We start from the raw sequence: 45,152 nt of genomic DNA on the forward strand, positions 1-45,152 counted from the left end.
CAATCCTATGGCTGGGAAAAGATCCAATTTGCCTCCTACACGCGACTGCAAAACTTGAACCAGATCCTGCTGCTGGCAATGTGTTTCCTATACTCTCTGAAAAAGTTTGCCTATCCACTATCTGCAGGCATTTCCCAGCATTATGTCCTATACCAACAAAACGTGGAGAAAGATCCATGACTTCGTCTATTATTGGCTGACCCTGCTGGTTGAAGTCTGCTTCAGTATGGTAACCCGGTACAAAATCAATCCGTTCAACGGAGTCTGGCTGGAAAAGCAACTACTGATCTTGCCTTTTTTAAAAAACGGGGGGGATGTGAACATGATTGAAATAAAGCTTGACAGATAACATGAACAGAGGAGCATGATTTTACTTAATGAACTTTGAAATGTGCATCAAGTGGCGATGACCAAGGAAGTCACGCAAAGAAAACATCACTCAGGAGCTAATCTAAATAAAACAAGAGAGATACGTGATGACTGATCTGAATGAAAGATCAAAATTGTATAGTAAGGATATCCTCCTTTCAATTGCTAAGGGAAAGCATTGTCCCCTTGCTGATAGATTTAATAGCGAATTAAATCATCGCAGCTTGTTAGATTTGTACGATTGCACTATAAACCATCTTGGTTTGTATTATAGAAATGATCTCTATTTCCGACATTTGATAACGCAGAAAATCTTTCTGTCTAATTATGTGTCTGGAGCGTCATACCTTCTAAGTGAGGTGCGGGCTGGCAATTCAATAGTAGATTTGGTCGTTTTGAATGAATCTTCAACAGTCTATGAAATTAAGTCGGATGTTGACAATCTAAAACGGCTATCAGATCAGTTATCTGACTATTTGCTAGTTTTTGATCAGGTGTACGTTGTCTTCGGAGAAAAGCACATCAAAAAAGTAATAAATTTGGATGATCGGGTTGGAATCTACACTGTTAACAATCAAAATGACCTTATAATGCTGAAACCAGCAAGAAGTAATAAAAGAAACGTTAACCCAAGAGTAATTTTTAAAACCTTACGAAAACCTGAGTATCTTTCTATTATTCATAGTCATTACGGAAAACTACCTTCAGTACCAAACACAAAAATTTATGCTGAATGTAATAAGTTGTTTAACCTATTGTCGCCTGAGGATGCACATGAAATGTTTGTTGAACAATTAAAGAAACGCGCCAAAAATCAGAGTTACCTAGTCGAGAGTCTGGCTAAGATTCCCAATTCCATAGTATATCCGGTTTTAATTTATAACTTTTCTAAAAGCATAACAGAACAACTGGTTAAAAATATATCTTGTAATAGGGGGTTATAATGTATTTACCATTGCTAAGAGGCAAGCAGTTTGAATTGTTAGCCATTCGCGAACTTGTTGCGGTATTGAATGGTAATCAACATGTTACGCCTATCATTGAGCCAGTTAGAGACAATCTTCTATCGATAAGAAAGTGCATGGATGTATATGAAGAAAAAAAATTGAATCTATTTGTGATTACGAATCCGATAGTGGGATATTTCACAGATTCAGACAAACACAAAGATTTAGCCACTGGCTTAACGATGGGTGATTATAAATATGTGAAGCCAGCCTACTATTTAGACTCAAACACAAGTAAAGCTGAAATCAATTCTCTGGTTAATTCATATAATAATAAACTTTGTTTTATACACCTTGATAAGGTTGCCGCCAATAACAAAGTAGAAGAAAATAGCATTGTAAAGATCATTAATAAGCGCAACAAAGAAGATTTGCATGTCTTTTTTCATGGACTATCAAGGAACTATATAAATGAAGTCATTGGTAAGGATTTTGATAAAGCCATTCTTAAAGATTGCTTTCCCAAAGAAGATCAGAATAAAAAGTACCCAATCGAAAACTCATTTTCAGACGAAATATTCTTTTTCAAAAGTGAGGGTCGATATGGCTTTAGCGATTATTCAATGATTGGGTCCGAATTTAGCGAATCTGGAGGACCAGCAGTAGCTGTCGCTATACATATCGTAATTGAGGATAAAAAAAACAAGGAATTGAGGATTAAACACTTTGTATCTGATAGAATAACTGGATTTGATGACCCTGCAGGAAAGTTTTTCGAAGCGCTTGAAAAACTGGTTGACTGGGCAAATAATCACGAACGTCAACATCTTAACACATTATCAATTAAAGAATTTATAAATCTATTTAATAAAGAACACTATCCAGGTTTAGGGTTTGTTAAGAAATTATCGCTTTTTCATCATATGGAATTATGTAACAAAGTAATCTCAGGAATTTGATTATGACTGTCTGTCAAGATTGTTTTAGTAATAAGCATTTACAACGTTATATTGAAGTATATGGAATTAAGAATTACTGTGAAACCTGCAAAAAAGCATCTAAGGTGTTGGAATTAAGTAGTCTCGAGGAGATATTCTCCAGAATAAAATCTGTTTATACCATAGATTCTAATGGGGCCTCATTTTTCGAGTCAATTCAAAGAGATTTAAATCTTTTTTCCCACGGAGAAAATGAGGCGAATAGAATACTGAATGAAGTGTACGGAAAAGAAGAATGGAATAAAATCCAAAGTGAACAATACTCTTTGAAACCTGCACCATCATTAGATGAAGAATGGGATGAGTTTACTGAATCTCTTAAACACGGGAATAGGTTTTTTACCCAAACAAATTTAAAGGATTATTTAGAAGCGGCTTTTAACCTATTGAGAGCCGAAACATCAGAAATACAATATCGAATTAATCCCGAAGTCAAGCTATATAGAGGTAGAATAAATCTGCCTAGAAAAAGGTATTATACAAAAAGTTTATACGCTCCACCCAAACAAAACACACCCGGAGGTAGAGCCAATCCTCAATGGATACCTTATCTATACTTAGCCGACAACGAAGTAACTGCAATAGCTGAATGCCGTCCGCAAATTGGCCAAACACTGTCTATTGGGTCCTTCATAATTGACACTCCGGTAAGTATTTTGAGATTTAAACTCCTTGATTTAATGGATGTGATCATCAGTTATGAAATAGGTCAAATCTCAGATATTGACGTATTATCGATTCGTGAATTCTTTTCTCTAATCTCTGGGAAACTAAGTCAACCAATTGATCCAAATATATCCGCTTTAGAATATATTCCAACTCAATATATTTGTGAGTATTTTAAATCGAAAGGTGTTCAGGGGATTGCCTATGCAAGTTCGATGACTGGAGGTACTAATATAGCACTTTTTGACCCGAGCATTGCACGTTGCTACACTAGCAAATGTTATAAGATCGATGATATCAACTATAAACATAACCGTGTAACTAAAAAATCTAAAGGCAATAAAGTAAGCGTTGATATGCTAACTGCATAATTATCTGCTGAATTGTATTGATAATTACCACATAATGACTATATCGGATTTTAAATCCTAAGTCTGATGATAGTTCTAAAGAAAGCCAATTATACAATATGGCTTCAGCTTAATTATTGTAGATAAGACTGATCCCCACTTTAACGTCATTACAGAGAAGGTTGGAATCCATTCTTTCATAACCCAATGATACTGATAACGTTAATAGTGTAAAACGTCATGCTATATCTCAGCTTTTGGTGAGGTGAAGGAACTCCGACCACTCTAATTGAACATGGGCCTTATCTTTTTCTCTTTTTCCTGAATCTGGGGGAGTTGTTTATCCATTTACCCTTTCACATTTGCCTCTTGTCTGCCTCCCGTTGAGTTCCCGTTTGACGGGCGGGAACTAAGCGGGAAGTGAATGGGATGTGAATGAGATGTGAATGAGATGGGGCAAAGGAGGAGTCAGGCTCAATTAATAGTGGGCAGCAAATGGGTATTCGTCACGGAAAAACGCGAAAAAAGAGAATGGGTCAGGGATAAATAGGATTCCGAACCTACGTTATTCCAAGGTTGGAATGACGTGGTTTTTTTGGGGGGCGGCGCTTCGGTGAGCGCCGCTACATGTGTAGAGGCGGTCGCTGTACCGCCTTTTTCCTTTTTTGCAAGGGGTTGTATGGTTGAGCCGAACATACGTCATCCCGGACGTCACTGAGCTCGCGAGGTGACTTTGATCCGGGATCCATGAATGGATGTACACTGGATTCCGGGTCAAGCCCGGAATGACACGGCTTGGGGTCTGGCCTGGTAACATCTCACGAACAACCCGCTTACATCTCCTTGCCGCGGTGGGAAGTAAGCGAATTGTTAAGGGGATGTTTACCGGACGCGCTTTAGATACTTTCTATAAATAGTGAGTAACAAAACGAGGGTCCGGAAAAAGAGAAAGAGAGAAAAGGAGAAAAAGTTGGCGTGGAGGCTGCCGTCGAGTGAGAAACGAGCATCGACGGCAGCAATGGATAATTTCCCAAATACTTCCTGTCGTCCACGCTCACTTCGTTCGCTGTACGCCAAGCCAAGTGCAGGAATGACGGTAACGATACCAGGATTTACCCTTGATAAATTGGTTTCTTCCTGGAGACCAAGCGGGATTTTCGCGAAAAAGATTGACGGAAAGCAGGCGATTGAGAGTATTGTTTATAACAAGACATGGAGGTTCCGATGATCAAGATGAGAACTCTGCTGCCAATGCTTCTGGTGCTAAGCCTGGGATTTGGCTGCGCCTGCAACAAGAAAAAGACCGACATCACGCCGGTGAGCGATGAAATGAACATCAGCCTGGGCGAACAGAACAACGCTTTCGCCTTCAACCTTTACGCCCTAGCCGATGAGCCCGGAAAAAACCTGTTCTATTCGCCCCACAGCATCACTTCCGCGCTGTCCATGGTCTATGGCGGCGCGCAAGGCAACACGGCCAAGCAGATGTCCAAAGCCATGAGCTTCAACCTTCCCGCGGAAGAGCAGCACAAGTCATATCTTTCACTGCAACAGTCTCTTAACGCGCTCGGCGAGAAAGGCAAGGCCGAGCTGAACGTGGCCAACGCCCTCTTTGGCTCCACCACCAATGAGAAGTTCATCAGGAAAGATTATCTGAAGCTGCTGCGCGAGTGCTATTTGAGCGACCTCTACAGCCTGGATTTCAGCGATTTCAGCGGCACGGCGAAATTCATCAACACCTGGGTGGAGGGAAAAACCAATGACCGGATCAAGAACCTGGTGACCGAAGATCACATCCGCGACAGCAACGAAGGCATGGTGCTGGTGAACGCCATCTATTTCAAAGGCTCCTGGCTCAATGAGTTCGAGCCCAAACTCACTGTGAAGGACAAGTTCTTTGTCTCCTCCACCGAGAGGACGGAGGAAAACAGCCGAAACGTGGAGATGATGACCGCCCGCGGGGACTATCGCTACGCGCAACTAGACGGCCTGCAGCTGCTGGAACTGCCCTACGCAGAGGAAGACCTGGCCATGCTGTTCGTGCTTCCCGACGAAATCAATGACATGGGCAAGCTCCTGAACCCCAAGAACTTCCAAGCCTGGAACAAATCCCTCGAGAAGCAGGAAGTGAAAATCTTCATCCCAAAATTCAAGTTTGACCTCACGCTGGAAGGTCTTTCCGACATGCTGAAAAAACTGGGCATGACCGATGCCTTCAACTCCAATCTGGCCAACTTCAACGGCATCATTCCGGATGACACAGGCCGCGGGCTCTTTATCCTGGACGTGATCCACAAAGCCTTCGTGGAAGTGAATGAGGAAGGCACAGAAGCCGCCGCCGCGACCGGAGTGGTGATGGCCACCAAAGCAGCCCTGGGACCGGACTCGACCCCGATCTTCCGCGCCGACAAACCCTTTGTTTACCTGCTGGTGCACAAACCCTCGAACACCGTGCTCTTCATGGGAAAAATGAACGAACCCCCGAAGATGTAACTTTACCTTCTCCAGTATATTGGCATACAAAAACGCGCCTCAGACGGGGCGCGTTTTTTTCAAGGCAAAAAAATGGCTCCGGAAGAGGGATTCGAACCCCCGGCCTAGTGGTTAACAGCCACCCGCTCTACCGCTGAGCTATTCCGGAACGCATCGTAAGGGGCAAAATCCTTGGGAGGGGAAATCTGTCAATGAAAATTATCCACCCCGGGGCAGGAGCCTGCTCTTGATAACTTAGGCAGACTCCTTGACTGCTAATAAACAGTATGGTATCATCGCCAATTGAGCCTGTTTTAGCCAACTTCTTCTATGCAAACAATTCTGCTGCCTTATCGGAAGAATCCCGGTCATGCCAGAGGGGACAGCGTCCAACCGTACTGGGCGGAAATCCAGTCCCGCGTCTGGCTATGGAACAGTAGCTTGAGCTCTGACCAGGCCGGCTGGTCCAGTTCTCCGGTCCATTCGTCCATGAAGATCTTTTTGAACTCAATGGCGAGGCAGATGAGCCGATCTGGATAGCGGGAATTAAGCCAACGGGACATGTATCCGCCGGTGAACTTCACATCCTGCCTACAATCCAGCGCTTTGTCCAAGTAGTCTTTGCCGTTGAGCATCTGGCAAAGGGCTTCCGCCGCGGGGTAGTGCTTCTGTAATAGGTTTCCGCGGCCGATGATAATATCGGGATTTTTATCCTGGGGGTCGGGTTCAGCGTTGGGCCCGCCGCGGCGGTGGTTGTAGCTGTGAATGTCCAGCACCACAAGAAAGGGGTGGAATTCCAGCATCCGGTCGATTTGGTATCGGAGGAGTTTATACCAGGAGGCGTAATCCTCGCGCAGCCTTGCCAAAACTGATTCCAGCACCGGTTCCGCGCGTACCGGCAGGCCCCAGCAGTCCTCTGGAGCAAGGTACACCGCCTTTTCCGAGTTGCGGTTCAGGTCGATGGCGAAGCGGGAGCTTTCAACAATAATGTGGTTGGGGAAAAGCGCAGCGATTTCGCCGGTGAAAGGGTCTTCCTCGCGGAGGCGGTCGGCTTCGCTGATGCCGCTGATAGCCAGCAGTTCCGGGGGCAGGTGATGGCCGTTGTGTATAGCCGTGGCCATCAGCGGCAAGTCGCTGTTGCCAAGCGTTATGGAAGATCTCAGCACCGGATCAGTTGTTTCCTCTTGGGGTTCCGGCGTCGATGCCGAAGGGCTCGTCCGAGCGGTGGTCCACCAGATTGGATTCCACTTTGAATCCCTGTTCCGGGGCGGCGTCTTTCTTGAACGTGTTCAGTAGAGTTACAGACTGGTTTTCTTTCCACGGAAAGTTGAAATGGTGGCCCTGTTCCCAGTAGGTGTAATCGGAGGGCATGTCCAGCCAGTTAGCCTGTACGCGGGTGTTCGTGAAAGCCTTGTAGTAGCCGGTGTTGTAGAGCACTCCGTTGCCTGGGATGGTGATGTCGTCCATGGTCTGGTCGGTCAGTCCGTAGTTCACGTAGAGGGGATGCAGGCCGTGATGGCCGGTATTGCGCATTTTCAGGAAAAAGAGGTCTTCATTGGTGATCAGGTAGGTGGTGTAGGAATCTCCGCTGATGTTGCGGGTGCGCGACCACTCCACCACCAGGCCGATCTGCTCGCCGCTTAAGCTCTTGCCGTGGGTTTCAGCTTCGTAATGATAGCTTCGGTCGTCCCGGGCGATTTCGAAAGTCACACTTTCCCCGGGGGCGATCACAGCCGAACCGTAACCGTCAACTTCCACACGGATATCGGTGTAGAGCATGTTTTCAAATCTGGCCAGAAAAGGGGTGTCAACCACATGGACGTGGCACGAAGCCAGCAGTAGCAGTGGCAACAGGCAGAGAAGCAAAGATTTCTTCATTTTGGACTCCTTGGCAGCCAAAATCCAAGCGTTCTATCAAGCGCTGGTTACAAGCTGCTCATTATAAATACTAGGCCGCGGGGCAAATCCTGTATCCGAATTTTCGGAATGTCTCAGTTGTATTTGCCCATGTAGGTTCCGGCGGTTTCCCTGGCCAGGTTCCTGATCCTGCCGATGTAAGCGGCGCGTTCGGTTACGCTTATCACGCCGCGGGCGTCCAGCAGATTGAAAGTGTGGGAACAGCGCAAAAGGTTGTCGTAGGCTGGGTACACCAGCTTTTTCTCCAGCAGCTTCCGGCATTCCTTTTCGTAGTCCTCGAAAAGTTTGAAAAGCAGGGCGGTGTCTGCTGCGTTGAAGTTGTAGTCGGAATATTCCTGCTCCTGGGCGAAAAAGTAATCCCCGTAAAGCAGCGTGTCGTTCCAGCGCAGTTGACGGTAGTCGTCCACGTTCTGAATGTACATCGCCAGGCGTTCCAAGCCGTAGGTGAGTTCCACGCTCACCGGGAAGCAATCGATGCCCGCAACCTGCTGGAAATATGTGAATTGACTTATCTCCATGCCGTCCAGCCAAACCTCCCATCCCAAGCCCCAGGCACCGAGGGTGGGGGATTCCCAGTCGTCTTCAACAAAGCGGATGTCGTGTTTGGCTATCTCGATGCCGATGGCCTCCAGGCTTCTCAGATAGAGGTTTTGGATGTCATCCGGACTGGGTTTGATGATCACCTGGAACTGGTAGTAGTGTTGAAGTCGGTTGGGATTTTCGCCGTAGCGGCCGTCCTTTGGACGGCGGCAGGGCTGGGCGTAAGCCACTGATACGGGTTTGGGACCCAGGGCGCCAAAAAAGGTTGAGGGATGGAAGGTGCCAGCCCCCATCTCGGTGTCGTATGGTTGCATCAGGCTGCAGCCTTGGCCTGCCCAGTAAGTTTGCAGGGTGAGGATGATATCCTGAAAGTTCATTTGCCTTCCCTCCCAAGTTGTTTGCATGAGCGCCTGATCTGATCCAGCGAGGAACGCAGGCCCCGCAGAAGCTGCTTTAGCTCATCCGGGTGCTTGATTTCTTGAGTTTGAGCCGTCGCAACAGGCCGGGCTGACCGTGAGGAACGGCGCTCCTCTTTCAGCTTCTGGCGCGCGCCTTCTATGGTGTAACGCTGGTTGTGCAACATGTCTTGGATTCTGCGAAGAAGTTCGATGTTTTCTTCAGAATACTTGCGTATGCGGCCTTCCTCCCGGCGCGGGCGCAGAAAGCTGAATTCACTTTCCCAATAGCGGATCACATAAGGTTTTACGCCCAGCAGGTTGCTCACCTCGCCGATGGTGTAAAAGTATTTTTTCATGGTTTGCCTCCCGGTTTTCTGATCCTGGCGGTCAGGGCCAGAATGGCCGCGAGCGCCACAAAGAGGAAGGGGTAGCGGTAAATTTTACGGATGAGGGGTATTTTGGGTGTGGTGTAGAGCGGCGCGGTGATTGTAGTAACCTCGTTCAGCCCGGTTTTGGCCAGGATTCTGCCTTTTGGGTCCACAACCATCGAGATTCCGGTGTTGGCGCTGCGGTAGATCTGGATCCTGTTTTCCACCGCACGGAAACGTGACATCATAGCATGAAGCCAGAGACCGTAGGAAGTGCCGAACCATGCGTCGTTGGTGATATTGGCCAGATAATCGCATTTGCTGTAACTTCCGCTGAGGCTGTCCCGCGGCATGGCCATGCGATGAAAGATCTCCGGAAAGGCCAGCTCGTAGCAGATGGAGGGGGAAAAGCTGTAGCCGCCGCTTTCATAAGTGACCAGCTTGGAGCCAAATTCCCAGTTAGCCTGGCCGAGGTTCACTTTCCACAAAAAGGGAAAAAGATGCAGCCAGAGCATGCGTTCACCCACCGGGACCAGGATATTCTTGAAATATAGCTCGTGGTCGAAATTGTTGCGCTGAAAGAGCGAGGCTGCGTTGTAGCTGCGGGTCCCCACAGGATGTGAAGGGTCGTAAACATAGTGCTGGAAGCCGGTGAACACATCCACCTGGGTGCTGTCGATCAAGGCACGAAGGTCTCTCCGAGCCCTGGAAACGCGGTCCAGATCGCCGATCATCGCCCCTTCCGGCCAGATCACCAGCCGAGCCGAATCGGCGACGGCTTTTTTGGTCAGGTCGCGAAAAATGGCCAGGGAAGCTTCATATTGCTCTGGCTCCCATTTCAGCACCTGCGGGATGGAGGGTTGTATCACATGGATGCAGGCATCATGCCGTTCCAGCTTCAGCCGGGTCTGGCAATGCCAGCCGTAGCCGAACCAAACGGCAAAGATCAGCAGCAAGGCGGCCAAAACCCCGATCTGTTTCTTTCCGAATGCCTCAGGCAGCTCCACAACCGATTGAGAGCGGTTCCGAAGCCTTTTTGGCAGGCAGGGGCAGAGTTGGAACAGCAACAAGTTCACACAGATAATGAGCACAGAGAGGCCCACCACTCCGATTAAGTCAGCCGCCTGGATCAGAACGCCATATTCCGCCAGGGAATAAGCCTGATTGAACCAGGGAAAGCGGGTTTCGCCGAAATTCTGGATGTACTCGAAGGTGATGAGGATGCTCAGAAAACCCACCCAGCGCCAGCGGGGCAGGGTCAGGAAGATTCGGTTGATGCCGTAAAACACAAGATAGTAGGCAAATATATAAACCAGCATCACTCCCGGCAAGGCTCCGGGATGCACGTAAAACAGCCAGTAAAAAACTATCCCGCAATAGACCACCGACATGATGAAACCCATGCGCAGCAGGTCTCGAGAACTGGCCTGGCCTCGTTCAAAAACCCTCAGCAACGGCAGCCAGGCGAAAAAAACCAGCCAGCCCAGATGCAGTGGCAGGCGTGACAGCGCCAGAAGCAGCGCGCTTAAGGCAGTCAGCAGCAAGTCATTGCGTTTCACCGCCTCTCCTTCCGTAAACCAGCCTGTCCATCCAGATCTCGTTCTCCCACAACACCGTAACCAGATCGCCCTGCACGGTGAGGGACAGCGGATTCTGGAGAACATTGCTAACACCCTCAACCCGGCCATAGCTAATCATATTGCCCACCCTGTCCAGGGCTCGGAACACCTTGGCCGAATATTCAAGCTGCCCCAGCAGTGAAAAGACCTGAGTGCTTTCCCGGTCCCGGTTTTGCGCCCATAGATAATCCTTGTTGCAGTCCAGGTTCTGAGGTTGGTCCAGTTCGAAACGCCCGAAGCGGTTGAATTCCCTGCCGTCAAGCGGTGAGTAACAGATGATCTCAGAGGGAGCGGCGTCATAAACGAAAAGCGTGCCATCCGGAGCCACGCAGAAAAGTTCAGGCTGGTTGAGCGTTTTCAGGCTGAATTCCGATATGAACATTCCCTCGGAACTGAATTTGCGGAGCAGTTTCCGGGCTGAATCCAAAGCCAGCAAACCGCCATCGGCATCCACGCCGATATCGCTGAGCCGCTGGAAGTTGCCACGCTCGAAGCCCAGTCCGCCAAGACTGTTTACCCGCTGCCCATCCACAAAGATGTCGATCTCCTGGCTGGAACGCACGTAGGCATAGACAGTTTTACCCATTGCATCACTGACGGCTTTGGTATAGACGCGGGCAACAGGAAACTCCGCCACCCTTTCCCGGCTGCTCTCCAGTTCAGGCCTGGCGGTCCTGTTTTCGGCGCAACCCGCCAGCAGTATGGCAAAGAGGATAAAAACGGAAAGGATTGTTGATTTGCGTAACATGGTATTCCTATTCAAGCAGGTGGAGGTCGCGCAGCTTGCCCTGGATGCTGGTCTTGGAGCCAAAGCGGTTGTATTCAAGAGTGTAGGCGATGTCCAACCTCGCGTTTTTTTTCAGCAGGCTGAGGTAGTCACCGAGGTTGTAGCCGATCAGGTCCAGCACTACGCCATCCTTAACCACCTTTAGTTTCAGATGGTTGCGCCCCACCGTGTATGGATAGCTTGCCACCATTACGTCTCTGGTAACCAACAGGGGCCTCTGATTCTCCGGGCCGAAGGGCGCGAAGCGCTCGATCCAGTCAAGCAGGAAGTTGCTGATGTCATAAAGCTCGATCTGGTTGTCGATCTCCAGCGGCAGATTCACCTGGCTGATCTGGTGATGTTCTGCAATGTAGCGGGCAAGCTCATTCTCGAAGCGATCGATGTACTCCTGGAGGATGGTGAAGCCCACAGCATATTTATGGCCGCCGAAGCTGTGCAGGTTGTGTCCGATGGCGCGCAGGGCACCGAAGAGGTCAAAATCCGCCATGCTGCGTCCGGAACCACTGCCAAAACCATCCTTGAAAGAGATCATTACCACCGGGCGGGAATACTTTTCCACCAGCTTGGAGGCTACGATGCCGATCACACCGGGATGCCAGTCGTCGGATGAGACCACGATGCAGGGCGCTGTGCTGATGTCCTTGTATTTCTTTTCGATGATGTCGCAAGCTTCATGGAAGGTTTTCTGGTCCTGCTGTTGACGCAGGGAGTTTTGCCTTTCGATGATCTCAGCCAGTTCCAAGCTACGTTCCTTCTTGCGGGAAATCAACAGTTCCACTGCAGTGGAGGCTGAGCCCATCCTGCCCGCGGCGTTGATTCGCGGCGCGATGCCAAACACGATGTCCGAGGCGTCCATATTCTTGGTGTTCAAACCTGATATCTGCACCAAGGCGTTCAGACCCAGATTTTTCTTGTCCACCAGATGCTGGAGCCCGATGTGGGCAAAAACGCGGTTTTCGCCTGTGAGGGGAACGATGTCCGCTATGGTGCCAACAGCCACGAGGTCCATGTATTTCAAGGTGTTTTCTTCATTGTCTATGCCCCGCCGGCGGTAGATGGCCATCAGCAGTTTGTAGGCCACGCCAACCCCGGCCAGATGGGCAAAGGGATAGGGACAGCCTGGCAGCTTGGGATTGATGATGGCAAAGGCGTCGGGAAGATCTTCCTTGGGATTGTGGTGATCGGTGATGATGATATCCATCCCGTGGGAGTTTATTGCCTCGATCTCTTCCAGGGCGTTAACGCCGCAATCCACGCTGATTATCAGCCCGGTGCCGCTTTCCTTGATCTGGTCGAGGCTGCCCAGAGACAAACCATAACCGTCGATCATGCGGTGCGGGATGTAAAAATCGATGATGGCGCCCAAACGCTGCAACCCCAGATAGAGCAAGGTGGTGGCTGTGGTGCCGTCAACGTCGTAATCTCCGTAGATGAGGATCTTCTCACCCCGGTCGATGGCGCTCAGGATGCGGTCGACAGCCTTGTCCATGTCCGGAAAGAGGAAGGGATCGTGCTGGTGACTCAACTTGGGGTTGAAGAAATCCTCGATCTGCTGGGAAGTGTTCAGCCCTTTACGGAAAAGGAGTTCAGCCACAAGCTGCGGACACTTCAACTGCTCCGTGAGAGCATCGATCTGTTGCTGTTGTTCAGGGGAAAACTCATCCTGGAACAGCCATTCCTTCTTCATTTAGCCACCATTATAGTATTCTCTTGTTTACCAGATAGTTGCGTATTGTTATTTAAATCTCAGGATTCGGAAATCCCATTCACCGGAACGGCAATCAAGGAGTTCCGGGGTACTTGGAGCAACTCTGGACAGGACTTCAATCTTGTAAAGGAAAAAGTTCCGGTTCCGCTTCCAGCGGCCTTTCCCAAGATCATCTGTTTTCAGAAACATGGACTGAGACAGATTGTCCAGTTCGTCAGAGACAGTCTCTGCCAAGTAATCAGAATCTACCTGCAATAGGTTAACCGCTAAGACAAGTCCTCCATATTGAGCCATGTTGACCGAACCAATGCAAATGAAAATCAGGCTGATTTGAGAAAAGGACTGATAATCTGCTTGACAGATGGGGAGCAAAAAGTAAATATGGACTCAAACATGAAGCATACAAGGGGATGGTTATGAACATTGATCTCAGCTTCAACGGCGACAGGGCGCTGATGGTCGTCGAAGGCTTTCTCAACAGCGACAATGCATCAGTCCTGCAGGCAAAGCTGGACGAGGTGCTGCAATCGGGCGCGCGTTATCTGGATATCGACCTGTTTGAATGCAAGAATATCAGTAGCACCGGCATCGGCAAATTGTTCCTTTTCTACAAAGATTTCATCGGCAAGGGCGGGGAGATTGAAGTGGTGCGCAGTTCGGACTCCATCTACGAACTGTTCAGCATGCTCAAGCTCAACCAACTTTTCAATATTAATCTGGAATGATTGTGCAAACCCACAGCATCCTTATAGTTGACGACAATCCGGAGCTCGCGAAGAGCCTGGGCAAGCTGCTGGCCGAGCACAATTATCGGGTGGAAACAGCCAGCCGCTGCAGTGACGCCCTCCGGAAGCTGCGCAGAAACCTATATGACATAGTGGTTTGTGATATTGATATGCCCGGTATGAACGGACTCGATCTTTTGGAAAAGATCCGCCAGGATGGTCGCGCTCAGTAAGTGATTCTGATGACAGGCTTTATGGAACAGGAACACTTTGTCCGCGCCATCCGCCTTGGCGCTTCCGATTTTATCAACAAACCGGTCGAAATCCAGCACCTGCTCAAATCCATTGAGATTATTACGGCTCGCCTCATTGACCGGCGCAACAAGGTCAACATGTTCAATAGCTTCGAACAGGCGGAGTTTTCCTGCGTTATCGATCCCCAAATGTATTCCGCGGCGGGCGTCACCAAAATTCTCAATCCCATCCTGCAAAAAAACTTGGAACTTCCCCACGACACCCTCAGCGACCTGCTCACCTGTACCGACGAAATGCTACAAAACGCTTTCATCCACGGAATTCTGGAACTCACAGATGAAGAGCGGTTGAGCGAGCATGACCAACTGTGCGAACTCATCCGCCGCAAGCTTCTCCAGCCGGAAATAGTCGGGCGCCGCATGCGTTTTTCCATGTGGATGGAGAAGGAAAAGGAAGCCATAGCTATCTGCGTGGAGGATGATGGCCCGGGCTTTGACTACGAGTCCTGGCTGAAACGATTGCGGGCGGATGACAACCTGAGCATGGAAGCTCATGGCCGGGGCCTGGCAATGCTGTATTTTCTTTCCGACCACTTGGAATTTGGGAACGGTGGCCGCAAAGTGATGATGCTGCGCAAACTCCAGCCCCGGAGGAACGCCCAGGCATGACCCTGGCATCCCTGTTGGAAAGTTTGCGGCCCGGGCTGCTGCCCTCCTCCGGTCTGGATTTCCTGCTGGCTGGATTGCTCGATTGTTCCGTTCCCGCTCTCAGGCTGCAACACAACAGGAAACTTGCCCCGCCTCAACAGGCTTCCATCCGCGACGCTCTCCTCCGGCTGGAGAAGGGGGAGCCGCCCCAATATATTTTGGGCAAAACCTGGTTTTACGGTTTGGAACTGAAGGTCGATCCCCGCGTTCTCATTCCCCGGCCGGAAACCGAAGGTCTGGTGAAACTCGCCCTTGAGCGCTTGAAACCTGAAGCCCGGGTGCTGGAGATCGGCACCGGAAGCGGCGCCATCGCCATTGCCTTGAAAAAAACCGGGCCAAACCTGAGCGTGATGGCCACGGATATCTCTTCCGCGGCGCTGGAACTGGCGCGGGACAACGCTTCCCGACACAACTGCGCCATAGATTTCGTAGAGGCGGACCTTTTCCCTCCTGGCGACTTCCGCTTTGACCTTGTTGTCAGCAATCCCCCCTATATCAGCGAAAAGGAATACTCGGAACTGGAACCCATGGTGCGGGATTATGAGCCGCGGCAGGCTCTGCTGGCAGCGGAAGAAGGCCTGGAATATTACCGCTACCTTTTTCCCGGTCTGCCCAACCATCTGAATGATGGAGGCCTGGCCCTCTTTGAACACGGAGCTTTGCAAAGACAGAGCATCATTGCCCTGGGGGCGGAAGCCGGCTTTGAATGCTGCCTGGCCAAAGATGACCTCGCCGGCCGGAACCGCTATCTGGGCTTTAGACTTAAACGAAATACAGAGAAATAGAGAATAAGGACACTAAATGGACAGATTCATCATTGAAGGCAACCGCGAACTGAGCGGCACCATCCAGGTGAGCGGGGCCAAAAATGCCATCCTGCCCGTGATGGCAGCCTGCCTCCTCGCTCCGGGCAAATCCGTGCTGCGCAACGTTCCCAACCTCATCGACCTTAAAACCATGGCCCACCTGCTGCGGGTGCTGGGAGCTCGCGTGGTCTATGAAAACGGCATGATGTCGATTGACTCACGAGATGTGAATTTCAACGAAGCGCCCTATGAACTGGTGAGCAAGATGCGCGCTTCAATCTATGTGCTGGGGCCGCTTTTGGCAAGATTGGGCGAGGCCCGGGTCTCATTTCCCGGAGGCTGCGCCATAGGCACCAGGCCTGTGGACCTGCATCTGCAAGCAATGGAAGCACTTGGAGCCAAAATTGAGATCGAACACGGCTACATCCACGCCACCGCCGACCGGCTCACCGGCGCGGACATCCATTTCGCTAAATCCTCTGTGGGAGCCACTATCAACGCCCTCATGGCCGCCGTCTTGGCCAGTGGCACCACCCGTATGTTCAATGCCGCCATGGAACCGGAGGTGGATTCCACCATCGAACTGCTCAACAAAATGGGCGCGAAAATTTCCGGTCAGGGCAGCACCACCCTCACCATCGAAGGCGTGAACGACCTCTTCCCTGTGGAAATGAGGATGATCTCCGACCGCATAGAAGCCGGCACCTTCCTCATCGCCGGAGCCCTCAGCACTAAGCCTGTCACCGTGGCAAACTGCCAGCCGGAGCATTTGGGCATCCTGCTGGAAAAACTGCGCTCCGCCGGCTGCGAAATCGATGTCCAAGCTTCCAACATCACCGTTGTCCCACCCCAGGTGATCAAACCTGTGGACATCCTAACCCTGCCCTATCCAGGCTTCCCCACCGACCTCCAGGCCCAGTTCACCGTGCTGATGGCGCTTGCCGAAGGCACCTGCTTCATCGAGGATACCATTTTCCCGGACCGCTTCATGCACGTTGCCGAACTCAACCGCCTCCAGGCCGACATCCGCATGGAACGCAACGTTGCCCATGTGAAAGGGGTCAAAGCCTTCAGCGGCGCTGAAGTGATGGCCACCGACCTGCGCGCCTCCGCGGCTCTTGTCCTAGCCGGTATGGTCGCCGAAGGCACCACCACCGTTTCCCGCATCTACCACATCGACCGAGGATACGACCGTATCGAGGAAAAACTCAATTCCATCGGGGCCCGCATCACCCGCGAAATGGCTTGATTGAACTGTCTATAAATCAGGTTCTCTTTCAGACCGGATTGGTTAACCCGGTTTAGAAGAGAGCCTGATTTATTTGTGGACTAAACTGCCCTCAACCTCAAATCTGACAATTCCCTGGCTCCCTTTCCCCGCACCTCAGTAGGGTAAATTAGCGAACCTATGAATTTGCCTTCGCAGGTCAGGTCCTTAGCGCTCGCTTCCGTTCCACTCCCACGCCTCCCGGATAATTCCCGCACCAAATGCGGCCATCGTGCGGAAGGCGAGACAGGGGCATGTGAACAAGGGCTAAGGACCAAACGCCCTCGCGGTCGCGGCCGGTATCCAGACCGGGCTGTTGCGATCACAGGAATCATCGGCTCAAGGGCAGGCTTGGATACGAAAAACACCCGCGGCGATGCGGGGGTTTGATATGGCTCAAATTCATTTATGGTGGGTACCCGTGATTCTGCTTTATCAACACTTCAGAGAAGCCTGGTATCCATTCTTTCTTAACCTAATGATAATAATATCAGTAATAGTGTTTATAGTCATGCTGTATCCAAGTCTGCGATCGGATGACGGCGTTTCTAACCACTCGGTTTGAAAGAGAGCCATATCTATCCCTGTTTTCTCCTTACCCTGGGGTTATGCCAAAGGTCTTATGGTGTCGGCAAGCGTGAACAGCTTTGGCTGGTCACTCCGGCAGGTGGTCCCAAAGCCCTTCATAGCTGTCCCATTTTCCGTTTTTGAGGGTGAGGGTGATGGTGCGCGCCCGGTTGCGCTGGTCCTCGGTCATCCACTGCGCCCAAAGCTGGCTTACCACATAATTGGCAATGGGTTGCGGCGCCGGCTCGTAACCCACCCAAAGGAATTTCCGTCCCAGGGAACGCAGCTTTTCAGCTAATCGGATGCTATTTTCCTGGTCGTGGTTGCCGATTAGAAAGATCTCGAAGCCGGTTGTGTCTGCCGGGGTTAGCAGCTCCGTAAGTTCGTAATAGACACCATCGTTCCAGCCGCGGGGGTAATCCTTCAGAAAGATCTCCACCGTGAGGCTGTCATCCAGGTCCAGATGTTTGGTTTGGAAAGCGGTCAGGCTGTCCGAGATCCGGTAAATGGCGGAAAGGTAGCATTCACCCTTGGGCACCTGGAAACTGAGGACCCCGTTGCCCTCGTCCTTTCCGGAATAGCCTTCCAGCCAGGCATAGTCGCCCTCGCGGATATCAGAGAGGATGAGCATAGCCCTTTCGTTCGATCCCAGAGGCGCGCCTGATTCGTCAGAAACAAGCACGGTCAGCTTCACTAATGCCTCCTGCTCATCGGGATCTATCTCCGGAGCACAGGTTTCCAAATCATAATAACCGCTGTCACCATCGTCAAATATGACCCCTATGTGCTTGCTCCGGAAGCCGGCATAGGCAGGAATTCCGTTGGCACGAGCCAGGCTGACAGCCATTAGCTTGTATTGGGCGTTGTTGAGATACTTTTGTCCGATGACGACATGGAGCGGCGGCATACCGCTTAAAGCCTTGTCGGGGTCTATCTTGTAGTTTCTCTTCAGCCAGCGCGCCGCCCGATTCAGACGTTCAAGCCGGGTTTCACCCTGTTGGTAAAATGAGCGGGGATAGAAGCTGGGTATCCCGTTCCGGAACCCCAGCGGTTGGGGCAGTTCTTCATAGCGGACAGAGGGAAAGATCAGCGACCCCATATCCTGGCCAATATTCTCATCATCTTCATATTTTAGGTAAGCATGATATACTGCTTCAATCTGGTCAGCGCTGGCCTGCCAGAGGAACTTAGGGTCCATGATGCCCCATTCTTCAGCCAAACAATCCTCGATAAACCCTTCGCAGGGATGGGGATAGCGGCGCAGGAACTCCAAAGCCCCGGCATAATTCCCCCGCGCGGCTTTGACAAATTCCGCGTTGAGTGAATCCGCCTGGGAAGCGGCGACCCTGGCCCAGCTTCGGTCGATGGCATTCCAGCGTTCCTTTTCCCGCTTCACGCCTTCGTTCCAGTCTTCCGGAGCCTGTTTCCATTCGAAGGGGTTGGAGGGATAGACAAGCCGGTCATCGCGGTCAGCCAGCGGCCCGGCTTTCAGCGTCAGGTCGCAGTTGATGAGCGTGCTGTCGCTGGAAGGGACCAGCTCCAAGGCCCGCTTCCCATCTTGCTCGGCGGCCAGGTAAAAGGCACCGCGGCCCACGGAGAAAGTTAATTTGCCTTCGGCATCCGTTTTGAGCCAGGCCAGCGGACGCAGGGCAGACCAGTTCACCACCATCACGCCGACCGAGGTATTCGGAAGCGGATTACCTTGCTCATCAAGGGTTTGGATGCTGAGAGAACGGGTGCGTTCCCCGGCATAGTTGCGGATGGAATTGATCACGCAATCGTATTTTCCGCGAATCAGGACCTCGTCGCTGGCTGCGGGCAGAGAGCCGTCGGCAAGGATCAGCACGGTCTTGTCGATGAGGCCGCTGAACCAGGTCTGGTCGGGCCAATAGGCGGCATCCATGTCTCCGGTATAGTGCCAGGCTCCGTCCAGCCAAACTTCTGCCCAGGCGTGATTGTTATCCTGATGCGGCCACCAGGGTGTGGAAGCCGGCCGCGAGGGCAATCCAACCGTTCTGGCGGCGGCCACGAAGAGGATTTGCATCTCCTCACAACGCCCTAACAGGCTTTTTTGGGTGATGTCGAGCGGGGTTTGGTCGCGTCCTGAGGTGGGTTGAAACTTGAGGCGGCCCACGCACCACTGGCTGACTTTTCTGTACAGGTCGATCTCATCCGTGCTGGACTCCATGATTTCACGCAGACCATCCCGGAGCAGGCCTTCGCGGTAAGCCTCTATGCGTTCGTCGGATACGGTTTGCTTGGCCACGTAGGAGAGGTAGAATTCCGGGTCCAGGCTGGTCCCGTGGGTATTGAGGAGGGCGCGTACATGCAGATAGTTCGACAGCACATCTGCCGGGCGGGCGATCTGGAGGTTGGCATCACTTTCATAGGCAAGCAGATAGGCCATCAGAACGTCGTCTTGTTCTTTCAGCAGACGCCGATATTCCTTCCTTTGATGGCGGTCCAACTTGGCAAGGTTGCCCAACGCTTTGGAGCGCAGGGTCTTATACAGCCCGGGGTTCCCCTTGGAGGTGAAGGCTGAAGGAAGAGCGGCCAGGCTTGCAATGGCACAGGCCAGAAAAACTATAAGCAGGGTGAAACGCTTGGCGTTCATCATTATTTACCTCTCAAACACGTTAATAAAAAATCGGGATTATAGCATAAAATCCAATCGGCCATCCCGACAACTCCGCGGAACAAGGATCATTGGACCCGTTGGAATTTCAAAATGCTCCAGCAGGCTATTCAGCCAGTTTTAGCATCTTGCCGCTGAGGGAGTTCTCACCAGCGCTGAACCGCCAGAAATAGAGCCCGGATGAAACCATTTCTCCCCGGGTATCGCATCCGTCCCAGAGCAGTTCATGGGCTCCAGCCGTCAAAGTCAAGTAACTGCGGGAGTATACCTTCTGCCCCCGAATGTTGTAGATCTCCAGCCTGGCAGCAGAGGCCTTGGGCAGTTCTACCTGAAGGGTCATCCCGGCGGTGAAAGGATTGGGAAAGGGCCTTGCGGACAGCTCTGGAGCAGGAACTTGGGGATCGTTGGCGCCCGTGGGCAGGTAATCTATCACGCCCAGGCGGTCAAGGATGGTGCCCAGCAGGAAGCGGAAATCGCTGGAGTAGGGTGGGGTGTCGTCCACATCGGCCAAGGCAAAGGACGAAGCGACGGTGGCATAGTTGTCTTTAACGTTCAGTATGGCAACCGGATGGTCAGGATGCTGAAGGTTTTGAGTGCTGATGAAAACCTCCGAGGATGAGTTCGTGGGCATCAGTATCTGGGTATGGGGTTCAGCCTGGGCGTCATAGCCCCAAGTGTAGGTGTGACCGGCCTGGGTGGTGGTGAGGTCTTCGATGTAGGCAAAGTTTTCCAGGGATGCCTGGATGGCGAATTTTCCCCAGAAGGGGTCTTGGGAGTCCCAGCTTACATCACCTTCCAGATAGAGCTTGCCGCCGCTGTTCAGATAGGAATTCAGCAGGGCGTAATCCAGCGAATCAGGGTTCAGGACATAGGCTGTGTCGCCCCAGCCGAAGAGGCAGAAGACCGCCTCGAACTGGTTGATATAGTCATGATCCGGGATTAGCTTATCGGTGTACACCACATTGAAATGGGCGAGGTCGAGCGCTTCGACGATGGGCAGGCCGTCCTGGTGAGAGGGTTCATAGACCAGTATCTCGCCATTGCTGTAGTTCTGCTGGCCGATGTAGCCGATGGCGGGATCGCCGTAAAGCAGATAGGTATAGACATTTTGCAGTTCCGGCCAGATGATCCCGCCGGCATCGACGGGGTCGCCGAAGAGGTAATACTGGCAGTGGGTGAGGTTGGCAAAGGCCTGGGCGGCACCGACCGTCATGCCGTTGCTGGCGATGTTTTCCAGCCAGTGGTAATTGTAGGAGCTGAGCCCGCCCCAGCCGGGATTGGCCCAGCCGATCTTGTACCAGCCGGTCCTGGTGGCAGCGGTGACGGCAACGGCCTTTTTCTGTAGGGCGTATTCAGCCAGGCATGGCTGGTAGCTGTCTATCGCGCCGTTGTAGCAGGAGGCAGCGAAAACGACCATGCCGTCGGGGTTGGCAAGGTTGTCAAAGCTCTGGCGGTCCACCATGCCCATCCAGTTCATTTCCCAGGAATCGGGCAGGCCGTTGTTGTTGTCATCGTTCATCCAGACCTTGCGGGAAGAGGATCCCGAAGAGCCGTGGGCGCTCCAGTTGAGCAGCCCGTAGCTGTTTGTATTCAACTCGTTTTTGAGCAGGTCGTAATCCAGATCAATATCACAAGGATAGGAAGGCAGGAAACCATATCGCTCATACATTGTGGTACAATCATAATCGCTGAGGATGGTCTGGCGGGCTAACTCCATAAAGGTCGCGCCATCGGTTTGCAGATAGATGGTTTCCGGCTCGCCGCCGTAGTTCAGATAAGCAGCTGGCAGCAGGGCTTTCCGCATCCAGGGTGCATTGGTTTGTTCGTAAGCCACGGTGCGCGCGGCGATCTGGGCCACGGTAACGGGACTGTTGTTGGAAATGCGGCCCACAAAAACTTCCGGGGTAAAATCACAGAGAAAGTCCTGGATTCCCTCGCCAGAGGAATATTCTCCCAAACGGCCGTCGGAATCGGTATCCACAATGCTGCTCAGGTCGCCGTAGAAGAAATCCGAGGCCACAGTCTCGCTACCGTCCGGCTCGGGAGTGAGATACATCACCGGAACTTTGTCGTAATCGCCCACCAGCAGCAGATAGGAAAAGGGATTGCTGTGATACTGGGCAATAAGGTGGTTGCGCAGCTTTTCGCCAGCTGTGGCGCCGGGGCTGGAATTGAGGATGGTGTTGATATCCGCGAAAGCGGTGATAAGGCCCTGCCCCTGGCGGTAAGTTTCCAGCGGGGCAATCGCAGTGTAAAGCTCCGGGGTGGAGACGATCAGATAGTCGTAGTTTTTGGCAGAGCTGGGAACGTAATACTTGTTCAGGTCCTGGGGATTGACGAAGAAATCAGCAGGTTCATATCCTTTTTTGGCAAGCTGTTGCCAGACCGGAGGCAGTGTTTTTGAGGCAGTTTCTGCGGGCTGCTCCCAACTGAGGTCAAGCCGAAGTTGCTGCCAGGCCCGCCATTCAGCTCCAGTATGCGTGGCCGGAAGAACTGAAAAGCTGGCGTAAGCCACTTCGCCCCAATGGCCGATGCCCTTGTAGACAACCCTGGCAGCATCTGGTAAGGAGGCTGGGCCGGCGATAACACGTTCTCCGTCTGTAAAAGGCGGATTCAGAAAGGGAGGCGGAGAGGGAATGCTTTTAAGGCCGGTGAACTGATAACTGAAAGTGAGGTTGGCAGCCTCCGGGGGCAGGACAATGTTCACTGTCTTGACAGGCAGGCGTGGAGAGCCGGGTGCGGTGAGGACTCCCCATCCGGCAGGGAGTTCATCGGTGCCGGGCGTGAGTGCGGAAAGGTCGAGTGAAACAGAGAGTTGCTGTGCCGGGAGCAGCAACGGTAAGCAGAGCAAGAAAATGATCGGAAAAAGCTTAGTCACCTGAATCCTCCTGGGGTGGTTTGTCCTTGCGGAATTGAGGCTTGTTCGGTTTCACAGCCTTGCTGATGGCTCGGCGGAAGCGCTTCTTTTTATCCTTGTTCATCTTTTCCGTGGCATACTGGATCACGAGGCGGGGCGCGGTATCCTTGTTGGCAAAAAGGAAATCCTCCACTTCGCGGGAATGCACTTTCCAGAGCTCGCGCAGGAACCAGCCCACGCCCTGCTGAACTGGCCGGGTATTGTCCTGCATCAGGGGCTGGATGAATTCCAGCAATTGCTCCACAGGTCGGTGGCTGCGCAGATAAAGCAAGGTGACAGCAGCAACACGGCGGGTCCATTTGCTGGGAGAAAAGCGCCAGGGCTCGAAATCCGCGAGGTCTACCAAATTCAGCTCCAGCAGCACGGGAGTGAGTTTGGTGCCGATCACATCAGCATGTGCCCAGTTCTCCACCACATCGTCCAAGGTGCGTTTGAGCTGGTCAAAGACGCTGCGGTCGAAGCGGGGTCGGTGTTTTTTAAGCAGCATCAGGGCCAGCGAGCCGAATTCGTATTTACCGGTGGCGAAAAGGTGGTAAGCGAGTTCCGCCAGCTCGGGAACGCTGGGTTCAAAGCGTTCCAGCAGTTGGTCTCGGAGCTCGCGAAGCTCGTCCTCTTTGATGCCAAAAGCGTCGTAACCCTCTGTGAAGTAGCGGGCGTTCTTGTTCACCAGGGCGGGATTTTCATGGGCGAAGAAATAGGCTTCGCAGAATTTGAAGATCTCCTGCTGACGGGGATCGAGCTCGGTTCTTGCCGTTAAAAGTGTCATAGCTTACCTCTATTAAACTGGGTCCGCCAGGCAGATAGAGCACCGGCGGCATATAGCGAATGCTTATTCTGGTTTGTCTTCGGTATCCTGCCCGGCCGGGAGGGAGCGTTCATAACCTCTGCCCCTGCCTGTGACGAGCACATGCCAGCGGTTGAACATCTGGCGGAAACGCCAAAGCATTGTTTTGGTCGGATTCAGTTGGGCGAGCATCTTGGCGATGAACATTTCCCAGTTCGTGGTCTCGTGACTGCGAAAGAATCCAGTGGCCTCCATGACATCAAGCATGTAGGCTTTCATTTTGTCAAGTTCAATTCCGCTCACGGCTTTGATCCGGGCGCTTTTTTCTCCTCCACGGCTTAGTTCCCAAAGGGCAATGGTCACGGCCTGGGCGAGGTTGATGGAGGGAAAGGCCGGATTGGCCGGAATGTGGCAGCGGAGGGGGCAGAGGGCTGCTTCGGCGTCTGTGAGGCCAAAAGTTTCTCGGCCGAAGACCAGGCCAATCTCCAGTTGGGGGATTTTCGTGCAATAATCCGCCATCTGGGGCGGGTTGAGGTCCGCCGGCTTGAGTTTGCCAAGGCGGCGGGAAAAGGCGATGACGCGATCCAGATCAGTCACAGCCTCTGCCAGGGTGGGAAAGACCAAAGCATTTTCCAGCAAGTGTTCTGAATGCATGGCCAGGTAAAAATCGTTCTTGCTGGGCACAGCGCCCACGATCCGCAGCCCTGTGAAACCGAAGTTGTGCATAATCCTGGCCACGGCGCCCACATTTCCCTCATAGATAGGCTCCACCAGGATTACGTGGATCATATGTCCTTGATCAGTTTGCCCAGTTTGTGCCCTAATTGCACCACAGCCGGGTCGGAATCGGATTTCCAGCCTTTCACAACGCGTTGGGAAATGCTCACGAACTCCTGGGCCTTGTCGCGCATGTTCTTCTGGGAAAAGATACTGGTGAGTTTTTTGAGGGTGGCCCAGATGGTGCGGGCACGCGTTTCATCGCCTTCCAGCAGCCAGCGGCGAATGCTGGCATAGGTTTGCAGCGGGCGTTGGCGGCCCACCTGCACCAGGATGTGGCTTATCTTTTTCTGCACTTCCTCATCCTCGTCATCCAGCAGACGGCTGATGAAGGTAAGCACATACTGGGGGCTGCGGGAAGCGATGTTTTCCATGCCGTGGAGCGACATCTCGCGCTTTTTGGGATTTTCGGATGTGGACCAGCGGGGCATGTATTCCTGCATCACCTCGGGAGCCTTTTTCCACATCTCGAAACAGATGGTCTCGCTTTCCCAGGGCACGGTTTCGCAGGTTTTGTCCAGGGTTTGGGCGATGATGGCGGGCTCGGACTGGTGGCGGTAGTAAAAATAGAAGAGGGCGGTGGCGCGGATGCCGTAGAGATTATGCTCCAGCATATCGCCGCAGATGCGTTCCAGCTTGCCCTTGCCTTCATAAACGGCCAGGCGTTTGCCCAATTCTTCACGCACGAAGTAGTTTTGGGTGTTGGCCATATCAAATATCTGACGTTCCGCTATGCCGTTGTTGCCCTTGTCCAGATTCTTGAAAATCTTGTCCACATGAGCGTCCATGATTTTATAGTCGTCCAGATTCAGACGTCCCATCTTTTTGATCATAATGGTATGCTCCAAAATCCCGGTGGGGGATGGTATGTTTCTCTGAGGTGCAAAAAATGTTACAATATGCCTTGATTCCGTTTGAGGAACTTGGGAGTTTTGCCGTTTGGATTTGATTTATGGATTCAAGTTTTAGCGGTGTTCCATTCTGTCAAGCTATTTGTCAGCGGGAGGGTCGAAAATATCCTTAACCCGAACGCCGCGGCTGGTGACGAAGTGCAGCTTGGCAACTTCGGCAAGGCGGTCCCAACCGTATTTGTCGGCAAAAGCCTTGGCGGGCGGAAGCACGTTTTTGCCGCTTCCGAGAGGAAAACTCATCTTGTAATGCCGGTCCATGGCCTGGCGGCTCTGCAAAAACTGGTAGCGGGCTATAATGGAAGCGGCAGCCACGGCGGGATCGGCCTCGGCTTTGGGACGCTCTTCCACGGGAATGCCGATTTCCTTGTTTTTCAGGTACTTGCTTACCTTTTTATGCAGGCTGAACTGGTCCACCAGCACACCCTGCACCAGAGGTATCCGTACCAGCAATTCCATGATCGCGGTGCCGTGCTGCCAAGCCAGGAGGTCGTTCAGGTTCTCCCCGCGGCTCTGCCTGTCGGCCATTATCTCGTTGTAGCGCAGCGGCTTGATGACGATGCAGGCGATCCGTTCCGGGAAGCGCGAGTAGAGGTTGTGAGCGATGTCCCTGACCTGGATATCGGTGAGTTTCTTGGAATCCAAAACGCCCAGGGAGCGGATCTCATCAACTTTTTCGGCATCCAGGGCGAAAGCCGCCACCACCAGAGCCCCGAAATAATCGCCCTTCCCGCATTCATCAGATCCGATCCAGCGTTCCCAAGTATGAAAATCGCCCACCGGCCCGGCTTCGGCAGCATTCAGAAGCTTGGCCAGGTCAGCTTTCAGGCGGTTGGGCTTGCCCGCCAGGACTTGGCTGATCCCCTTTTTCAGCGACCAGTAGAGATTCAGGGTGGCGGTTTCGGCGTCGCGCTCCAGCCGCAACTGCAGCCCGTATTGAAGCTCCCTCTGGCTGGAAACGCTGATCCCATGCCGGGCAAGTTCTGGCAAAAGCTGGGCGAGAGCTGATTCTATGTGTTTGTCCATCTGTGTTCCGTATCGTCTTTTACGGCCAGCTTTCCCGGTGGCGGCTATCTGTCAAACGGAAAATAAAATTTGTGCTTGACAGAATTCAGCTTATCTTAGTTTTAGCACTCAGTTACTGAGACTGCTAAATTAATATCCACAGATTAAACCATATGGAGGTATAAATCAATGGCAAAACAAATGCTATATTCACACGAAGCCCGGACTTCCCTGAAGAAGGGAGTAGACCAGCTCGCCGACGCCGTGAAGGTGACTCTTGGTCCGCGCGGCAGAAACGTTGTCCTGGACAAGAAATACGGTTCCCCCACTATCACCAACGACGGTGTGACCATCGCCAAGGAAATCGAGCTTGAGGGCGAATTTGAGAACATGGGCGCCCAGCTCTGCAAAGAAGTGGCGGAAAAGACCCATGATAACGCCGGAGACGGCACCACCACAGCCACCCTGCTGGCCCAGGCCATCATCGAGGAAGGCCTGAAGCACGTGACCGCCGGAGTGAATCCGATGTATCTGAAACGCGGTCTGGAAAAGGCCACCAAGGTTGTGGTAGATAAAATCCACGAGTATTCTAAAGAGATCAAGAGCAATGAAGAGATCGCCCAGATCGCTTCCATCTCTGCCAACAACGATCCCGAAATCGGCAAACTGATCGCCGAAGCAATGGAATCCGTGGGCAAGGAAGGCATCATCAACATCGAGGAAGCCAAATCCATTGACACCGGTCTGGAAAAAGTGGAAGGCATGCAGTTTGACCGCGGCTACCTTTCCCCCTATTTTGTAACCAATGCCGACAAGATGATCGCCGAGCTCGAGGATCCCTTCATCCTCGTCCACGACAAGAAGATAAGCGTCCTCAAAGACCTGTTGCCCATCCTGCAGGAAGTTTCCCAGCAGGGACGCCCCATGCTGATCATCGCCGAAGACATCGAAGGCGAAGCCCTGGCCACCCTTGTGGTTAACAAGCTCCGCGGCGTGCTCAACGTGGTGGCAGTGAAAGCCCCCGGTTTTGGCGACCGCCGCAAAGCCATGCTGGAAGACATTGCCGTCCTCACCGGAGCCACCGTGATTTCCGAAGAAATGGGACGCCGCCTCGACAGCGCCACCATGACCGACCTTGGCCGCGCCAAGAAAATCATCGTGGAAAAAGAGAACACCACCATCCGCGAAGGCGGCGGCAGCGATGAAGCCGTTTCCGCCCGCGTGAAGCAGATCAAGGCCCAAATCGAGGAAACCACCTCCGATTACGACAGAGAAAAGCTTCAGGAACGCCTGGCCAAGCTTTCCAGCGGCGTTGCCGTGATCCGCATCGGTGCCGCCACCGAAACCGAAATGAAGGAAAAGAAAGCCCGCGTGGATGACGCTTTGCACGCCACCCGCGCCGCGGTTGAGGAAGGCATCGTGCCCGGCGGCGGAGTCACCCTGATCCAGGCTGCCAAAGCCCTCAAGACGATGAAAGACCTCGACAGCGAGGAAAAGATGGCCGTTGAAATCCTGATGAAAGCCCTGGAACGCCCCGCTTACCAGATTGCCGCGAACGCTGGCGAGGAAGGCGCTGTGGTCGTGGAAAAACTGAAAGGATACAAGGAAATCCATATGGGCTACAACGCCGCCAACGGCAAGTTTGAGGACCTGATCAAGGCCGGCATCATTGATCCCGCCAAGGTTGTGCGTTCCGCGGTGCAAAACGCCGCCTCCATAGCGGCCCTGATGCTTACCACCGAGTGCATCATCACCGACATCAAGGAACCCGAACCACCCGCCCCGATGGCCAATCCCGGCATGGGTGGAGGAATGTACTAAACAACTCCAATACCATCCATATAAGGCCTCTCCCGAAAATGGGGGAGGCTTTTTTCATGTGTTAAAAGGCAGGCTGGTTGAAAAGGCGGTTCTCTATCAAATCAAGTTGGTTCTGTCGCCCTCCGGGCTGATTCCTGGATGCGGTCTATGGGAACCGCTTCTGCCCCACCTTAACGCCCTTCCCTTCAGCTCCCATCCGCCTCTCGCATAATGGCCGCATCCGGTGCGGGGATTATACGGGAGGCTATCCAATGGCGGATGATAAAGGCTTCAGGACGGACCGGTTGCCTGCTGGGTTTTTTCCAATGGCTGGCAGGCAGGGCGGAGATAGTGGATTGCGCCCCAACACTGCAACTGTTTCCTCTTCAGACGGCCTTAATCAGCTCCGCCAGTACCTTGACTTTGGAGGTTTCTAACACCATATCCTCTTGTAAGGAATGGTGTTACTTCAGTACTTGCTGATTTTCTTGAAGGCTGTTTCCCGCCCCGAGGCATACAGCCTGAGCAGATAGATTCCAGCGTGAACCTGGGTTCCTGAATGGTCCTTCCCGTCCCAGGTCAAGCTGTGTTTGCCGGGTCCGTAAGATGCGCTGGATAAATCGCGTAGCTTCTGTCCCCGGAGGTTGTAAACAGCCAGCTCGGCCCGGGCAGGGGATTTGAGTTCGAAACTGATCTCCACGCTGCCGGAAAAGGGATTGGGACTGGCGGAAAGCTGGATTTCCGGAGGTTTGGGCAGTTCTTCCCCGTTGGCACCGGTGGTGAGGGTGTAGGCATAGATGGCGATGTTGTCCTGCCCGAAGAGATAAAGATACTCATCGTCCCAGGCGATATTGACGGAATATGAGTATTGAGGCAGGAACAGGTCCTCTGTCTGAAATCCCGTTAGCGGAACTGTCGTGTCGTAGAAACTTACTCCGTGAGGCCGGCCCACGCAGACGTAATCGTGGAAGGCAAATGCCCTGATGTCGCTTGCCACTTCAAAGGTTGATAATTCGTTGTGGAATATGCAGGTTGGGCCAGGATAGTCACGGATATACAAGTAGTTTCCCGCGTCCAGCATTGCCCATAACCCAGGGATGAATCCCTCCCTCACCACAGGCGCTTGGGGTGTGTTTTGCTCAAAACCGTTAGTGGCATAGAGGTCATACCGGTCTGGCGAAGAGGGGGAAACGCTGGCCTGATAGAGAATCCCGCGATTAAAAACCGGATCACGGAGAACCACGGGATTGGGATGGCTGAACAGCAGGCTGGCCTGGCCGCCGGAAATCTGGTATTTGCTAACGGACAGGCCATCAGCGGCCAGGCAGTAGAAAAGCTCCGGCTCGCGGGGGTTGAAGAATATCCTGCTTTGTAGGCTGTAGGGCTGTGACCACACCAGTTGCGGGTTTTGGAGGTCGCTGATGTCGTATATGGCTTCGGTTGTCAATGTACCGTAGCTGCCCGCAGGGGTCATCCAAGCCAGCAGGTAATTGCCGTTCACCAGCGCGTAAACCGTCCTGTCGGGAAACACGGAGAAGGCGTATTGTGGAGATTCGGGCTGGGAGATGTCAAAGCAGGCTATGCCGCGGAAACAGACCGGCTGCAGGATGTAGTTGCCGTATTTACAGCCGAAGCTACTATACATGGGCAGGTCGTAACATTCACCGGCAAAGACCACGGTGCCGGAGTCTGTCACCTTCAAGCAGAGGCAGCCATAAAAGGTGCAACTGTGAAAGAGAAAGTCGCCGCAGGCCAGCAATCTCTCCATGGCGGGATATTCCTCCAGGCCGGGCGGGTAGAGGTCGCTGGAGACCAGCAGTGGCTGGCTAAGGTTCGATATGTCATAGACATACAGCCGGGACATGTCTGTTTCATAGTCTCCGAACACCAGATAGCCATTGCAGATCACGCCGTTGGAGTCATATCCGCCCTCGATGAACGACATCTGCTGCCAGTTCAGGATATCCGTGAGCTGGAAGATGTACATCCCCGAGCCGCATTGGCTGCCAACCACGGAAGGGCCCAGATCGGCAAAGCGGGGAAAGGTGTTCACAGGGTAATGCGGCAAAGTGACGGTTCCCAGAGCGGTTAAACCAGTGGCCGGGTCCACGCTGAAGAGATGAAAGGGCGCGGAATTGTAAGGCCGGGTTATTACATATCCGTCCGCGATCGTTTCAAAATGGTAATGCCCCGGATAGCTGTGAGTGATGCTGAGAGTTTGTGGATCGATGCAGACCAGTTCCTGCAGGAAACCTCCGCTTTGAGTGGAGGCCAGCAGCACTCCGTTGGCCAGGCGCATACTCCTGTAACTCAAGCCGGCGGTTCCAGCGGTTATGCTTCCGGCTGGCTGGGGATGGTGAGGATCGGAAATGTCGATCCGGAACAGCACTTCAGCATCCGAACCCACTGCGTTGCCAGAGCCAAAGAACACAGACAGGAAGAGATAATCCTGCCAGGCTACCATTTCGTGGGTCATGCCCGGCACGCCGTAATTGGCAATTTCCGTGAAGGTGTTCGCGGTGCTATCCCAAACACAGACCTGGAACCCGTAACTGTTTGGGATGTAAACATAAGGATACTGGATAACAGGCTGGCGGGCATAGCTCATGTCGTGGGTGGCAAAGGCGAAGCGCGAAACCTCCTGTAACTGCAGTTCCTTCTTCTGAGCCTCGCCCCGGCCGACCCACAAAAGCAGCGTCAGCAACAGCGCCACGCCGAACCAGAGACTGTGCTTTGCTCTGTGTTTCATGATGTTCTGTAGTCTGCCTTGTATATTGGCGATCCTTCTACTCCTCGACCAGCACATCCCCGTAGGAGTAGTGGCCATCGTGGAACCAGACGAAAACGCGGTAGAGGCCTGGCTCAAAATTGTGCACATCCAGGTAATGATTGTGGCATCCTGCACCCAGTATATCCTTTTTGCGCACCGTGTACTGGCTGCCGAGCAGCAGAATGGTCGCGCCGCTTTCGAATTTCACGTCCAGGGGCAGGTAAAAGTAGTTCCGGCAGGGATTCGGATAGGCAGGAGCGATCCTGTTTACAGCCGGGGGCGTTGTAACTGAGCACGGACCGTAAATGTAAGAGTCTGCTCCGTCAAAGACCCTCTCCAGCCAGTAATAATAGGTGTGGCCGGGGGACACGTTCACGTCGGTATAGCTGTAATCGTGCTGCTCGCTGGTGTTGGTGGCGGGGATGAGTTCCGGATTGATAACCTGGGCGTTGGCAAAATCGTTCGTATCAGAGCGGTGGAGACGGAATCCCAGCATGTTCGTTTCCGAATAAGTTATCCATCTCAGAAGAATATGGCCCTGCTCATCCAAGATGACGATGAAGGGATCCCAGGGCGGGGGTATGATAATCGGGTTACCGTGGAAAACATAGCTGTAGGTATTGGTTTCCGGGGCGAAGCTGACCTCCGGCTCCACCAGAAGGAACTCATAATCCGGATGCGACACCAGGAAGCTGTTCTCCAAAGCCGGGTCGTAGGCACCCTGATAGCTGAAGCTGTGAGGTGTGAAAAACCCGGTGTCTTTGCCGTTATAATAGATGGCGGCGTTCAGCTCCACGGAGCCATTGTATTCACAAAACGCCCGGACCAGGATGTGGTATTCGTCCCTGGCCCCGCCTGCCTTGGCGCCCATTTTGGGCAGAGCGCCCCGGCTGGAAGGATCATAGGCAAAGATCTGCCAGTCGTTGGCATCGCCATCTTCGCCGTAAGCCACCGTGCCCAGGGAAGTTCCGTTGGCATCGGTGTGCTCGTAATCGGCAAAATGGTCCACATAAACGGGAAAATCCTGGCCGTCAATTTCGATCCAGCCAGAAGGTTCGTCTTCAGGACAGAAAAGGCTGCAGCCCGCGAGCAGAGCCAGCAGGGCAAGGATCAACAGAAAGGCGATTTTCTTCATCTTAACCTCCTAAACAACAGATATCGCCTGCCGGATTTCCTGTCAATAAAAATAATTGCCTCAGTATTGGGTCGATCTTTTTTCAGCCTAGAGGACTCTTTTCCCCGATTGCATCGGAAATAAAAAATGCCGCCCCGGATCAAATTCCGGGGCGGCATTTCTTTGCTGATTATACGCTTAGCTTATGCTCACTTCGCCGTTCTGATAGTCCAGCTTCATGCTGGGCCCGGCTTTACCGCTAAGCACGGCTTTGGCCATGGCATCCTCCAGCTCTTTCTGGATCAGGCGTTTGAGGGGCCGGGCGCCGAACTGGGGATCGTAGCCGGCGCTGGCAATGTAGTCCACCAAAGCTTCCGTCCAGCTTAGTTCAATGCCTTTTTCGCGCACGCGAGCGGCCAACTGTTCAAGCTGGATTTTCACTATTTCTCGGATGTCGGCCCGGCTGAGGCGGTGGAAGATGATGATGTCGTCCAGTCGGTTCAGGAATTCCGGTCGGAAATACTGCTTGAGGATGTCCATCAGTTGGGGTCGGATGGCCTCAAGGTCGCTGGCATCATAGATTTCCTGCGAGCCGATGTTAGAGGTCATGATGATAACGCTGTGGCGGAAATCCACGGTGCGGCCCTTGCCGTCGGTGAGCCGGCCATCGTCCAGGATTTGCAGCAGGATGTTGAACACATCCGGATGCGCCTTTTCGATCTCGTCGAAGAGGATAACGCTGTAAGGACGACGCCGCACGCCTTCGGTGAGGTAACCGCCTTCGTCGTAACCCACATAGCCGGGGGGCGCACCGATGAGTCGGGAAACCGAGTGTTTCTCCATGAATTCACTCATGTCCAGACGCAGCATGGCTTTTTCGGTATCGAAAAGGTAAGCCGCGAGGGTCTTGGCCAGTTCTGTCTTGCCCACTCCGGTGGGGCCCAGGAAGATGAAGGAGCCGATGGGCCGGTTGGTGTCGCTGAGGCCGCTGCGGGAACGGCGGATGGCGTTGGCCAAAGCGGTTATTCCCTCTCTTTGTCCGATCACGCGCCGGGCCAGTATCTCCTCCAGTCCCAGCAATTTGCTCATCTCGCTTTGCACCAGTTTTGAGACTGGGATATTGGTCCATTTGGAAACCACTTCCGCGATCAGTTCCTCGTCCACCCTTTCTTTGATGAGCGGCTCTGTGTCACCAGCATGATCCTGTGCCTGAATAAGTTCCGCAAGTTCTTTCTCCTTTTCCTTGATAGAGCCGTAGCGCAGTTTGGAAACGATTTCCAGGTCGCCCTCGCGTTCAGCCTTTTCGGCCTGTCCTTTGAGGGAGTCAATTTCAGCGCGCAGCTCGCGGGTCCGTTCAAAGCCCTTCTTTTCGTTTTCCCAACGCAATCTCAGAGCGTTCCGTTCCTCGCTTAGTTGAGCTGTCTCAGCCACAACTTTTTCCAGACGCTGTTTGGAAAGCGAGTCCTCCTCCTTGGCCAGGGACAACCTCTCGATTTCCAACTGGCGCAGCTTGCGCTCGATTTCGTCAAGTTCGCTGGGCAGGCTGTCTATCTCCATGCGCAGCTTGGCACAGGCCTCGTCGATGAGGTCGATGGCCTTGTCTGGCAAAAAGCGGTCGGAAATGTAGCGATCGCTCATCACTGCGGCGGAAACCAACGCTGTGTCGGTGATCTGGACACCGTGGTGCACCTCATATTTTTCGCGGATGCCGCGCAGGATGGAGATGGTGTCCTCCACGCTGGGTTCCTGCACCAGCACCGGTTGGAAGCGGCGTTCGAGGGCGGGGTCCTTTTCAATGTATTTGCGGTATTCATCGATGGTGGTGGCGCCGATACAGTGCAACGAACCCCTTGCCAGGGCGGGTTTTAACATGTTCGAAGCATCCACCGCGCCCTCGGCGGCTCCGGCCCCCACCACGGTGTGGATTTCGTCGATGAAGAGGATTATCTGGCCATCGGATTTCTCCACTTCGGACAGGACTGCTTTGAAGCGTTCTTCAAATTCGCCGCGGAACTTAGCCCCGGCCAGCAGCGCGGCCATGTCCAGCTCAAGAAGCTCCTTGTTTTTCAGGTTTTCTGGAACGTCGCGCGCCACAATGCGGCGGGCAAGGCCTTCCACAATGGCGGTTTTGCCCACACCCGGCTCGCCGATCAGGATGGGGTTATTTTTGCGGCGGCGGGAAAGGATTTGCACGCTGCGGCGAATCTCTTCATCGCGCCCGATCACGGGGTCCAGCTTCTCCTGCCTCGCCAGGCGGGTAAGGTTGCGAGCGTACTTTTCCAAGGCCTGGTATTTGGCCTCGGGATTCTGGTCCGTAACCCGCTGATTACCTCTAAGTTCTTTCAGGGCAAGCAATAACTTGTCCGGGCTCGCCCCCATGGACTTGAGCAGCTTGCCCGCCTCTTTGCCCTTTTCCAGCAGAGCCAGCAGCAGATGCTCCAGGCTGATGTAATCGTCCTGCAGCTTGTCCGCGTCTTTCTCCGCCTGATGCATCACATCCAGAACTTCCTGGGAGAGATATACTTGGGAACCGCTCACCCGGGGTAGTTTGGCCAGGGCGTTCTCCAAATCGCCCGTGAGCTTGGAGAGGTTCACCTCCAGCTTTTGCAGGGCAGGCAGAACCAGCGAATCGCTCTGCCGCAGCAGCGCAGCCAGCAGATGCAGGTCCCGTATCTCCTGATGTCCGTATTCTTCAGCCAGAGCCTGCATCGCCTGCAGCGCTTCCTGGCTCTTGAGAGTAAATTTCTGTGCGTTCATGGCACCTCCTTTTAAGGACATAATAGCCAGGTCCGAGGCGATGTCAAGATATATTTTAGCAGTCTCAGTAGTAGATTGCTAATTTTATGGAACTAATTGGAGAAGAACGCGATAAAGCATATTGAAATAGTGTTTGCACCGATCAGGAAGGCCGCAGAGCGGCAGATTATTGACATTTTTCGTCATGCTAAATCCAGTTCTCTTCCAAACCGGATGGGTAAAGCCCGGAGGATTACAGAAATGCTTACCCACCAAAGCTTCCAGCCAGCCACACCCTTAACCCCCGAGGCCATCCCCCTCCCACGCCTCCCGCACTATACTCGCACCGAATGCGGGCATCATGCGGGAGGCGAATTTAAGGCTTGGCACAAGGCCTTAACGGCCAAGCTGCATAGCATCATTCCCTTACGGGGTTTCCCGACCGTTCACATCCCCATTTTCGTTTGCCGCAACTTGGCTAACCTCCTTGATTTGAAAGATATTCCCAAGTTATAATGCCGGCACAAACAAAAACCGGGACCATCGTCCCGGCTTCGTTTTTGAAATTCTTATCCGTTTACCTAATCCATTTTCCGTTCACTGGCTCATCAGCACTTTGGCCGAGGCATTAAGCCCATCGCTGTGCAAGCGGATCAAATATACTCCGGGAGCGGCTTTTTGCCCCTCCTTATCCCTGCCGTTCCAAGATATTTCAGAATTTCCGGCAGTAAGCACCTGGCTCCAGGAGCTCACAATCCGGCCTTTCACATCATGCACGGAAACGCTGGCCTGGCGGGCTTCCTTGCTTTGCACGGACAGGGTGGTGGAATCCGAAAACGGATTTGGCCAAACCCGGTCCAAACTCAGTTCCGCTGCTGGAGAAGCGGTTTCTTCATCCACAGCCACCCCGCCCCAGATGCGGCCCACGAATTCCGGATGGTCAACATAGGGGTTGCGGTTGGTCTGAAAGCCGTAAATGCCGTTGTTGCGGGAGATTTCGGCGGCGTCGGGCGGATCGGCAAAATGCCACTGCACCAGCACCGGTGTCATGTTCACGTTTTGCTGGGTGAGGCTGTCGTTATAGCGGGTGTTGAAATAAAGCAGGGCACGGGCGATGTTGCCCTTGCTCTCGTCGGCCGGTTCGAAAACCGTGTAGCCGCCTGAGCTTTGGCCACGGTAGCTCTGCCAGGGGGTGTCGTTGTAATAGACGTTCGCGGAGGCGTGGTTGGCCACCGTGAACAGGGGATAATTGCCCCGCGAGCTGTTCACCACCGAATTGGAGGGATATAGATGGTGCAAATCGGCCTTTTTCCGGCTGGATTCATTCGAACTGAACCAGCTTTGGGCGTAGGTGTGCTCGGTGTTTGGGTTGTTGGAACCGGTGTAGTTGTAGCCAACGTAATATTCCTCGCCGGTATAGATGCAGGTCACATAGCCGTTGTGGTTGTCAAGTTGCTGAAATAGAAACTCTTTGGCTGCTCCGTAATCGCTGTTGGTGTTCGTGGAGATGAGAGTGCGCAGCGCGGAATAGAGTTGCTGTCCGCTGAGGTTTATCACGTTATCGTAGTAATTGCCCTGGGCGCAGGCGAAGGCAACGGCCAGCAGCAGGAGCAGGGTAAGGATCATATTCTTCATGGTCTTATGTCTCCGGAAGCGTCCGCAAAGAGCAGCCGCTCCACGCATTCAATGATGATGTGCAGGATTAGGGTGTGCAGTTCCTGGATCCTGTCGCTGTGTTCGCCGAGCACGATTATCTGGAATTCGCAGCTTCCGGCGAGCCTGCCTCCATCCCTGCCCAGCAGGGCGACGGTGTGGCAGCCCAGTTCCCGCGCGGTTTCCAGGGCGCGGATCACATTGGGTGAATTGCCACTTGTGGAAATTCCCAGCACCACGTCCTCAGCCACGGCGTAAGCTTCCACGCCTCGGGCGAAGACCTGTTCGAAACCATAGTCATTGCCCACACAGGTGATGTGGCTGGGGTCAGACAACGCTATGGCGGGCAGAGCCTTGCGGTCCCGGCGAAAGCGGCCTGTAAGCTCTTCCGCGAAGTGCATCGCGTCGCACATCGAGCCGCCGTTTCCGAAAACTATCACCTTGCCGCCGCAGTCAAATCTCCGGGCGATCAGCCTGGCTATGTTTTCGATGGCGGCGAAATTGCCATCATCAGCCAGAAATGTCTCCAGGGCGTGGCTGGCAGCGGTGCAGGAAGCTTGGATGAGTTCACGCATGTTCAGAGGTTTTCCCGAATCTTGATTTTGGTTTTCAGCTCGTCTTCCTCGATCTCGTCCAGTTCCTTCAGGATGGAATTGATCAGGCGCACGCGCTCCTTATATGGTATGAAGGCGCTCTTGAAACCGTTCAGGAGCACGTTTTTTATGGTGGGGTAATCCAGTTTGAGCTCGTTGATGGCCAGCAGATATTCGTCGGTGAGGGTGGTGTTTGAAATGGTTCGGTTGTCTGTGTTGATGGTCACTCGGAGGCCGAAGTCGATGTAAAAGTCGATGGGGTGGCTGCGGATATCCGGCACCGCCTTGGTGTGGAAATTGCTCTTGAGGCAGATCTCCAGAGGGATGCGGTGGTCGTTCACATAGTTCAGCAAATCGCCGTCCTCCACCAGCCGGGTGCCGTGCCCGATGCGGTGCGCGCCGCAATAATGAAGCGCCTGGTGGATGCTGTCAGGACCATAGGCCTCGCCGGCGTGGATGGTGATGTTGAGATTGTTTTTCAGCGAAAGGTCGAAGGCTTCCTTGTGGTCCTTGGCGGGGTTGTTGTACTCGCCTCCGGCCAGGTCAAAGCCGATCACGCCCTTGTTTTTGAAGGCGATAGCCAATTCTGCCAGCTTCACCGAGGTGGTGGGGTCCATGTTGCGCAAACCGCAAATGATAACAGCGGTCTTGACTCCAAAATCTCGTTCCCCCTGTTTGAGCCCGTCGATTACAGCCTGCGATATCTCGGTGAGTTTGAGGCCCTTATTTGTATGCAGTATTGGGGAATAGCGCACTTCCATATAGCGCACGTTCTCTTTGGCGGCGTCCTCGGCCAGTTCATAGGCCGCGCGGCGCAGGCCTTCCTTGTTCTGAAGCACCAGGTTCACGATCCCGAAGCCGCTCAAATAGTCTTCCAGGCTTTCGGTGTGGTCGCCGCAAACGATCAGGTCGCGCAACTCGTCCGGGTCCAGAGTGGGCAGCTTGATCTTGAACTGCTTGGCCAGATCTATGATAGTGTCGATGCGCACGCTGCCATCCAGGTGAACGTGCAGGTCTGTCTTGGGGAGTTTTTGGATGAACTCCCGGGTCATTTTGATATCCATCATATTATCCTTATTTGCTTAACAGGTCATTTTGACGGATGCAGGCTGCCTGTCAATCAAAAAAAACATGCTGACTTGAATAACTCAGTCTGGATAAGACAGTCGATGACCTTTGTGATATACATAATCGATCAGCTTTCTAAGTTGGGTTGGGGCAGTTATCCACATTTTTGATAATCCTCAAACCCGAGAAATGGCCATTTAATGCAACCAGAAGCCTATTCCCAACGCCCTGATGCTGCACGCGGCAAACATTTGTCTTGACAGCAGCTCCGGTTTGGCAAGTATAACCAAAATCGCTAGAGAAGGTGAGTCCGGTGAATAGAATCCACTTTGGAAAAACAAGTTTCAAACAGCTTTCCCCCGCGCGAAGCGGACATGCGGTTAGGATAGGCTTGCTGCTTATCCTGCTATCCCTGTCCCTCTTCGCGTTCGCCCAGGAAACGGATTCGGTGAAAGGCTATCTGCTTCTGCAATGTAACCTTCCCGGTGTGAAATACCAGATCAACGGCCGTGAATATACTGAGGTGCAGTATTTGCCTCTGACCCCAGGAATGTATCAGGTCCGCGCTTTCGGAGCAAATCCAGTCACAGGCCCCTTTGCCGAGGAACGCCAGATGGAAATCCGGCAAGGCGAAACCACCGTCGGGAAATTTGATTTTCCCCACGGTACCCTGAGCCTCTTCAGCAACGAAACCTATGCCCGTTTCACCATCGACAACGCCAAACTCGGCAAAGTGGAAAACCTGCCCCTCCCGCCCGGAACCTACACAGTGACAGCCACTTTGCCCAAGGCCGTCACCGGGTTTGGGGATTACCTGATCACCCGTCCGATAACCATCCAGGCCGGCATGCATCTCGACCAGAGCATGGATTTTAGATACGGCACCGTTACCATCAACTCTTCTCTGGATGACACACGCTACCTGATCGACGGCGTCTCGAAAAAGAAGGTGCAGAAACTCAAACTCCTGGAAGGTGAGCACAGCTACACAGCCTTTCCACCCGCGCCCCACACCGCGCGATCGGGAACTTTCACCATCCGTGCCGGGGAAGACCTGCCCCTTGAATTGGAATTCGCCAAAACCCGCCAGATCAGCGACGCGGAAAAACGCCGCGAATACACCTGGCGCTTTGGCCTCATGCCTGCCGCGGTGCTGGAAGCGAACCACTATTTCAGCTTCGCCGGCACCGGCCAATCCGGTTATACTCCTTTATGCAACGGATTCTCTGTCAGCGGGTTGCGCTTCAAGGCCATCAACCTCTGGCAAAAAGAACTCACCCAACCCTACACCTCACGCTATCCGAACTACATGATCGGCGGCAGCCTGCTCGACCAGGCGGTTTTCACCTGGGAAAAAGACAACAAGCATTCCGGCATTTTGCTCGACCTCGCCAGCGTCAGCACAGGATTGGCACATATTTCTCCCGCCGGTTTTCTGCACGCGCAGATTGAGCTGATCGGCCATTTTTCCTATCAAAAGCCGCTGGTGAGCGAAATCGGCTATTACTCCTATGTTACTGCCTTCAAAGAAGGTAGCGGACGCACATACAGAGTCTGGGGCTTCCAGTGGGGCGGCGAAACCAGGCTGCAACTGGGCGTCCGCCTGGCCAAGTACAACTACCTGAATCTGCACCTCGGTGCCCGTTACCAGCAACCCCTGGGTGGGGACTGGTATTCAAACAACGATATTGCCGCCTGGATGACCGAGGACGCGGAATTGCCCCAACCTGACTGGCCAGCCGGCGTTCCCGCCCGCAACGCCGCTTTCGATGGATTCAGCCTCTACGCAGGCATCGGCCTGGAAACCAATCTCATTCCCTCCCTGCTGGGTTTGCTGCTCGACAAAGCGGATAAAACCGAAGGAAGCGACCTGCTGAACTGAATCCCGGGCTCTTATCCCGTTCATCCCGCTTTACCCGGTCCAGACATGCTCCCTGAAGGTTTTGGCTCAAGCTCAATTAGGATGAACAATGTCCGTTTTGAAAAAGAGCCATCAATGCTAATCCATCGCAATGTCCTGCCAGTCGGGCCCTGAGCGCTCGAGGTCATCCCCCTCCCACGCCTCTCGTATAATCCTCGCATCAAATACGGGCATGATGCGGGAGGCGCGTCCGGGACGCAGGAAAAGGCCTTAATGGCCAGACGGTATTGCTTCGTTCCTTCGCGGGGGAACAAGAGCTGGAATGATGGCAGTCGAACCCTCTTTCTATAAAAATGAGAGTAAGATAGGTCTTGGATGATGAATGTCGGTCGGGGTGGGGATTATAGGCAGGTACTATTTCAGGTGCTTGCGATAGTATTGGGCAAATGGTCGCCGATGCCTGTGGACTTGGCCAGATTCTGCCAGCGGTCCAGTTGTTGGGGCGAAGCAACTGAATTAAGCCGCTCCTTTTCGCTTTGGCAGCGAGCTTGGCTCAGTTGGCGGACCAGCGGAGCCAGATCGCGGATGGCGGCAAGGGTTTGGGCCTCCAGTTCGAAATCCAGCACGGCCGCGAAACGCAGGGCACGCAGCAGGCGCAGGGGATCTTCCTTAAACGATGTGTGGGGATTTCTGACGCAGCGGATGAGGCGGTTGTGGAGGTCTTGCTGGCCAAGGGTGCAGGGGTCCAGAATATCCGCGTCCGAAATCCTCTGATAGAGCGCGTTCACGGTGAAATCACGGCGGAGGCAGTCAGCACTGAGAGGGGCGAAACGAACCTGGGGAAAGCGGTTTCCAGAACGGTAGATTTCGCTCCGGGTCATCACGAATTCCAGCTGGATGCCTTCCAGAGTGAGTTTGGCGGTTCCGAAGGCAGGATGGGCCTTGGGTTCCGACACGGCGTACCGACCTGCCAGAAAGCGGGCCAGGGCGATGCCGCCACGGGACAATTCCACGGCAATGTCGGCGTCCAAAACCTGATCAGACCTGCCGAGCAATTGGTCGCGCACGCATCCGCCGGCAAAGTAGCATTTCCCCCAGAATTTTGAGTTTACGGTGGCTTCAGCCAGAAGCAACCGCAGCTCTTCCAGCTTCACAGCAATTCCCCGATCACGGCATTGGAAACAAAGAGAGCCGTATCCGTCAGGCGCAATCGGTCTCCTTCGAGGGCGAGGAGTCCGGAAGCGCTCAGTTTGGCGATCTCGGCCGCTTTTGCGCTACGCAGGTCATATTGGTAGAGGCTTTGAAGTTCATTCAGGTCCAGTCCCTCAAGCAGCCTTAGCCCCATCATGATGTGGTCAGCGCAAGCCTGCTCCAGAGAGCATTCCCCGGCCTCTTCCGGCATCTTTTGCGTGTCAATGTTGTGATAGTATTGGTCCAAATCAGCCGGATTGGTATAGCGCAAAGGCGGCAGCCAGCCCGACGCCGAGGCGCCCACAGCCAGCCAAGGCTTGCTTTTCCAGTAAGTTAGATTATGACGCGAAGCCATTCCCGGGCGGCAGAAATTGGAAATCTCGTAGTGTTCGAAACCGGCGGCAATCAAGGTTTCACGCAGGGTATCGTATTGCGCGGCAAGGTCATCCTCATCCGGAAGGGGTGTTTGCGCCCCGGAGGCAAGGTCGCGTCCCAAAGGCGTGTCCGGATCTGGGGTGAGCAGATAGGCGGAAATATGGTCTGGGCTAAGGGCGAGGTAGTAGTCGAGGTTGCGGCGAATACTGTCCACGTCTTGTCCAGGCAGCCCATAGATCAGGTCCAGGGAGAGATTGCCGAATCCATATTCGCGGCAAAGCCTGATCTGGGCGGGAATCCGGTCTGAGCGGTGGCGCCGGCCCAGCCAGGCCAGGTCTTTGTCATCCATGCTCTGCAAGCCGATGGAAAGCCGGTTCGCGGGTGTTTCACCAAGTTTTTGCAGGTAGGGTGCAGTGATCTGGATGGGATTTATCTCCAGGGTGACCTCGGCCTCCTGAGCCAAGTCGAACAGGCCGCAAAGGGATTTGATCTGATCCGCTTCCAACAGCGAAGGCGTGCCACCACCAAAGTAGAGGGTCCGCGCCTGTTTCAGAGCGGGATTGCGTTGCTGCCAGAGGTCGATCTCGCGCCGCAGATAACCAAGGTATTCCTCCTGGGCGGAGCGGGAAAAAGGACGACTGAAAAAGCTGCAATAGCCGCAGCGGGCCAGGCAAAAGGGGATATGCAGATAGACGGCCACCCCGCGACCATCGCGGAGAGCCGCATCAGAAAAGGCATCCAGGCTGGGACACATATCCATCCCTCACCCCGGAAGCTGGATTATCCGGAGGCTTTGGCCTTTTTGGGCGTTTTGGCTAAGCGGAACATCCGGTCCCAGCGGACGTGGGGTGTGTCGAAGAGTTTGTTGTATTCGATGCCTTTGGAGAAGAAGATCAGCCAGGGTGTGCCGGTGATGTCCTTGCGGTCAAGAAATCCCCAGTAGCGGCTGTCATCGCTCACGTCACGGTTGTCGCCCATCACGAAATACTTGCCCTCGGGCACCTTGATGGGGCCAAACCAGTCGCGGTTGTAGATTGTGCGGGCGGGGATTCCTTTGAGGCTGTCGGCCGGCACGCGGTAAGGTTCATACCAATCGTCAACTGTGATGTAGTTGTCATTGTCGCTTTCCGCGTAGCGGTGCTGGAAAATCTGGGCTGGCGATTCGGGCGGCGAAGGGATCGGAATGCCGTAGCATTCATAACCCTGGGTGAACTCTTTCCCATTCACATAGACCAGTTTGTCACGCACCTCAACGATGTCGCCAGGCATGCCGATCACGCGTTTGACCACATTTTTGCGGGCGTAATAGGTGATGTGGAAAAAGGTCATGGGAAATTTGGCAAAGCTTTGGGTTTTATTGAAATAGAGAGGATGAAAGAGCTTGATGAAGTTGTCCTTCGAATCCGGGTGTTCCGGTGTGTCTTTCTCGATCTTGGGAAAGCGGAAGGTTACGATGTCCTCGCGTTTGGGGTCAGCGAAGAAATACTTCAATTTGTTGGCCACAAGGTAATCGCCGGTAAGCAGGGTTTTTTCCATTGAGGGCGAAGGGATCATGAAGTTCTGGAACGTATAGTTGCGAATGATCATAGCCACCACAAAGGCGAAGAGGATGGATTCGATCCAGTCTTGCAGCCAGGGTTTGCGGCGGCGGAACTTCTTTCCTTCCGGGATGGGCGTGATGGTGTAAGCCGGCTCTTTGTATTCCTGTTTTCGCGCTTTGGCCTTGATTATGTTTTTATCTTTCATCATTTCCTTCATTAAAACTGATATCCACACCAGTTTTAAGGTTGCCAGCTTTTGTCAAGCGGGAAATTGTCAAGCCAAGTCTGTGTCGAGGCCAGAATGCATCAGAAGGCCAGCATCAGCAGGGCTTCGATGTCCGCGGTGCCGAATTCGATGATCCTGCCCAGTCCCGGTGACTGCAGGATGATGTCCCGCAACTGGGAAAGCTGGTCTTCGCGTATGCCGAGGTCGCGCAGGCAAGTCGCTGAACCCCAAGCTTCTATCTGGTCGCGAAAGTGGCGCAGGGCGTGGGACACGCTGTCGGCGCCATGCACGTTTTTAGCCCAATATTCGAAGCGGGCGGGCTGTCTTTCGCTTACATACTCGATCCAGGCGGGAAAAATCACTCCTAGGCCCTCTCCGTGGGCGATGCGGGGGTCCAGAACGGAAAAAGCGTGCTCAATGCTGTGGCAGGCCCAGTCACCGCCCTGAAGGCCTGCGCCGCTGATGCCGTTGAGAGCCAGGGTGGCGCACCAGGCCAGGTTTCCGCGGGCCACGAGGTCGGCGGGGTTCTGCTGCAGCCTGTTGGTGGCTGAAGTGATGGTTTTAAGCAGGGCCACATTGATGGCGCGTGTAGTTTCTGCCGGGCTGTCCATGAAAAAGTATTCCAGAATGTGCGCCGTGGCATCCAGGGCTCCGTTCACCGTCTGGCGCCAGGGCAGGCTGCTTTGCACAGAGGGATCGATGATGGAAACGCGCGGATAGAGTAGCGGGGAGCCAATGCTCCACTTCTTTTGCTCTTCAGTGTGGGTGATCACGGCGTTGCCGTTCATCTCGCTGCCGGTGGCGGAAAGCGTGAGCACCGTGAAGACGGGCAAAGCCTGTTCTATCCTTTCCACTCCGGTGAAAGCGTTCCACACATCCCGCAGGTAAAAACCTGCCGCGGTGGCTTTAACGCTGTCTATAACGCTGCCTCCTCCCACGGCCAGGATGGCGTCCACTTGCTCGGTTTTGGTAAGGGCAATCAGCTCATACACCTTTTCCAGAGTGGGATTGGCCTGCACACCCCAAGCCTCGGTCCAGTCGATCCGGCTGCCCCGGAGACTTTTACTGACCTGTTCGTACACGCCATTCGCGCGAATCGAGCCTCCACCAGCCACCAGCAGGCATTTGCGCACTCCGGCACTCTGAAGTTCTGGTCCGATCCGCTCTATCGTTCCCACCCCAAAATGGACCCGGGTGGGGTTGTGCATAATGAAGGAATCCATTTCTGCTCCTTAATCTTGTAAACTGATTCAAAAGCCTTGTCGGTTCAAGAATATATTAAAGGCAAATCGCTGCCGGGCAAGCTGAAATGCGCTTCACCGCCAAGCGAATCCTCTTCAAAACATATTTCTTGACAGCCCCGGCATTAAGAAAGAAAAAGTAAAAAGAAGAAAGCATCCCTGCAGGAGACATCCATGCATCGTATCGTCTGCCTCGCTGTTCTGCTGCTGAGCTACAACATCTACCGCCGCGCTGGGAACGGTGAGACTCTGCTTGCCTCAACCTGGGTATGGAACCAGGGCCTGATGCCTAATTCGAACGGCTCTTACAGCTACTAGGACACGGGGCTGACCAATGGGATGGTCTTGAGCGCTAATACCATTTCGCTTGCATAAATACTAGAATTGATTATCCTGTCTCTGTATTCATATCACTGGAGGTAGTGATGAGAAAGATTCAAGTAAGCGACACCTTGCCGGCATCAGAACTCAAACGTCGGATGCTAAGTAGC

The 45,152-nt window shown here is 53.3% G+C and carries 35 protein-coding genes and 1 tRNA gene; 12 read left to right on the plus strand and 24 right to left on the minus strand.

Translation table 11 applies throughout. The annotated features are described in order from the left end of the window. Window positions 1-476: 476 nt before the first annotated feature. From GX466_07090 to GX466_07105, 4 genes are all read left to right on the plus strand, one after another. Window positions 477-1,313: a sce7726 family protein gene (locus tag GX466_07090; GenBank protein ID NLH93967.1), complete on the plus strand. Its 837-nt coding sequence runs from the start codon at window positions 477-479 to the stop codon at window positions 1,311-1,313. Beyond that, complete coding sequence (locus GX466_07095; protein ID NLH93968.1) at window positions 1,313-2,275, plus strand: sce7725 family protein; 963 nt, start codon at window positions 1,313-1,315, stop codon at window positions 2,273-2,275. Before GX466_07090 ends, GX466_07095 begins: the two co-directional genes overlap by 1 nt. A 2-nt stretch (window positions 2,276-2,277) precedes the next feature. Beyond that, window positions 2,278-3,351 carry an RES domain-containing protein gene (locus GX466_07100; GenBank protein ID NLH93969.1) on the plus strand — a complete coding sequence of 358 codons (1,074 nt, stop codon included), beginning with the start codon at window positions 2,278-2,280 and terminating at the stop codon, window positions 3,349-3,351. A gap of 1,203 nt (window positions 3,352-4,554) precedes the next feature. Then, window positions 4,555-5,823: a serpin family protein gene (locus GX466_07105; protein NLH93970.1), complete on the plus strand. Its 1,269-nt coding sequence runs from the start codon at window positions 4,555-4,557 to the stop codon at window positions 5,821-5,823. Window positions 5,824-5,896: 73 nt separating this feature from the next. On the opposite strand, the gene GX466_07110 is transcribed toward GX466_07105, so the two are convergent. From GX466_07110 to recJ, 8 genes are all read right to left on the minus strand, one after another. Further along, window positions 5,897-5,971, minus strand: a tRNA-Asn gene (locus GX466_07110). Window positions 5,972-6,170: 199 nt separating this feature from the next. After that, window positions 6,171-6,968: an N-formylglutamate amidohydrolase gene (locus GX466_07115; GenBank protein ID NLH93971.1), complete on the minus strand. Its 798-nt coding sequence runs from the start codon at window positions 6,966-6,968 to the stop codon at window positions 6,171-6,173. A gap of 4 nt (window positions 6,969-6,972) precedes the next feature. Then, the gene (locus GX466_07120; protein ID NLH93972.1) at window positions 6,973-7,680 is read right to left on the minus strand and encodes a hypothetical protein; all 708 of its coding nucleotides are present in this window, start codon (window positions 7,678-7,680) and stop codon (window positions 6,973-6,975) included. 113 nt (window positions 7,681-7,793) lie between these two features. Further along, the gene (locus tag GX466_07125) at window positions 7,794-8,636 is read right to left on the minus strand and encodes a glycine--tRNA ligase subunit alpha (GenBank protein NLH93973.1); all 843 of its coding nucleotides are present in this window, start codon (window positions 8,634-8,636) and stop codon (window positions 7,794-7,796) included. Beyond that, on the minus strand, window positions 8,633-9,013 hold the full coding sequence (locus GX466_07130) for a MerR family transcriptional regulator (GenBank protein ID NLH93974.1): 381 nt from the start codon (window positions 9,011-9,013) through the stop codon (window positions 8,633-8,635). Before GX466_07130 ends, GX466_07125 begins: the two co-directional genes overlap by 4 nt. After that, window positions 9,010-10,689, minus strand: coding sequence for an apolipoprotein N-acyltransferase (gene lnt, locus GX466_07135; protein ID NLH93975.1), 1,680 nt, complete (start codon window positions 10,687-10,689; stop codon window positions 9,010-9,012). The genes GX466_07130 and lnt overlap by 4 nt, the downstream gene beginning before the upstream one ends. Further along, window positions 10,571-11,392 carry a hypothetical protein gene (locus GX466_07140; GenBank protein ID NLH93976.1) on the minus strand — a complete coding sequence of 274 codons (822 nt, stop codon included), beginning with the start codon at window positions 11,390-11,392 and terminating at the stop codon, window positions 10,571-10,573. Before GX466_07140 ends, lnt begins: the two co-directional genes overlap by 119 nt. Before the next feature lie 7 nt (window positions 11,393-11,399). Next, complete coding sequence (recJ, locus tag GX466_07145) at window positions 11,400-13,118, minus strand: single-stranded-DNA-specific exonuclease RecJ (protein ID NLH93977.1); 1,719 nt, start codon at window positions 13,116-13,118, stop codon at window positions 11,400-11,402. Window positions 13,119-13,555: 437 nt separating this feature from the next. Here recJ and GX466_07150 point away from each other — a divergent pair, with 437 nt between their 5' ends. Genes GX466_07150 through murA form a run of 5 tightly spaced genes read left to right on the plus strand, consistent with a single transcriptional unit; the run spans window position 13,556 to window position 16,881 of the window. Further along, complete coding sequence (locus GX466_07150) at window positions 13,556-13,864, plus strand: STAS domain-containing protein (GenBank protein ID NLH93978.1); 309 nt, start codon at window positions 13,556-13,558, stop codon at window positions 13,862-13,864. Window positions 13,865-13,866: 2 nt separating this feature from the next. Then, a complete protein-coding gene (locus tag GX466_07155; GenBank protein NLH93979.1) occupies window positions 13,867-14,097 on the plus strand; it encodes a response regulator in 231 nt (76 codons plus the stop codon). Between the two features lie 9 nt (window positions 14,098-14,106). Next, complete coding sequence (locus GX466_07160) at window positions 14,107-14,787, plus strand: hypothetical protein (GenBank protein NLH93980.1); 681 nt, start codon at window positions 14,107-14,109, stop codon at window positions 14,785-14,787. Then, a complete protein-coding gene (prmC, locus tag GX466_07165) occupies window positions 14,784-15,611 on the plus strand; it encodes a peptide chain release factor N(5)-glutamine methyltransferase (protein NLH93981.1) in 828 nt (275 codons plus the stop codon). The genes GX466_07160 and prmC overlap by 4 nt, the downstream gene beginning before the upstream one ends. Window positions 15,612-15,627: 16 nt before the next feature. Further along, window positions 15,628-16,881: a UDP-N-acetylglucosamine 1-carboxyvinyltransferase gene (murA, locus tag GX466_07170; protein ID NLH93982.1), complete on the plus strand. Its 1,254-nt coding sequence runs from the start codon at window positions 15,628-15,630 to the stop codon at window positions 16,879-16,881. Window positions 16,882-17,554: 673 nt separating this feature from the next. On the opposite strand, the gene GX466_07175 is transcribed toward murA, so the two are convergent. From GX466_07175 to GX466_07200, 6 genes are all read right to left on the minus strand, one after another. Then, window positions 17,555-20,080 carry a transglutaminase domain-containing protein gene (locus tag GX466_07175; GenBank protein NLH93983.1) on the minus strand — a complete coding sequence of 842 codons (2,526 nt, stop codon included), beginning with the start codon at window positions 20,078-20,080 and terminating at the stop codon, window positions 17,555-17,557. Between the two features lie 127 nt (window positions 20,081-20,207). Continuing rightward, entirely contained in the window at window positions 20,208-22,979 is a 2,772-nt protein-coding gene (locus GX466_07180) for a T9SS type A sorting domain-containing protein (protein ID NLH93984.1), read from the minus strand. After that, the gene (locus GX466_07185) at window positions 22,972-23,784 is read right to left on the minus strand and encodes a DNA alkylation repair protein (GenBank protein NLH93985.1); all 813 of its coding nucleotides are present in this window, start codon (window positions 23,782-23,784) and stop codon (window positions 22,972-22,974) included. The genes GX466_07180 and GX466_07185 overlap by 8 nt, the downstream gene beginning before the upstream one ends. A 63-nt stretch (window positions 23,785-23,847) precedes the next feature. Then, window positions 23,848-24,591: an RNA methyltransferase gene (locus GX466_07190; protein ID NLH93986.1), complete on the minus strand. Its 744-nt coding sequence runs from the start codon at window positions 24,589-24,591 to the stop codon at window positions 23,848-23,850. Next, on the minus strand, window positions 24,588-25,412 hold the full coding sequence (locus tag GX466_07195) for a hypothetical protein (GenBank protein NLH93987.1): 825 nt from the start codon (window positions 25,410-25,412) through the stop codon (window positions 24,588-24,590). The genes GX466_07190 and GX466_07195 overlap by 4 nt, the downstream gene beginning before the upstream one ends. A 156-nt stretch (window positions 25,413-25,568) precedes the next feature. Then, the gene (locus GX466_07200; protein NLH93988.1) at window positions 25,569-26,513 is read right to left on the minus strand and encodes a ribonuclease HIII; all 945 of its coding nucleotides are present in this window, start codon (window positions 26,511-26,513) and stop codon (window positions 25,569-25,571) included. Between the two features lie 168 nt (window positions 26,514-26,681). On the opposite strand from GX466_07200, the gene groL reads away from it, so the two are divergent. Beyond that, window positions 26,682-28,313, plus strand: a complete 1,632-nt coding sequence (gene groL / locus GX466_07205) for a chaperonin GroEL (protein NLH93989.1) — start codon at window positions 26,682-26,684, stop codon at window positions 28,311-28,313. Window positions 28,314-28,761: 448 nt separating this feature from the next. On the opposite strand, the gene GX466_07210 is transcribed toward groL, so the two are convergent. From GX466_07210 to add, 6 genes are all read right to left on the minus strand, one after another. Next, on the minus strand, window positions 28,762-31,041 hold the full coding sequence (locus GX466_07210) for a T9SS type A sorting domain-containing protein (GenBank protein ID NLH93990.1): 2,280 nt from the start codon (window positions 31,039-31,041) through the stop codon (window positions 28,762-28,764). Between the two features lie 37 nt (window positions 31,042-31,078). Continuing rightward, window positions 31,079-32,197, minus strand: a complete 1,119-nt coding sequence (locus tag GX466_07215) for a hypothetical protein (GenBank protein ID NLH93991.1) — start codon at window positions 32,195-32,197, stop codon at window positions 31,079-31,081. A 177-nt stretch (window positions 32,198-32,374) separates the two neighbouring features. Further along, window positions 32,375-34,933 carry an ATP-dependent chaperone ClpB gene (gene clpB, locus GX466_07220; protein NLH93992.1) on the minus strand — a complete coding sequence of 853 codons (2,559 nt, stop codon included), beginning with the start codon at window positions 34,931-34,933 and terminating at the stop codon, window positions 32,375-32,377. Between the two features lie 576 nt (window positions 34,934-35,509). Continuing rightward, window positions 35,510-36,547, minus strand: a complete 1,038-nt coding sequence (locus GX466_07225) for a T9SS type A sorting domain-containing protein (GenBank protein ID NLH93993.1) — start codon at window positions 36,545-36,547, stop codon at window positions 35,510-35,512. Next, a complete protein-coding gene (locus tag GX466_07230) occupies window positions 36,544-37,140 on the minus strand; it encodes an SIS domain-containing protein (protein NLH93994.1) in 597 nt (198 codons plus the stop codon). The genes GX466_07225 and GX466_07230 overlap by 4 nt, the downstream gene beginning before the upstream one ends. Before the next feature lie 2 nt (window positions 37,141-37,142). Beyond that, entirely contained in the window at window positions 37,143-38,222 is a 1,080-nt protein-coding gene (gene add / locus GX466_07235) for an adenosine deaminase (protein NLH93995.1), read from the minus strand. 317 nt (window positions 38,223-38,539) lie between these two features. Here add and GX466_07240 point away from each other — a divergent pair, with 317 nt between their 5' ends. Beyond that, the gene (locus GX466_07240) at window positions 38,540-40,108 is read left to right on the plus strand and encodes a hypothetical protein (protein ID NLH93996.1); all 1,569 of its coding nucleotides are present in this window, start codon (window positions 38,540-38,542) and stop codon (window positions 40,106-40,108) included. Window positions 40,109-40,506: 398 nt separating this feature from the next. Here GX466_07240 and GX466_07245 read toward each other — a convergent pair whose 3' ends face one another. The 4 genes from GX466_07245 to GX466_07260 all read right to left on the minus strand — a co-directional run bounded on the left by GX466_07245 (window position 40,507) and on the right by GX466_07260 (window position 44,643). Further along, complete coding sequence (locus GX466_07245; GenBank protein ID NLH93997.1) at window positions 40,507-41,241, minus strand: CCA tRNA nucleotidyltransferase; 735 nt, start codon at window positions 41,239-41,241, stop codon at window positions 40,507-40,509. After that, on the minus strand, window positions 41,238-42,407 hold the full coding sequence (gene hemW / locus GX466_07250) for a radical SAM family heme chaperone HemW (protein NLH93998.1): 1,170 nt from the start codon (window positions 42,405-42,407) through the stop codon (window positions 41,238-41,240). The genes GX466_07245 and hemW overlap by 4 nt, the downstream gene beginning before the upstream one ends. 26 nt (window positions 42,408-42,433) lie before the next feature. Further along, window positions 42,434-43,402, minus strand: coding sequence for a signal peptidase I (lepB, locus tag GX466_07255; protein ID NLH93999.1), 969 nt, complete (start codon window positions 43,400-43,402; stop codon window positions 42,434-42,436). A gap of 98 nt (window positions 43,403-43,500) precedes the next feature. Further along, window positions 43,501-44,643 carry an iron-containing alcohol dehydrogenase gene (locus GX466_07260; GenBank protein NLH94000.1) on the minus strand — a complete coding sequence of 381 codons (1,143 nt, stop codon included), beginning with the start codon at window positions 44,641-44,643 and terminating at the stop codon, window positions 43,501-43,503. 192 nt (window positions 44,644-44,835) lie between these two features. Between GX466_07260 and GX466_07265 the strand changes: the two genes are divergently transcribed. Then, entirely contained in the window at window positions 44,836-44,979 is a 144-nt protein-coding gene (locus GX466_07265) for a hypothetical protein (protein ID NLH94001.1), read from the plus strand. Window positions 44,980-45,152 lie beyond the last annotated feature (173 nt).

It is taken from the genome of Candidatus Cloacimonadota bacterium, assembly GCA_012516855.1.
Taxonomy (GTDB): Bacteria; Cloacimonadota; Cloacimonadia; order Cloacimonadales; family Cloacimonadaceae; genus Syntrophosphaera.

Coding starts and splice junctions, on each gene's coding strand:
- GX466_07090 (NLH93967.1), top strand. CDS start 477: ATGACTGATCTGAATGAAAGATCAAAATTGTATAGTAAGGATATCCTC.
- GX466_07095 (NLH93968.1), top strand. CDS start 1,313: ATGTATTTACCATTGCTAAGAGGCAAGCAGTTTGAATTGTTAGCCATT.
- GX466_07100 (NLH93969.1), top strand. CDS start 2,278: ATGACTGTCTGTCAAGATTGTTTTAGTAATAAGCATTTACAACGTTAT.
- GX466_07105 (NLH93970.1), top strand. CDS start 4,555: ATGATCAAGATGAGAACTCTGCTGCCAATGCTTCTGGTGCTAAGCCTG.
- GX466_07120 (NLH93972.1), bottom strand. CDS start 7,680: ATGAAGAAATCTTTGCTTCTCTGCCTGTTGCCACTGCTACTGCTGGCT.
- GX466_07125 (NLH93973.1), bottom strand. CDS start 8,636: ATGAACTTTCAGGATATCATCCTCACCCTGCAAACTTACTGGGCAGGC.
- GX466_07130 (NLH93974.1), bottom strand. CDS start 9,013: ATGAAAAAATACTTTTACACCATCGGCGAGGTGAGCAACCTGCTGGGC.
- lnt (NLH93975.1), bottom strand. CDS start 10,689: ATGTTCTCCAGAATCCGCTGTCCCTCACCGTGCAGGGCGATCTGGTTA.
- GX466_07140 (NLH93976.1), bottom strand. CDS start 11,392: ATGTTACGCAAATCAACAATCCTTTCCGTTTTTATCCTCTTTGCCATA.
- recJ (NLH93977.1), bottom strand. CDS start 13,118: ATGAAGAAGGAATGGCTGTTCCAGGATGAGTTTTCCCCTGAACAACAG.
- GX466_07150 (NLH93978.1), top strand. CDS start 13,556: ATGAACATTGATCTCAGCTTCAACGGCGACAGGGCGCTGATGGTCGTC.
- GX466_07160 (NLH93980.1), top strand. CDS start 14,107: ATGACAGGCTTTATGGAACAGGAACACTTTGTCCGCGCCATCCGCCTT.
- prmC (NLH93981.1), top strand. CDS start 14,784: ATGACCCTGGCATCCCTGTTGGAAAGTTTGCGGCCCGGGCTGCTGCCC.
- murA (NLH93982.1), top strand. CDS start 15,628: ATGGACAGATTCATCATTGAAGGCAACCGCGAACTGAGCGGCACCATC.
- GX466_07175 (NLH93983.1), bottom strand. CDS start 20,080: ATGAACGCCAAGCGTTTCACCCTGCTTATAGTTTTTCTGGCCTGTGCC.
- GX466_07185 (NLH93985.1), bottom strand. CDS start 23,784: ATGACACTTTTAACGGCAAGAACCGAGCTCGATCCCCGTCAGCAGGAG.
- GX466_07190 (NLH93986.1), bottom strand. CDS start 24,591: ATGATCCACGTAATCCTGGTGGAGCCTATCTATGAGGGAAATGTGGGC.
- GX466_07195 (NLH93987.1), bottom strand. CDS start 25,412: ATGATCAAAAAGATGGGACGTCTGAATCTGGACGACTATAAAATCATG.
- GX466_07200 (NLH93988.1), bottom strand. CDS start 26,513: ATGGACAAACACATAGAATCAGCTCTCGCCCAGCTTTTGCCAGAACTT.
- groL (NLH93989.1), top strand. CDS start 26,682: ATGGCAAAACAAATGCTATATTCACACGAAGCCCGGACTTCCCTGAAG.
- GX466_07210 (NLH93990.1), bottom strand. CDS start 31,041: ATGAAACACAGAGCAAAGCACAGTCTCTGGTTCGGCGTGGCGCTGTTG.
- GX466_07215 (NLH93991.1), bottom strand. CDS start 32,197: ATGAAGAAAATCGCCTTTCTGTTGATCCTTGCCCTGCTGGCTCTGCTC.
- clpB (NLH93992.1), bottom strand. CDS start 34,933: ATGAACGCACAGAAATTTACTCTCAAGAGCCAGGAAGCGCTGCAGGCG.
- GX466_07225 (NLH93993.1), bottom strand. CDS start 36,547: ATGAAGAATATGATCCTTACCCTGCTCCTGCTGCTGGCCGTTGCCTTC.
- GX466_07230 (NLH93994.1), bottom strand. CDS start 37,140: ATGCGTGAACTCATCCAAGCTTCCTGCACCGCTGCCAGCCACGCCCTG.
- add (NLH93995.1), bottom strand. CDS start 38,222: ATGGATATCAAAATGACCCGGGAGTTCATCCAAAAACTCCCCAAGACA.
- hemW (NLH93998.1), bottom strand. CDS start 42,407: ATGTGTCCCAGCCTGGATGCCTTTTCTGATGCGGCTCTCCGCGATGGT.
- lepB (NLH93999.1), bottom strand. CDS start 43,402: ATGATGAAAGATAAAAACATAATCAAGGCCAAAGCGCGAAAACAGGAA.
- GX466_07260 (NLH94000.1), bottom strand. CDS start 44,643: ATGGATTCCTTCATTATGCACAACCCCACCCGGGTCCATTTTGGGGTG.
- GX466_07265 (NLH94001.1), top strand. CDS start 44,836: ATGCATCGTATCGTCTGCCTCGCTGTTCTGCTGCTGAGCTACAACATC.